The following is a 54,223-nucleotide window of genomic DNA, read 5'->3' as shown; positions in this document are numbered from 1 at the left end:
TGGAGGCCGGTGGCTGGCTGATGCTCGAACACGGCTATGATCAAGCCGAAGCCGTGCGCGATCTGCTGCTGACGCAAGGTTTCGACGAAGTCCACAGCCGCACCGATCTGGGCGGCCATCAACGGATCAGCCTGGGGCGCCTGCCGTGCTGAATGATCAGGAATTGTTGCGCTACAGTCGGCAGATCCTGCTGCAACACATCGACATCGATGGCCAGTTGAAGCTCAAGGACAGTCGGGTATTGATCGTCGGCCTCGGCGGTCTCGGTGCGCCGGTGGCGCTGTACCTGGCGGCGGCGGGTGTTGGTGAATTGCACCTGGCGGATTTCGACACGGTCGACCTGACCAACCTGCAACGCCAGATCATTCACGACACCGACAGCGTCGGCATGACCAAGGTCGACTCGGCGCTCAAGCGCCTGAGCGCGATCAACCCTGAAATCAAACTGATTCCTCATCGTCAGGCGCTGGACGAAGATTCTCTCGCCGCAGCCGTGGCGTCGGTGGATCTGGTGCTCGACTGCTCGGACAATTTCTCCACCCGCGAAGCGGTCAACGCCGCTTGCGTGGCCGCGCGCAAGCCATTGGTCAGCGGCGCGGCGATTCGCCTCGAAGGACAACTTTCGGTGTTCGACCCGCGCCGCGCCGAAAGCCCGTGCTACCACTGCCTGTACGGTCACGGCAGCGAAGCCGAACTGACTTGCAGCGAAGCGGGTGTGGTCGGGCCGCTGGTCGGTCTGGTCGGCAGCCTGCAAGCGCTGGAAGCCTTGAAGTTGCTGGCGGGATTCGGCGAGCCGCTGGTGGGGCGTCTGCTGTTGATCGATGCACTGGGCTCGCGATTCCGTGAGCTGCGGGTCAAGCGCGATCCGGGTTGCAGCGTCTGTGGTTCGCAGCATGCGTGAAGCGCCGATCGCCGTATTCGATTCCGGCGTCGGCGGATTGTCGGTGCTGGCGGAAATCCAGCAACTGCTACCGAATGAATCGCTGCTGTACCTCGGCGATTGCGGCCATATTCCTTATGGCGAGAAAACTCCGGAATTCATCCGCCAGCGTTGCAGTGTGATGGCCGGTTTTTTCCGCGAGCGGGGCGCCAAGGCGCTGGTGATCGCGTGCAATACCGCGACTGTGGCCGGCGTCGCTGATTTGCGCCGGGACTTTCCCGAATGGCCGATTGTCGGCATGGAGCCGGCGGTCAAACCGGCCGCCGCCGCCACCCGCAGCGGCGTGGTGGGCGTGCTAGCCACTACCGGCACTTTGCAGAGTGCGAAATTTGCGGCGCTGCTCGATCGTTTTGCCACGGATGTGCGGGTCATCACGCAGCCGTGCCCCGGACTTGTCGAGCGGATTGAAAGCGGCGATCTTCACAGCCCCGAGTTGCGTGCATTGCTCAAGCACTACGTCGATCCGCTACTGGCGAACGGTTGCGACACGATCATTCTGGGCTGCACCCACTATCCGTTTCTCAAGCCGATGCTCAAGTCGATGATCCCCGAGAGCATCAGCTTGATCGACACCGGCGCGGCAGTAGCCCGCCAATTGCAGCGGCTGCTGGCCGAGCGGGATCTGCTCGCCGAAGGGCCGAACCGACCGGTCAGATTCTGGACCAGCGCCGATCCCGAGTCTTTGCGCAACACGCTGGCCCTGTTGGGCCAAGTCGCCGGCGACGTCGAAAAATTCACCTTGTAAAAAAAATGTGAAATATCTAAAAAGTCAGCTGAACTTCTGACCAAGCGCAGTTTTCTATAGCGCAGAGTGACCTAGAAAAACCAAACGATCGTTCCGGAAAAGGAAGTTTCAACGTGAAGCGACTATTCTGCTTGGCCGCGATTGCGGCTGCACTGATGGGGCAAAGTTTTACCGCACAGGCTGCTGGCGTCGAGTTTGCAGTGGGTGCCACCAGCGATTCGACGATGACTTATCGCCTGGGCATGAATTTCGACTGGGACAAGAGCTGGCTGCAAAGTGACGTCGGTCGTCTGACCGGTTACTGGAGCGGCGCCTATACCTATTGGGAAGGTGACAAGACCTCCAGCAACAACAGCCTGTCGTTCTCGCCGGTGTTTGTTTACGAGTTTGCCGGTCAGTCGGTCAAACCGTATGTCGAGGCGGGGATCGGCGTGGCGCTGTTCTCCAACACCGAGTACGAAGACAACAAGCTCGGCGGCTCCTTCCAGTTCGAAGACCGTATCGGTTTCGGCCTGCGCTTCAATGGCGGGCATGAGGTGGGAATCCGTGCGACGCACTATTCCAACGCCGGTCTGAGCAGCGACAACGATGGGGTCGAAAGCTACGCATTGCATTACACGATGCCGCTATAAGCCCCCAGAAAGTAAGCCCCATAAAAAAGGAGCGCCTGGCGCTCCTTTTTTTATTCAGCGATACGCCGTGGCAATCCCCTGACGTTCGTCGATGCATTCCGGTGCGCCCATTTCGAACTCGCGGCAGATCAGCGGACGCTTCTCGTAAATCGTGCACATCATCGTGTCGCGATCCAGCGCCGCGCACCAGCCGTCGTCCAGACGCAGCATCACCTCACCACCCCAATCGTCGGTATCGATAAAACGCTCGGGTACGCCGGTGTCGGTGATCAGCATCACTTCGAGCTGGCAACAACAGGCTGCGCAGGTCGAGCAGGTGACCACGGGCTCGGCGATTTGCCGATGGGGAATGGTTTTCATGGCGCCAGTGTACGGCAGTGGCCGGTGAGCGTGTGAAAGGCCTGACAGGCGTTTAGCGCGCCAGCCGTCGGGACAATTGGTGCAGCAGCGGAAACAGCAACGCCCACAGCAGCGCGATGCCGATCAGAGTCGGTAACTCACCGAAAGGAAACTGCACGCCGGCGAGTCGTCCGCCGGCGCCATAGGACAGCGCGCCACCTGCCGCCCCCAGCAGGCTGGCCAGCCACCACGGACTCGCGCTCCATTGCAGGCAATGACGCAATGTCGTGGCAAATAACGCCCACAACAACATCAGCCACAGCGGAATCAGCGGTGACAGGTCCTTGAACTCGAAAACCCCGAAACCGCGCAACACGCTGTCCACCGCCGTGCCGATGATCACCACGCTGAGGATCAATCGGCCTTCCTGCGCCCAACTGCTGATCCAGCACAGATGAATCACCAGCACCGCCAGCGCCAGCAGCAACCACAGACTGTTACCACCGAGCACGCAGGCCAGCCAGCCGATCTGGAACAGCACCGCGTTGGCCAACCGTTCAAGCATCGAAACGGCCCAGCAAAGGCGCGGTCATTGCCGCCGGTTTCGCCAGCACCAGCTGTGCAGTGCCGATGGTGCGTTCGAGAAATCCGCCCTCGCAGTAACACAGGTAGAACTCCCACAGCCTGAGGAAGTAATCGTCATAGCCCAATTCGGTCAGACGGCCGTGAGCATGGCGAAAGTTCTCGTGCCACAGACGCAGGGTGCGGGCGTAATGCAGGCCGAAGTCTTCCATGTGCAGCAGGTTCATGTCGGTGTCGCGGCCGACGATTTCGAGCATTTTCTGTACGCAGGGCAGGGCACCGCCGGGGAAAATGTAGCGCTGGATGAAGTCCACGCCACGGCGGGCCTGTTCGTAACGCTGCTCGCGGATGGTGATCGCTTGTAGCAGCATCAGGCCGTTGCTCTTGAGCAGCTGCGCGCATTGCTTGAAATAGGTCGGCAGGAAGCGGTGGCCGACCGCCTCGATCATTTCGATCGACACCAGTTTGTCGTACTGGCCGGTGAGGTCACGATAATCCTTGAGCAACAGCGTCACCTGATCCTGCAAACCGAGGCGTTCGATGCGGGCCGCGGTGAAGGCGAACTGCTCCTTCGACAGCGTGGTGGTGGTGACTTTGCAGCCGTAGTGCTGCGCCGCGTAAAGCGCCATGCTGCCCCAGCCGGTGCCGATTTCCAGCAGATGGTCGCCGGGCTTGAGCGCGAGCTTCTGACAGATCCGCTCGAGTTTGTTCAGTTGCGCCTGCTCCAGGCTGTCGTCGGGGCTGAGAAACTGCGCGGCGGAATACATCATGGTCGGGTCGAGAAACTGTTCGAACAGGTCATTGCCGAGGTCGTAATGCGCGGCGATGTTTTTCTGCGAGCCCTTGCGCGTATTGCGGTTGAGCCAGTGCAGCCCGCGCACCAGCGGCCGACCGAGCCGGGCCAGGCCACCTTCCATCCCGTCGAGCACTTCAAGGTTGCTGACGAAGACCCGCACCACGGCCGTCAGGTCCGGCGAGCGCCAATAGCCATGGATGAAGGCTTCGCCCGCACCGATCGAACCATTGCCGGCGACCAGGCCCCAGACGGCCGGATCCAGAACTTGAATCTCGCCCACCAGGGCGCTGCCCGGCGTGCCGAAGACGTGGCGCTCGCCGTCCTCGATGACGATCAGTTGACCCTGCTTGAGCTGCTCCAGCTGGCGCAGTACTCCCCGGCGCAGCAGCGAACCGCTCAGGCCGTGAGGGCTGAACAGGCTGGCTTTGGCCGAGACGCTAGTGGATTTCATGTTGGCGTTCCTCGGTCGGTACAGTGGCGGTTCGAAAACGGTCGTCGGCGCGTTGGTGGTCATACACCGGGGTGCGCTTGAGCAACAGGCGCAGTGCCTGCCAATAGATCGCCAGCGCGGTCTTGGCGGTCATCCAGGGAAAGCGCCACAGGTGCCGGTGCAAGTGGTGTCGATCAAGGGGTTCACGTCGCAGGTCGAGGGTGGCGTCGAACAGTTTTTGCTCGCCTTGCCAGTCGGCCATGTGCACACCCAGGACCTGCGCGGCGGGGCTGAAGCTCATGCGGTATTCCAAATCCGGCGGCAGGAACGGCGACACATGAAAGGCCTTGGCCACGGCAAAGTGCTGGTGAAAGTCCTGCAGATTGCTGGGCGCTCTGGCCGGCAACACGTAGTGAAAACGCTCGCGCCACGGGGTATTGCTGACTTCGCAGAGAATCGCCGCCAGTTGGCCGTCGGCCTCGTGGCAATAGAAAAAACTCACCGGGTTGAACGACAGGCCCCAGCTGCGCGGCTGGGTCAGCAGGCAGATTGAACCTTGCGGCGCATGGCCCAGGGCTTCGCCGACAAGCTGGCGCACCGCATCGCTCAGGCGCACGCCCCGGCCGGTGAAGGTTTTCAGGTAATCGGTTTCGCGGAATGAAAACGGCGCAAAGCGGCTGGAACCCGCCAGTCGGGACAGGCCCAGCACGGTCTCCTGTTCAGCCAGATCGAGGTACAGCATGCCGATCCGGTAACGGAATTGATGACGGCGCGGTGCGAATCGCCGATGGGCAATCCAGCCACTGTAGAGCGCGCTGTTCACAGACTTTCTCCGAAGGACGCGGCCACGCGCAGGGCGCTGACCACGCCGTCCTCATGAAAACCGTTGGCCCAATAGGCGCCGCAGTAATGCGTGTGTTGCGCGCCGTCGATTTCAGCCCAGCGCTGCTGTGCCGTCACCGCCGCGAGGCTGAATTGCGGGTGGGCGTAGGTGAAGCGCGCCAGCACTTTGGACGGCGTGATGCCAGCGCTCTGGTTGAGGCTGACGCAGAACGTGGTGTCGCTCTGGATGCCTTGCAGAATGTTCATGTCGTAGGTCACGGCCGCCCGGGTATGACCGGCTCCGCCGAGGCGATAGTTCCAGCTGGCCCAGGCCCGTTTGCGTGTGGGCAGCAGGCGGGTATCGGTGTGCAGCACCACTTCGTTATCGGCATAGGGTAGGGCGCCGAGGATTTCCCGTTCTTTATCGTCAGGATTTCCCAGCAGTCGCAGGGCCTGGTCGCTGTGGCAGGCCAGCACCACTTTGTCGAAACGTTCGATGCCGGCCGGGCTGTGGATAACCACGCCGTGCGCATCGCGATCGATCCGGCCCACCGGGCAATTCAGGCGGATACGCTCCTTGAACGATGCGGTCAACGGCGCAATGTAAGCGCTGGAACCACCCTCGATGACCTGCCATTGCGGACGGTTGCTGACCGACAGCAACCCGTGGTTCTCAAAAAAACGCACGAAGAACTGCAACGGAAAATTGAGCATTTCGGCCATCGGCATCGACCAGATCGCTGCGCCCATCGGCACGATGTAATGCAGGATGAAGCGCTCGCCGTAAGCGCCGGCCTTGAGGTAATCGTCGAGTGTGGTGTCCGCGGTGATCCGCTGTTCGGCAAGGTCGCGCCGGGCTTCTTTATTGAATCTCAGAATGTCGCGCAACATGCCCCAGAATCCGGGGGACAGCAGATTGCTGCGTTGGGCGAACAGGCTGTTGAGGTTGTTGCCGTTGTATTCCAGGCCTGTGTCCGGATCGTTGACCGAAAAACTCATCTCGGTAGGCTTGAAGGCCACGCCCAACTGGCCGAGCAAACGAATGAAGTTCGGATACGTCCAGTCGTTGAACACAATGAAGCCGGTGTCCACCGCATACTCGCGCCCGTCCACGGTGACCGGCACCGTGTGCGTATGACCGCCGACCCGGGCGTCGGCTTCGAACACGGTGATGTCATGTCGGCGAGCAAGCAGGTATGCGCAGGTCAATCCTGCGATGCCACTGCCGATAATGGCGATTTTCATGTTGCATCCTTGAGCGGCGGGTTGCTGCGCACCATGCGCTTGCCGATCGCCAGTTGTACCCGCGCGGGCATTTTCGACAGTGGCCACAGGGCCGCGATGAACAGCGCCGGGAAAGCGATCTCAAGCGGCCGGTCCTTCAGCTTGGCGAAGATATGCCGCGCGGCTTTATCCACAGGCCAACTGAGCGGCATCGGGAAGTCATTTTTGGCGGTCAGGGGCGTGTCGACGAAGCCTGGACTGATTACTGTGACTTCAATGCCTTCGGCCGCCAGGTCAATGCGCAGGGATTCGAACAGATAGCGCAGCCCGGCCTTCGACGCGCCATAGGCTTCGGCGCGGGGCAACGGCACATAGGTCACCGAGCTGGCCATCCCCACCAGATGCGGTGCCGTCCCTTTGCGCAGCAAGGGCAGCGAGGCTTCGATGCAATAGCTGCTGGCGAGCAGGTTGGTGCGCACCACGTGCTCGATGATCGAGGCGTCGAACTGCCGGGCATCGACGTACTCACAGGTGCCCGCGTTGAGGATCACCGAGTCCAGCGAGCCCCAGTCCGCTGCGATCTGTTCGCCGATTTCGCGCACGGTCTGACTGTTGGTCAGATCGCCGGGTACCACCAGTACCTGTCCCGGATAACGTTGCGACAGCACTTTGAGCGGTGCGACCTGACGGGAACTGACCGCCAGATGTGCACCGGTCTTGAGGATTTCTTCTGCCAATGCTGCACCGATGCCACTGCTGGCACCGGTCAGCCAATATCGCCGTGGAGCTGTACGACTCATCCCAATCTCCTTTTCAGCCAGGCGATCACCCGGCCCAATACGGGTAAATGTTCATAAAGCAGCGCCCCGGCATCGAAGTAATCCCGGTGGCGGTAAACCTTGTCGCTCCAGAGCAGGTGCGAGCAGCCCGCGACGCGTATCAGTTGCCCACCGCTCAGACGCGGGTGGCGGTAGCTCATGACCCAACGCAGATAGCCTTCGCCGTGGCTGATCTGGTCGAAGCCGTGGAAATCGAAGCGCAGTTCGTTGACGTTGGCGTACAACTCACTGAAGTAAGCGCGCAGGTTCGTCAGCCCCTGCACTTCGTGTAGCGGGTCGGTGAAATGAATGTCCTCGCTGTACAGCTCGTCCAGGGTGCGCAAGTTGTCTTTGTTCAACTGTGCGAACCGCTGGGCGAAACTGCGCAGAAATTCACTCATCGCTCTCTCCTTGAGATGCGCGTGACGGCAGGTTCTTGAACGCTGTCAGCGCCCGTTCCCGTGATGCGCTCAGATTGACGATCGGCGCCGGATAGTCCGCCACGCCGAACAACCCGCCGGCACTGGCCGGGTTGTGGACTTCTTTCTTGTTCAACCCGGCCAGTTCCGGAAGCCAGTGCTTGATGAACAGACCTTCGCTGTCGAATTTTTCCGACTGGCTGACCGGGTTGAAAATCCGGAAGTACGGCGCCGAATCGGTGCCGGTCGAGGCGCTCCACTGCCAGCCGCCGTTGTTGGCGGCCAGGTCGCCGTCGATCAGGTGGCGCATGAAGAAACGCTCGCCTTCACGCCAGTCGATCAGCAGGTTCTTGGTCAGAAACATCGCCACCACCATTCGCAGGCGGTTGTGCATCCAGCCGGTTTCCAGCAATTGGCGCATGGCCGCGTCGATGATCGGCAAACCGGTGCGGGCTTCCTGCCAGGCGGCCAGATCCGCAGGCGCATCGCGCCAGGCCAGGGCCTCGGTTTCCGGGCGGAATGCGCGATGCCGTGAAACCCGTGGGTAACCGACGAGGATGTGTTTGTAGAACTCGCGCCACAGCAGTTCGTTGATCCAGGTGACAGCCCCGACCTTGCCGCTTTCGAATTCGCCCTGATTGCTTTGCAGGGCGGCGTGCAGGCATTGGCGCGGGGAGATCACGCCAGCGGCCAGATAAGCCGAGAGCTGGCTGGTGCCGGGTTTGGCCGGGAAGTCGCGTTCGCTCTTGTAGTAGTCGATCTGCGCATCGGCGAACGTATCGAGGCGGCGTCGGGCCTCGGTCTCACCGGCGGGCCACAGGGCGCGCAGGGATTCGCCAGGTGTCGGGAAACCTTCGACGGCTTCTGGAACGGGGTCGCTGGCGATGTTCAGCGCTTGCTGTTTGCCCGGCGCCTGTTTCAGCGACGGCATCGAGCGGTGCAGGCGCTCGTAGCAGACCTTGCGGAACTGGCTGAACACCTGAAAGTAAGTGCCGGTTTTGGTCAGTACGCTGCCGGGTTTGAACAGCAATTGGTCGAGGTAGCTGTGGAAGGTTATGCCTTCGGCTTGCAACGCCTCGGCAACGGCCTCGTCGCGACGGCATTCGTTGATGCCGTATTCCTCGTTGACGTGCACGGCCTCGATCTTCAGTTGTTGGCACAGTTCCAGCAGCACGGCGGGTGCCTGATCCCAGTGAGGCGCGGTGCGGATCAGGAGCGGGATGTTCAGGGCACCCAGGCTTTTGCTCAAATCGCGCAAATTGCGCAGCCAGAAATCGATCTTGCACGGCGCGTCGTCATGTTCCTGCCATTGCAGCGGGCTCAACAGGTACACAGCCACGGTCGGGCCACGCTCGGCGGCGGCCGCGAGTGCGGTGTTGTCGTGTTGGCGCAGGTCGCTGCGCAGCCAGATCAATTGCATGTCGGTCTCTGTCTGAATCATTAAATCAATCCACGCTGAATGAGCACCCGATGCGCCGAAAGAGGGTCTTCGGCCAGGAGCAGATCAGCGAAATCGGAAGTCTTTGCGGACAACTCGGCGTGGTGAATGCACACCGTGGGTCCGGCAATCAGTTTCGGGCAGCTGACGCCATTCAACAGTTTCGGTAGCTGCGCAAGGTTCAGGGCTTTGCTGGAATACAGCAGTACGCCACGGGCTTGCAGGGTATCGGTTGCCAGTGCCAGCTCTCCGGCCGGCAGCGGCCAGTCGAACACCTGCACCGGGCAATCGGCGCTGCTGATCAGCCAGGCGCAGAGCCAAAGGTGCGGCTCCAGCGGTAAATCCGAGTGATTGATCAGCAGCAGCGGCGCGGTGCGCAACTGACGGTTGTTATGGTAGATGCGTGCGCCGAATTTGCTGCGTAACCAGGCAAAAAAGAACACGCGCTCCATCTGCGCGCCGAACTGGCCCTGCCAGCGCTGTTCGAGATCGCTCAGCAGCGGCAGCAGCAATTGCTCGCAGAGTGTGCGTGGCGGATACAACGCCATCGCCTGGTTGATGCTGTCGTCGAGGCTGCGCTCGTTCAGGTGAGTGACCGCCAGCAAAGCAGCCTGGCGCAGCGGACGCCATTCGTCTTCCACCGGTTCGTTTAACGCCTGTGCCGTGTCGAGCAGCGGTTTGACCTGGCTGACCGCCACGCCGCGGTTGAGCCAGGTGAGGATGTTCTGGATGCGCTGCACATGCTCGGCGCTGTACAGACGATGACCCTTGGGTGTGCGCTGCGGAACGATCAGCCCGTAGCGTCTTTCCCAGGCGCGCAGGGTCACGGCATTCACGCCGGTCTGGCGCGCGACTTCGCGGATCGGCAGCCAGCCTTCGTCGAGGGCTTTCTTGAAGTCGGCGCCGAGGTCTTCACGGGCGCTGGTGTCGGGTGAGTCGTTCATCAAATGGCGTTTCGCAGGCTGAGGTTTTCCGGATGCGGTTGCAGGTACACCTGCTGCGCGATGTAGGGATCCGGGTGGAGGCGAAAGTGATGCTTGAGCAGCGTCAGCGGCACCACCAGCGGCACGATGCCGTGCCGGTACTGGCCGATGATGTGTTGCACTTCCTGTTTGTCTTCGGGGGTGATGACCTGTTTCAGGTAGCCACTGATGTGCTGCAGGACATTACTGTGGGTGCGGCGGGTGGCGCATTTTTTCAGCGCCGCCATCAGTTCACTGAAATAGCGCGGGCCGAGCTCGTCCGGCGCTGTCTGGCCCATGTTGCCCAGCAGATTGCCCAGCGTCTTGTATTGCACCGGGTTGTGGGCCATCAGCAGGTATTTGTAGCGCGAGTGAAATTCGGTCAGTGCACGGCGGCTCAAGCCCTGCTCGAGCACCTGCTGCCATTCGCGGTAGGCGAGCACGCGGGTGATGAAGTTTTCCCGCAGCACCGGATCGTTCAGGCGCCCGGCTTCCTCCACCGGCAGATCCGGATGCTGCGCACAGAACGCCTCGGCGTAAATGCCACGCCCGCCACCATTCACCGGTGCACCGTTGGCGTGGTAGACCTTCACGCGCTCCAGACCGCAGGAGGGCGATTGCTGCATGAAGATGTAGCCGCAGATGTCACTGAGTTCCCCCGCCATTTTCTCGCCGTAAGCGGCCAGTGGCTGGGTGACGTTAATCGACGGATTGACGGTGCCGACCGCTTCAGGCTTGGCCGGGTCGCCCACAAGTCGAATCGGCTCGCGGGGAATTCCCAGACCGATCGCTACTTCAGGACAGACGGGAACGAATTCAAAATGCTCGGCCAGGGTGCGGCTGCACAGCCGCGATTCCTTGTGTCCGCCGTTGTAGCGGACCTCGGCGCCCATCAGGCAGGCGCTGATGGCGATTTTCGGTAGGGACGTCGATGAGTCGGACATGCAGCAACCTCGAATCTAAACCTGTACAGACAAACTGATCTGTACAACATGCCTTCAGCATAGATTCATGGGTGTACAAGTCAAATTGTTTGTATAAGTTTTTTTGAGGTTTTTAGCGCCAGCCCATTTTCCAGCGTGAGTCATCCTGCAGGACCTGCCAGTCGCATTGCTCGGTACGCCGGGTCAGCACCGCCTGCAATTCGATCGCCAGCACCGTACCTTCTTCGTCGCGGAACAGTTCGGTCACCAGAAAATGCTTTTCACGGTTTTGCGGGTGGGCTGCTGTCCATTTCGACAGCAGCAATTTGCGCGGATTGATACGGTTCACTGCAGGTGTTCGTGCAAGCGTCTTGCAGCCTCCTGACCACTGAGCCACGCCCCTTCGACCCGACCCGACAGGCACCAGTCGCCACAGGCGTACAGGCCCAGATCGGCATCGGCCAGGGTGCCCCATTCATGACTGCTGGCCGGCCGGGCATAGAGCCAGCGGTGGGCGAGGCTGAAGGTCGGGGCCGGCATGGCGCTGTGCAGCAATTCGGCGAAGGCGCCGTGCAATTGTTCGATCACCGCTTCCTTGGGCAAGTCGATGTGCTGCCGGCTCCAGGCACTGGTGGCGTGCAGGACCCAGGTGTCGCACGTGGTGTCGCGTCCCGGTTTGCTGCGGTTGCGGGCCAGCCAGTCGAGGGCGCTGTCCTGGACGAAGCAGCCTTCGATCGGCGTATCCAGCGGCGTGTCGAAGGCGAGGGCGACCGCCCAGGTCGGATCCATTTTTACCCCGGCGGCGGCACCGGCGAGTTTCGGCGCGGCGGCCAGCAGGGCGGTGGCCTGAGGCGCCGGCGTGGCGATCACGACGTGGCTGAACGGCCCGTGGGTGAAGCCTTCGGCGTCCTGCAGGTGCCAGTGTTCTTCACCGCGATAGACCTCGGTGATCCGGCAGGCGAACTGCACTTCCAGTCCGTCGAGCAGGCCTCGGGTGATGGCGCTCATGCGCGGCGTGCCGACCCAGCGGGTCTGTTCGTCCGGCGACAGGTTCAATTGCCCGCCATGAAAGGTGTAGAGCTGCGGTGCCCATTCGGCGACCCAGCCTTTGCTTTGCCAGCGCTGGACTTCGGTCACGAAGCGCCTGTCACGGGCGGTGAAGTATTGCGCGCCCATGTCCAGCGAGCCGGCGTCGCTGCGCTTGCTCGACATGCGCCCGCCGCTGCCGCGGCTTTTATCGAACAACTGAACGGTATGCCCGGCATCCGTCAGGGCCTGGGCGGCGGAGAGTCCGGCGATGCCGGTGCCAATGATTGCGATAGGTACAGTCATAGGGGCCTCGTTTACCTTTCTGTACAGACTACGCCGTGGATGAAACCTGTACAATTCTGTTTTTTGGTATAACTTCCAGCGTTCTGGTTCTGACAGCTTGGCCTATGGTTAAACAATAGAGCCTGCCCGATAGAAAAGATCCCTGTTTATAAAAATAGACTAGTGATCGGGGTAAAACGCCACGCGAGGTAGAAGTCATGCACATATTGCTGACCGGCGGTACTGGATTGATCGGACGTCAGCTTTGCCGGCACTGGTCCGGGCAGGGTCATCGCCTGACGGTCTGGAGTCGTCGTCCGGAAAAAGTCGCGAAAATCTGTGGCGACCAGGTGCGTGGTATTGCGCGTCTGGAAGAACTTGGCGACGAGCCGGTCGACGTGATCGTCAACCTCGCCGGCGCGCCGATTGCCGACCGGCCGTGGACCCATCGGCGAAAGGCATTGTTGTGGAGCAGCCGGATCACGCTGACCGAGTCATTGCTGGCGTGGCTGGAAAAACGCGGGCAGAAACCGTCGCTGCTGATCTCGGGTTCGGCCGTGGGTTGGTACGGTGACGGCGGCGAGCGCGAGTTGACCGAAGACTCGCCGCCGGTGATCGACGATTTCGCCAGCCAGTTGTGCATCGCCTGGGAGGAAACCGCGCAACGCGCCGAAGCGATGGATATTCGTGTGGTGCTGGTGCGCACCGGGCTGGTGCTGTCGGCCGAGGGCGGCTTTTTGTCGCGCCTGCTGCTGCCGTTCAAGCTCGGGCTGGGCGGGCCTTTGGGCAACGGTCGGCAGTGGATGCCGTGGATTCATATCGATGACCAAATCGCCCTGATTGATTTTCTTCTGCACCGCAATCAGGCGAGCGGTCCTTATAATGCGTGCGCGCCGAAACCTGTGCGCAATCGCGAATTCGCCAAGACGCTGGGCAGCGTGCTGCACCGCCCGGCGTTCATGCCGATGCCGGCCCTCGCGTTGAAGGTCGGGCTCGGCGAGATGTCATTGCTATTGCTGGGTGGCCAACGGGCCACGCCGAAACGCTTGCTGGAAGCGGGATTCACTTTCCGGTTCACGGATTTACGCGCGGCCCTGGACGATCTTTCCGGCCGCCTCTGAAATAGGACGTTGCATGACCGATCACGCCTTGCTTCTGGTCAACCTGGGGTCGCCGGCCTCCACTTCGGTGGCCGACGTGCGCAGCTACCTCAATCAATTCCTGATGGACCCGTACGTGATCGACCTGCCGTGGCCGGTGCGGCGTCTGCTGGTGTCGCTGATCCTGATCAAGCGCCCGGAGCAGTCGGCCCATGCCTACGCCTCGATCTGGTGGGACGAAGGTTCGCCGCTGGTGGTGCTCAGTCGCCGTCTGCAGCAGCAGATGAAGGCGCAGTGGACTCACGGCCCGGTTGAGCTGGCCATGCGTTACGGCGAGCCGTCGATTGAGACAAGTTTGATGAAGCTGGTCGCGGCGGGGCACAAACGCATCACCCTCGCGCCGCTTTATCCGCAGTTCGCCGACAGCACCACGACCACCGTGATTGAAGAAGCCAAGCGGGTGGTGCGTGAGAAGAAGCTCAATGTGCAGCTGTCGGTGTTGCAGCCATTCTACGATCAGCCGGAATACCTCGACGCGTTGGTGGCGAGCGCCAAGCCGCACTTGCAGCAGGATTACGATCACCTGTTGCTGAGCTTCCACGGTTTGCCGGAACGGCATCTGACCAAGCTCGACCCGACCGGCAATCATTGCTTCAAAAATGAAGATTGCTGCAAGAACGCCTCGGCGGCCGTAATGGCCACCTGTTATCGCGCCCAATGCCTGCGCACAGCGGCGCTGTTCGCTGAGCGCATGGGGCTACCGGACGGCAAGTGGTCGGTGTCGTTTCAGTCGCGGCTGGGCCGGGCGAAGTGGATCGAACCCTACACCGAAGCGCGGCTGGATGAGCTGGCCAAAAACGGCGTGAAGAAGATTCTGGTGATGTGCCCGGCGTTTGTTGCCGATTGCATCGAGACCCTGGAAGAGATCGGCGATCGCGGCAAGGAACAGTTCTGCGAAGCGGGGGGAGAGGAGTTGGTGCTGGTGCCGTGCCTGAATGACGACCCGCAATGGGCGAAGGCGTTGGCAACGCTGTGTGAACGGGCGCCACTGGCCCTTTGATGATCGTCGATGATTGATCGTTCCCACGCTCCGCGTCACTGGACGCGGAGCGTCCCCAGAGGCATTCCCACGCAGAGCGTGGGAACGATCAGTGTGGGGTGATCCGCGTGGGAACGATCTTGAAGCCAAGGCTTAGATCAGCGGCTCATCCGCCTTCTTGTGCTTCCAGCTGTCATTGCCCGGCAGGATCAGGTTCAGCGCAATCGCCACCACCGCGCACAGCGCGATGCCTTTGAGGCCGAAGTCGTCCGGGCCGGTGCCGGTGCCGACCAGCACACCGCCAATCCCGAACACCAGGGTCACCGACACGATCACCAGGTTGCGCGCCTCGCCCAGGTCGATCTTGTGACGGATCAGGGTGTTCATCCCCACCGCCGCGATCGAACCGAACAACAGGCACAGAATCCCGCCCATCACCGGCACCGGAATACTTTGCAGCAGGGCGCCGAACTTGCCGATGAACGCCAGGGTGATCGCGAAGATCGCCGCCCAGGTCATGATTTTCGGGTTGTAGTTCTTGGTCAACATCACCGCGCCAGTCACTTCCGCGTAGGTGGTGTTGGGCGGGCCGCCGAACAGGCCGGCTGCGGTGGTGGCGATGCCATCACCGAGCAGGGTGCGATGCAGGCCAGGCTTTTTCAGGTAGTCACGACCGGTCACGCTACCGACTGCAATCACGCCGCCGATGTGCTCGATGGCCGGGGCCAGCGCCACCGGGACGATGAACAGAATCGCCTGCCAGTTGAACTCCGGCGCGGTGAAATGAGGAAGTGCAAACCATGGGGCCGCCGCAATCTTCGCGGTGTCGACGACACCGAAATAGAAGGACATGGCAAAACCCACGAGCACGCCGGAAATGATCGGCACCAGACGGAAGATGCCTTTGCCGAACACCGCCACGATCAACGTGGTCAGCAGTGCCGGCATCGAAATCATCATCGCGGTCTGGTAATGGATCAGCTCGGAACCGTCACCGGCCTTGCCCATCGCCATGTTTGCGGCAATCGGCGCCATGGCCAGGCCAATAGAGATGATCACCGGGCCAATTACGACTGGCGGCAGCAGACGGTCAATGAACCCGGTGCCTTTGATCTTCACGGCCAGGCCGAGGAAGGTGTAGACGAAACCGGCCGCCATCACGCCGCCCATGGTCGCGGCGAGGCCGAACTGGCCCTTGGCGAGAATGATCGGGGTGATGAAGGCGAAGCTCGACGCCAGGAACACCGGCACCTGACGCCCGGTGACGATCTGGAACAGAATTGTCCCAAGACCTGCGGTAAACAGTGCCACGTTCGGGTCCAGGCCCGTGATCAGTGGCATCAGCACCAGGGCGCCGAAAGCCACGAACAGCATCTGTGCGCCGGACAGTACCGTGCGCCAGAGCGGATCGTTGAACTCTTGCTGCATGCTTACGCGTCCTTCTGCTTGGTGCCGAAGATCTTGTCACCGGCATCGCCAAGCCCAGGAATGATGTAACCGTGCTCGTTGAGTTTCTGATCGATGGACGCGGTGTAGATGATCACGTCCGGGTGAGCTTTCTCGACAGCGGCAATGCCTTCCGGCGCGGCAACCAGCACCATCGCGCGGATGTCCTTGCAACCGGCCTTCTTCAGCAGGTCGATGGTCGCAACCATGGAGCTGCCGGTGGCGAGCATCGGGTCGATGATCATGGCCAGGCGTTCATCGATTTCCGGAACCAGTTTTTCCAGATAGGTGTGGGCCTGCAGGGTTTCTTCGTTACGGGCAACGCCGACAGCGCTGACCTTGGCACCCGGGATCAGGCTCAGCACGCCTTCGAGCATGCCGATGCCGGCACGCAGGATCGGCACGACGGTAATCTTCTTGCCGGCGATTTTCTCGACCGACACGGTGCCGCACCAACCTTCGATGTCGTAGGTTTCCAGTGGCAGGTCTTTTGTAGCTTCATAGGTCAACAGGGCACCGACTTCCTGCGCGAGTTCGCGGAAATTCTTGGTGCTGATGTCTGCACGGCGCATAAGGCCAAGTTTGTGACGGATCAGCGGATGGCGGATCTCTTGGATGGACATGGGGAAAGGCTCCGGCGGCGGGCAAAAAAACCGGCCTAGATTAATCTATCCGAGGGTGATGTCCTATAGGACATACAGTACGTTAGTCCACAAATGCTTGATTCGGCCCCGGTTGATGCGTACCTTTGCCCGCTTTTCCGAAATCCGTCCCCCCTGGAGAGCGCCATGTCCGCTGATCTCGAGCATATCCGTCAAATCATGCGAGAGGCTGACTGCCTGTACACCGAAGCTGAAGTCGAGGCTGCCATTGCCCGCGTCGGTGCACAAATCAACGAACAACTGGCCGACAGCAACCCGGTGGTGTTCTGCGTGATGAACGGCGGCCTGATCTTCTCCGGCAAACTGCTGACCCATCTGCAGTTCCCGCTGGAAGCGTCCTACCTGCACGCCACCCGCTATCGCAACGAAACCAGCGGCGGCGACCTGTTCTGGAAAGCCAAGCCGGAAGTCTCGTTCATCGACCGCGACGTGCTGATCATCGACGACATCCTCGACGAAGGTCACACCCTGGGCGCGATCATCGACTTCTGCCGTCACGCCGGCGCACGTAAAGTGCACACCGCTGTGCTGATCGACAAGGACCACGACCGCAAGGCTCGTCCTGACCTCAAAGCCGACTTCGTCGGTCTGCCGTGCATCGACCGTTACATCTTCGGCTACGGCATGGACTACAAAGGTTACTGGCGCAACGCCAACGGAATTTTTGCCGTCAAGGGAATGTAATCAATGAACACGCCGGGCTTTCTTGATCAAACGCTGTTTGCCGAGTTGGCCGAGAAAGCCGCGGCCAGTCCTCGCGGGCGTCAGCACCACAACTTCCATCAGATGGAGGAGGCCTGCCACCGCATGGCGGTAGGGCTGCAACCTTGCACCTACATTCCGCCACACCGTCATTTGGGTGACAACAAGGCGGAAACCTTGCTGGTACTCAAAGGAAAGCTCGGTTTGCTGATCTTTGACGAAACCGGTGCGGTGGTGAAAAAGCAGGTATTGCAGGCCGGTGGCGAGTGCCTTGGGGTGGATCTGCCAGTCGGGGTATTCCACGGTCTGGTCGTTCTGGAAGCCGACAGTCTGATGTTCGAGTGCAAGGCTGGGCCCTATCGTCCGGTTGGAGAGGGCGAGCTTGCGCACTGGGCCCCACGCGAAGGCGAGGCCGGGGTTGCGGAGTATCAGGCCTGGATGCGCGCGCAATTCGACTGAGCGAATCCGCAATGAAAAGGCGCAAGCGTCCGTAGGTGAAGCTTGCGCCTTTTGCTTTACAGAACCCTGTAAAACCCGTGCTAGAGTGCTCGGCCCCGCCCCCCGGAGCCTGTCATGAGCCTCTTGATCCGCAGCTGCGCCGCCCTGTTGCTGACCCTCAGCCTGCCCCTGGCCGCCGCCCCGATGCACAGTCAATTCCTGCCGCCGGACGACCTGACCCTGCGCGATGCCGAACCCGAGCAGCAGCAACTGTTGCAGGTCACCGATTATTCCGTGGTCGTGGGGGCCCAGCGCCAGTCCAACCAACAGCCGATTCCCGTGACCTCGCCATTGATGATCCGCCTCAAGGGCAAATCCCTGAACAAGGGCGCGACGATCAATCAGGTGCTGGTCAACTTCGATGGCGAAAGCAAAAGCCTGAAAAAACCGATTTATGACGACAAGAGCAAGACCCTGACGCTCTTCTACCCGCTGGCCCAGTACCGGGTGGTGATCGATCTGTTGCGCAACGACACCGTGTATTGCCAGTTCCTGACCTATGCCAATGGCCACATCTGGGCCGATTTGCACACCGGCAGCACGCGCTCGCGTTGAGCCTTGTGCCTGCGCAGAGGTAAACTGCCCGCCCCGTGAAATGTCTGCGAGCTGGAGTCGGCAATGCGTAAAGATAAGAAGCAAGTGATTGGTGACGAGATCGGCGATGAGCAGATCAAGCTGTTCCTCGATTTTGAGCCGGTCGACGCCACCTCGCCGTCGCTGCACAAACTGGTCAAGGCTTACCGTGGCCTGCGCATCGACGATTTCGAGCGTTTTCTGACGTTCTTCGTTGCAGCCGGTTATGACGTGGACGGCAAGGACGAGCACGGCAAGACCTTCGTCGACCAGATCCGCGATCAGCGCAACGCCCCGGAATACATCGAGCTGATCGAGAAAGCACGCGGCTGATCGCCCGAAGTTTTCCACAGGCATAAAAATACGCCCCGCACTCACCGAGTGCGGGGCGTTTTTCATGGAGACGAATCAGGCGTAGCTTTCGGTCTCGTTGCTGGCTTCAACCAGTTCCAGCGCGACGTTGTTCTGCGTGTTGATCTTGCGATACAGCGCAGCGTCGGTTTCCAGGACCTTTTCACGGGCCGGGAAGATTTCCGCCAGTTTGGCAGCCCACTCACCCTTGGCCTTGGCCGGGAAGCACTTCTCGATCAGTTCCAGCATGATCGAAACGGTCACCGAAGCACCCGGCGAAGCGCCGAGCAGGGCGGCGAGGGAGCCGTCCTTCGCAGCCACCAGTTCGGTACCGAACTGCAGGATGCCGCCTTTTTTCGGGTCTTTCTTGATGATCTGCACCCGTTGGCCGGCCACTTCGAGGCGCCAGTCTTCGGCTTTCGCCTCGGGGTAGAAACGGCGCAGGGATTCCAGGCGCTGTTCCATCGACTGCATCACTTCGCTGACCAGGTACTTGGTCAGGTCCATGTTGTTTTTCGCCACGGCCAGCATCGGCCCGATGTTGCCGGCGCGAACCGACAGCGGCAGGTCCATGAAGGAGCCATGCTTGAGGAACTTGGTGGTGAAGCCGGCGTATGGCCCGAACAGCAGGGATTTCTTGCCGTCGACCACGCGGGTGTCCAGGTGCGGCACGGACATCGGTGGAGAACCGACGGCGGCCTGGCTGTAAACCTTGGCCTGGTGATGCTTGACCACTTCCGGGTTGTCGCAACGCAGCCACTGGCCGCTGATCGGGAAGCCGCCGAAGCCTTTGCTTTCTTCGATGCCCGAAGCTTGCAGCAGCGGCAGGGCCGCGCCACCGGCGCCGAGGAATACGAATTTGGCGTCGACTTCACGGCTGCTGCCGCTGTTGACGTCCTTGATGCTGACGGTCCAGCCGTTAGCGTTGCGCTTGAGACCGGTCACGCGCTTGCAGTACTTGACCTGGGCATCGGGTGCGCTGGTCAGGTGCTTGAGCAGCTGATTGGTCAGGGCGCCGAAGTTGACGTCGGTGCCGTTGATCACGCGGGTGGCGGCGAGCACCTGGTCTTTTGGACGACCCGGCATCATCAGCGGCATCCACTCGGCCATCTTCGCCTTGTCTTCGGTGTATTCCATGTCGGCGAAGGCGTGGTGCTTGCGCAGCGTATTGAAACGTTCCTTGAGGAACGACACGCCTTTCTCACCCTCGACGTAACTCAGGTGCGGAACCGGGCTGATGAAGGATTTGCACGAGCCGAACGTGCCTTTCTTGGTCAGGTACGACCAGAACTGCTTCGACACCTCGAACTGGGTGTTGATGTGCACGGCTTTCTTGATGTCGACGGTGCCGTCGGCAGCCTGTGGCGTGTAGTTCAGCTCGCACAGGCCGGCGTGGCCGGTACCGGCGTTGTTCCAGGGGTTGGAACTCTCCGCGGCACCGGAATCCATCAGCTCGACGACTTCCAGCTTGATCGCCGGGTCGAGCTCTTTGAGCAGTACTGCGAGGGTGGCACTCATGATGCCGGCCCCAACCAGAACTACGTCGACTGCTTCGTTATGCGCCATTTAACGCGTCTCCAAAATCTGCAGCACCAAATTGTCGGCATGGCTGCCAGGCGTCCAGGGCAGGTCAGTTGAGCCCCGGGTATCCTTGGTCAGGTGTGCCATGTCCGAATCTTCGCAATTTTTCGCAACTTCGACGGATGCGTGCGGCCTGGCTTCAAGAGTCCTATGAACTCATTTCGGCACGGGGCTGGCAATTCGACTTATGGTCGAGACATCCGTTTGTGCAACCAAATCCGTAGCGGACAGGCTTCAGGCTCCGGTATTCGAGGCGTTCCCGTTCCTGTGTCGTTGGGCTGTTTCAGACGCTAATGGTGCATGTTCAGACGCAAAACTATTCATTTGCTCGCCACACTCTTGTGAAGTTGTGAAAACCCGTTTTTTTCACGCTCTTTTGAAGACGTGAACCTCAAAAAGGGCTGTCCGGGGCTGGCACCGTGCCCGAAGGGGCAAACAACTCAGTGGCCGAGCGTCATGACAGCTCTGCAGATTCGCGAAAAGCGGGATTTGCCAGGGAAACAGCAAGCACGCCAGCTTCACTCGATCTGTGTGGGCGGCTCTCTGTGGGCGATTTGGATGCCAATGCAAGCGCATTGACGCTGTTGCGGGGCCCGATCAGGAGACGTCCTTATAATCGGGGGGAGATTGTATCGAAGAAATGCGGGGAGTTGGTCGAGTTTAATGACTTTTATTAGGCATCCGGTCAGATGCTCAACATCGCCTGAGCACGTGCGCGTGGGCGCTGCTGTTCGACCCGGGCGCTGGCGGGCAGTGGCTGGTGCAGCCAGTTGAGGCGGATTTCCTCGATTTCCACCCAGCCGTCACCCATCGGTTGCAGGCTGCATTGCTTGAAGGCCTGGCAATGGCCGTTGCGGTCGAGCAGGGCGAAGCTGCGGTGCAGCGGGCGTGGGGCGAACAACGAGATCAGATAGCGCATGGCAGTGCTCCTTTTGGGGATCTGTGAGCAAGATTGTCAAAAGGCCGTGACGCGAACGTGTATGGGGAGTGAAGAATGTGTGACAGGAACCGCTGGCGGCGGGTTTTGTCTGACATTTCAGTGCTGGTGACCCACAGTGGCCCACCGCTATACTGCCGGCCTGTCTGTGCCTGATTCTGGAGAGAAGAGCATGTTGCAACGCCTGTTGTTCGGTTTGATCACTGTGACCAGTTTGACCCTGGTTGGCTGCGCCCACAGCCCGCAACAACTGAGCCCGGAACCGAAGCTGACCACTCAGCTGGCACCGGTCGGCCATGGTCAGCCTGTCGTGGTCCGCGTGGTCGACGGTCGTCCGTCGCCAACTCTCGGCACCCGTGGCGGCCTGTACCCGGAAACCAGCGCCATCACCGTGCAGCGCGAGCAGATCCTGCCGAAGCTGCAGGCCCAGGCTGAAGCCGCCGTGCGTCTGCTCGGGTTCACCCCGACCAACAACGCGCCCAATGCACCGCAACTGACCGTGACCCTGGCCGAACTGAAATACCAGTCGCCGAAGGAAGGCATGTACGTGACTGAAGCTACCATCGGTGCGACCTTCCGCTCCGACGTGCAGAACGCCAACCGTCGCTACAGCGGCCGTTACGGTGCCTCGCTGGACCAGCGTTTCGGCATGGCGCCGAACCAGGAAACCAACACCAAGCTGGTCAGCGATGTGCTGAGCGATGCGCTGACCCGTCTGTTCAAGGATCCGACCGTGGGTCAGGTCCTCGCCGAGTAAGTATTCGGTTGCTGTGAAAAAGCCCGGGGCCAGTGATGGCTCCGGGCTTTTTTCGTTCAGGCAGCTTGCGAATAGAAGTCGAGGACGCTGACGCCGGTCAGCAAATCAGTCTCGGGCAAATCCGCATGCTGGTGCCCGCCGAGGGCGCAGTACACCAGCCAGTGACGGTCCTGAACATTGAAGGCCAGGCTGCCGACGAGGGTCTGCTGTTCGTCGGACGGGGAGATGAGGTACAGGCGATCCTGGTTTTCAGCGTGAAGCATGTCGCGTTCCGTGTCGGTTTCGAGGCGCGCAGGGTGACTGAAACAAATGACGATGCCGTGACACAGGACAGCCATCGGTCGATTGACGGGTTATTTGTCGCAAAGGCTAGGGCAGTGGGGGAGGGTTTCGGTAGAATCCGCGCCGCGGTCGTCGGTCTGGCGTTCGCCATACCGGTCTAGATTGAGGTCTGTGATGTCGCTGCACTTGATGACGCTGTTTACCGCCCATCCCGCCAAACTGATCAACCTGCTGGCCCTGCTGTTGGCCTTCCCCGGCAGTTGGTTGCTGCACGCGACCCGTCGCCGTGAACAACGGGCGATGGCCAGTATCGCGGCCCAGCGTCAGCACCAGCCGGACCAGGAGCCGGTGCTCGATTGGGCGACCCTGCGCATGAACCGCTTCTTCTACCGCTTCGGTTTTGCCTGCCTGGGCCTGGCGTTGCTGGTGTCCTGGATCAGTACCCGCTTCTGAACGAAAAACGGCGCCCGAAGGCGCCGTTCTTGTATCCAGCCGACACCGCTTACAGCGGCAGTCCAGCCTTGACCCGGTACTGATTGCGCACCGGCGTCGCATATTGCAGCACCAGATACGGACGATGCTCTTGCGGGCAAGCGTCCAGACGGCTTTGCCATTCTTCCTGGGCCTTGGCCAGTTCCTCGGCACCGAACACTTCGGCAGCCTTCGGTACGTTCAACTGCGGATCGGCATCAGCCCACTGCGCGTATGCCAGGTAATGCACCGGGAACAACCGGTAGCCGCCGAGAATCTGCTTGTCCATTTCGACCGCCAATTGCTTGGTGTCCTCGAACAGCTCGGTGATCGGCGCGGCGAAGTTCACGTGCACCCGGCCCTTGTAGCCGGTGATGCCCTTGGCAATGCTCACGTCATCCTCGCCCGGCGCCTTGCTGTAGGTGCCGGTGGTGGCGCGGATGTACAGCTCGCGGGCCTTGGCCTGGTCGCATGGGTCGTATTCGTAGCTGATCGACACCGGGCTCAGGTTCAGCGACTGAATGACTTCGCCGAACGGCTCGTCCTTGCGGCTCATGTGGAACATCTTGAGGATCGCCGACTCGGTACGGTCGTCGCCGTCCTTCGCGCGGCCTTCGGCCTGGGCGATCCAGATCGAGGCGCAGTCATTGCGGATCGAGTGGTTGATGTAGGCCGACAGCAGTTGGTAAGCGGCCATTTTCTCGCGGCGCCCGGTGATCGAGCGATGCACGATGAAGCTCTTGTTCAAGCGCATCAGGTCGCTGACGAACGGCTTTTGCAGCAGGTTGTCGCCAATCGCGATGCGCGGGGTCGGCAGGCCGGCGTGGTACACGGCGTAGTTGACGAAGGCCGGGTCCATCACGATGTCGCGGTGGTTGGCGATGAACAGATAAGCGCTGCCGGACTTGAACTGCTCGACACCGGTGTAGGTCACGCCGTCGGTGGCGCGCTCGATGGTGTGGTCGACGTAGAACTCGACCTTGTCCTGCAAAGTGGCCACGGAGGTCACGTCGGCAAACTCACGACGCAGCCGATGGGCTATAAGTGGTTTGAGCATCCAGCCGAAGGCACCGGCAAAACGCGGGAAGCGGAAGTGGGTGAGGATATCTAGAAACGCCTTGTCGCCGAGCAGTCGCGCCAGTACCGCAGGTACTTCGCTGTCGTCGTAAGGTCGGATGGCATCGAATTCGCCCATCATGCTCTCTTGTTGGAAACGGCTAGGGTAAGTAAAGGTTTTGATCGAAAACCAACGGGGCACGGTCTGAAAAAGTAGCCAGACAAAAATAGCCCTGCAAATAGACCGGCGATTATACGCACAAGTCACCCGGGAGACCGCGATGCTGGAAAGCGCAGTATATGAATGTCCGTATTGTGGTGAAGAGGTCGAGACGACCGTGGATCTCTCCGCTGGCGACCAGACCTATATTGAAGACTGTCAGGTGTGCTGTCGGCCGATCACCTTTGTATTGCAGGTCCATGGAGAGGACTGGTTTCTGGAAGTCTTCAGCGAAAACGAGTGAGGCGCGGCCATGCAGCGAATCTACGAGCCGGAAAACCTGATGGAAGGCGAGATGCTCAAGGGCATGCTCGCCAGCGAGGGCATCGAGGCGCATCTGGTCGGGCGCGATCTGCTGGGCGGCACGGGGGAGTTGCCGATCTTCGGACTGTTGGGCCTGTCGGTCGATAACGACCAGGCCGAATACGCCCGCGAGCTGATCAGTGCGTACAATGCCGCGCTGCCGCTGCCCGGCGATGAACCGGACAGCTATCCCGGGACGCTGGTCTGTTAGGCTGGCGTTCGTTTTATTTGTGAGTCGTGCTGCCCCATGTGTGGACGTTATGCCCTGTTTCGCTGGAACCGCGATTTCGCGAGCCTGCCAGGTTTTCCCGCCGATCAGCAGGCGCAGTGGAACATTTCCCCCAACGATTCGGTGTTGATGCTACGCGCCGAACCCGACGGCCAGCGCACGCTGGCCCGTGCCCGTTGGGGGCTGACACCGCCATGGCTGACCGACATGTCGCGCACCCCGGCCCATGCCAGGGCCGAAACCGTTGCCGAACAGCCGATGTTCCGCGAAGCCCTGCGCCTGCGCCGCTGCCTGCTGCCGGCCAACGGTTTTTACGAATGGCGCGGCAACGTACGCAAGCGGCCGTACTGGCTGACGCCGGGGGAAGGGGCGTCGTTGTTTTTTGCGGCGATCTGGGAAGCGTATCCGGTGCAGGAACAGGTGTGGCTGAGCACGGCGGTGATCACTCAGTCGGCGGCCAGTCAGCGCCGGCCGTTGATTCTTGATGAGGCGGGGCAGGCGGCGTGGCTTGATCCTGAAACGCCGTTGCATGTTCTGCAAGGCCTGCTCGCCAGTGAACCCGCCGCCTTGCGCGAGCGGGTGCTGGCGAATCTGGTCAATGATCCGAAGCTCAACGGGCCGGAGTGTCTGACCCCAGCCTGATCGGTCAGACCTTGAACTGATTGATCAACCGCCGCTGCTGCTCCGCCAGTTTGGTCAGATCGGCACTCGCCGAACTCGACTCATCCGCACCACCCGCCACCTCATTCGCCACCTGACCGATATTGATCACGTTACGATTGATGTCGTCGGCCACCGCGCTCTGTTCTTCGGCCGCGCTGGCGATCTGGGTGTTCATGTCGTTGATCACCGATACCGCCTGAGTAATGGTCTCCAGCGCCTCCGCTGCCTTGGCCGCGTGCTGCACGCTTTCGTCGGTGCGGTTCTGGCTGTCCTCCATGACCCGCACCACATCGCGGGTGCCCTGTTGCAGTTGCTGGATCATGCTCTGGATTTCTTCGGTGGCCTTCTGGGTCTTCTGCGCCAGATTGCGCACCTCATCGGCCACCACCGCGAAACCGCGTCCTTGTTCACCGGCGCGGGCCGCTTCGATCGCCGCGTTGAGGGCCAGCAGGTTGGTCTGCTCGGCGATTCCGCGAATGGCGATCAGGATCGCGTTGATGTTTTCGCTGTCCTTGGCCAGGGTCTGCACCACGTCCACGGCCTTGCCGATTTCTACGGCCAGCACGCCGATCGAATTCGACGTGTCGCGCACGATCTGCATGCCCTGACTGGCGGCCTGATCGGCGTGGCTGGCGGCTTGTGCCGCTTGGGTCGCGTTGCGCGCCACGTCCTGCGCGGTGGCGGTCATTTCCTGCACGGCGGTGGCGACCTGATCGATCTCGGCCATCTGTTTCTGTATGCCGATATTGGTCCGGATCGCGATGTCGGCTGTGTGCTCCGAGGAATCGCTGACGCTCTGTACCGACGACACTACCTGCGTGATCATCCCCTGCAATTTGGCGAGGAAGGTATTGAAGCCTTTGGCGATTGAACCGAGTTCGTCATTGCGATCACTGGTCAAACGACGGGTCAGATCACCTTCGCCCTGGGCGATGTCATCGAGCATGGTCACCATTTGCTTCAGCGGACGGGCGATGCCGTGGCCCACCAACCAGATCACCAGCAAGCCGAGACCGGCAATGATCAGACCGACCATGGCCATGCCGAAGGTGTCGGATTTGCGCTGGGCGTCGAGGTCGCCTTGGAGCTTTTGCAGGTCGGCCATTACCGCATCGAGCGGCAGTTGCAGCATCAGCGTCCAGCGCGCGTCGGTCTGGCCGATGCCGAACGGCAGGTACAACTCGATCCGGCCTTGCTCTTTATTGACGGTGTACGTCACTTCGCCGCGCTTGAGATTGGCCATGTTGGCAATCTGCTGGGCGTCGAGGATGTCGCTGACCTTCTCGCCGAATTTGCTCGGGTCCTTGGTGTAGGCGACGATCCGGCCGTTGCCGCCGATCAGGGCCATCTGTCCGGCGCCGCTGTACAGTTTCTGGTTGGCGCCCAGAAGCATTTCCTGGATGAAGTTCACCGACAGGTCGGCGCCGACGATGCCCTGGAAGGCGCCGTTGAGCATGATCGGTTCAATAAAAGAGGCGAGCATGACGATCTTGTCGCCGACCTTGTACGGGGCAGGATCGATCACGCAGGATTTTTTGGTTTCCTTCGAGCACAGGTAGTACTCGCTGGCGCGCACGCCGGTGGACAGGACTTTCTGGTCGTCGACGTCCACCAGTTTGTCCAGACCGAGGGTGCCATCGTCGTTGCGGAACCACCACGGCAGGAAACGCCCGTTGGCGGCGTCGATACCGACCACGCTGGTGCCGACGTAGGCCGAATCGTTGTGGTCGAGTGCGTTCTTTTCCCAACCGATGTAGGTGCCGAGAATCTTCGGGTTCTTCTCGACGTTTTCCTTGATCAGGCTGATCAGTTGCTCACGGCTGACGGTCAGTCGCGGCTGGCCATCGGCGCCCGGCGTGCCGAGCAGGGCGTTGACGCGCACCAGCCCACCGGCAATCAGAAGCGGCGCTTCCAGTTCGCGCTGGATCTGGCTGACCTGGGTTTGTGCCAGCGAGGTCAGGCGCTGTTCGATGACTTGCTCGAACTGGGCCTGGGTCCGTTGCTGGACCATTTCCTGGGTGCGGGCACCGGAGAACAGCGCGTACAGCACCAGCGCGGCGACTACGCTGAGTACGATGGCGCCGGCCAGGGCGGCTACGGAAAACTGGATCGACTTGAACTTCATGGGAGCTCCGCACGCGAGAGGACGTCTGCGCTGCTGTATCGGCAGCCACTATTGCGCCATGAGGTAAAGGGGGAGTAATTGCAGCGCAATGTCGCAAATGGATCAGTGCGCGACGCAGTTGCAGCGGGCCTGGTGGCGGATGTGAATTTTTTCCTACAGGTCTGGCGGGAGTTTTCTGAAAGTAGATGCAACACGTCCGTTGTATCTGGCGTCGATACAATTACCCGCCTAGGATACGCGACAGGTTTTCAGGGAGCTTTTGAATGAACAAGACATTGGTTGTAAGTGCACTGAGCGCAGCGCTGTTGCTGGCCGGTTGTCAGTCGGTCAACACCACCAGCGGCGGTGCCGTGGGCGTGGAACGCAAGCAGTACATGTTCAGCATGCTGTCCTCGCAAGAGGTCGACCAGATGTATGCCCAGTCCTATCAGAAGACCGTGGGCGAGGCGTCCAGCAAGGGCGTGCTGGACAAGACCAGCAACGATGCCAAGCGTGTTCAGGCGATTGCCAACCGCTTGATCGCTCAGGCACCGAACTTCCGTCCGGATGCGGCGCAGTGGAAATGGGAAGTGAATCTGATCAAGAGCGACGAGCTCAACGCCAACTGCGGTCCTGGCGGCAAGATCATTTTCTACACCGGGCTGATCGATAGCCTGAAACTCACCGACGATGAAATCGCCGCAGTTATGGGCCATGAAATCGCCCACGCCTTGCGCGAGCACGGTCGGGAAGCGATGTCCAAGGCCTATGGCATCGAAATGGCCAAGCAGGGCGCCGGTGCGTTGCTCGGCCTGGGTCAGGACAGCCTGGCGCTGGCCGACACCGTGGCCAACTACGGCATGACCCTGCCCAACAGCCGCGCCAACGAAAACGAGGCCGACCTGATCGGTCTGGAACTGGCCGCGCGTGCCGGGTACAACCCGAACGCCGCCATCACTTTGTGGGACAAGATGAGCAAGGCCTCTGAAGGCGCGCCGCCGGAGTTCATGAGCACTCACCCGTCCTCCAGCAGCCGCACGGCTGCGTTGCAGGCGGCGATTCCGAAGGTCATGCCGCTTTACGAGAAAGCGCCCAAGTCCTGAGGCCAGGATCGCTCCCGCACTCAGTGCGGGAGCAGTCTGCGGAATCAAATCCAGCCGCTGCTCTGCATCGCCTTGTACACCGCGACAATCGCCAGGATCAGGAACGCCGAGGCGGCCAGTCGACGGATCAGGGTCAGTGGCAGTTTCTCCGCCGCAAAATTACCCGCCAGTACCACCGGCACGTTGGCGATCAACATGCCCGCCGTGGTGCCGATGATTACCAGCCACAGCTCCGGGTATTGGGCTGCCAGCATCACGGTGGCGATCTGGGTCTTGTCGCCGATTTCCGCGAGAAAGAACGCAATCAGGGTGGTCAGGAATGGCCCGAACTTGCGGGCGGTGCTGGCTTCATCGTCGTCCATCTTGTCCGGTACCAACGTCCACAGGGCGGTGGCGGCGAAGCTCGCGGCAAGAATCCAGTGCAGGACCGAATCGGAGAAGAAACTGCCGAACCAGGCGCCGACCGCACCCGCTGCCGCGTGGTTGGCCAGGGTCGCAGCGACGATACCGGCAATGATCGGCCAGGGTTTGCGGAAGCGAGCGGCGAGAATCAGCGCGAGCAGTTGCGTCTTGTCGCCGATTTCGGCCAAGGCAACGATTGCGGTGGGAACGAGTAACGAGTCCAGCATCAGGATTTCCTAAGGGGCGGGTCGACACGGCTATGACACGTACAGCCTTCCCGCCCCGGGTAAGGTGTGCGTGTCATAGGTCTTGTCAAACCCTGCGATCCGTCTGCTGCGGACGCTTGGGTCGCATACGCCATGATCTGAGGATCAAGTATGTTGACGTATGCCGGACGAGCTTGGTGCTCGTGGGAGACTACTCCCCTAGGACGGAGCGGATTCTGCCTAGGCGGAATCCATTCGGCAAGTGCTAATTTTCAGCCGCGCTTGGCCCGGTAAATCCGGAAACCATTGCCTTCGGCCTTGATCGCGCAGACTCCGAGATGCTCTTCGATCAACGGTTGATACTTCAGGAAGCTGTTGGCAACCAGGCGAAGTTCGCCGCCGTTTTTCAGATGTTTGGCAGCTTTTCGCAGCAAGTTCTCGGTGGCGAAATAATCGGTGTGCACGCCGACGTGGAACGGCGGGTTGCTCAGAATCGCGTTCAAACCCATAGGCGCGGCGTCGATGCCGTCACCGGTCAGTACCTCGGCTTCCAGACCGTTGGCCGCCAGGGTCAGCCGGCTGCTGGCGGCGGCGAAGGCATCAACGTCGAGCAACGTGACCTGATTGTGCGGGTAACGACGCTTGACCGCCGCACCGAGTACGCCGGCGCCGCAACCGAAGTCCAGCAGATGACCGCTTGGCAGTTTGTCCAGGTGCTCCAGCAGCAGGGCGCTGCCGCGATCCAGTCGGCCGTGGCTGAACACGCCCGGCAGGCTGATGACTTTCAACGGGCCTTCGGCCAGCGGCAGTTCGTAGGTCTGCGCCAGGCTTTCCAGCGGTTTGGCTTGCGGGGCGTTGGCCACGGTCACTTGCCACAACTGGCAATGGCGTGCGCTGTCGAGCTTGCGCGGCTTGCCGAACGGGTTGAGCAGTTTGGAAGCGCCTTCGATACCGCTGCGTTTTTCCCCGACCAGATACACCTCACGCCCGGCCAGGCGCGAAGCCACGGCGTTGAGGATGTAATCGGTCAGGTCCTTGGCCTTGGGCAGGAACACCACGGCGTTGGTGAATTCGCGGTCCGGGACGTTCACGCCAAAATGGCTGCGGCCTGCGAAGCGGGCTTCGAGTGCGGCCTGATCGCCGGCGTGCCAGCACCAGCCAAACGCATCGGGCAGGCGCCCCAGCAGATCATCGGCAGGCAAACCGGCCAGCAACACCGAACCCTGGAATAACTCGGCCTGACGAAGCAGTACTTCACTGCGCGGATCCATAACTGCTCCTGTGAAAAAAAGTGCCGCAGTTTATCAACTGACGACCCGCAGCGCCTTACCGCTGTAGAACGCCCGGGTGTTTTCCACCAGTTGGCCGACGATCCGCTGCCGCGCTTCGCGGCTGCCCCAGGCGTTGTGCGGGGTGACGATCAGGCGCGGGATGTCGGCAGCCAGCAGCGGATTGCCGTTGGTCGGTGGTTCGACGCTCAGCACATCGGTGGCCGCGCCGCCCAGATGACCGCTGCGCAAGGCGTCGGCCAGGGCCTGTTCGTCAATCAGCCCGCCCCGGGCGGTGTTGACCACGAAAGCGCCAGGTTTCATCGAGGCGAGTTCGCGGGCGCCGATGAAGTGCCGGGTGTGTTCGTTGAGCGGGCAGTGCAGGGTGAGGGCGTCGATCTGTGGCAACAGTTCTTCCAGCGGCAGACGATCCGGACGGGCCGGGCGCCCCGGAATCTGCCCCAGCAACACGCGCATGCCGAAGGCTTCGGCCAGACGCGCGACCGCGCCGCCGAGTTCGCCGTGTCCAAGCAGGCCGAGGGTTTTGCCTTCCAGCTCGACGATCGGGTAATCCAGCAGGCAGAACTGTTTCGCCTGCTGCCAGCGGCCTTCGCCGACGGCTTTTTGATAATCGGCCAGGCGTGTGGCGAGGTTGAGCAACAGCATGATCGTGTGTTGCGCCACCGACGGCGTGCCGTAACCCTGGCAGTTGCACACCGTGATGCCGTGGGCGCGGGCGGCGGCCAGATCGACGTTGTTGGTGCCGGTGGCGGTGATCAGGATCAGCTTCAACTGTGGGTTGGCGGCCATGGCGGCGGCGTCGATGAGGATCTTGTTGCTGATTGCCACGGTCGCACCTTGCAGGCGTTCGCTCACTTGCGCAGGCAGCGTCTGGGCGAACAGTTGCAGGTCGCTGAAGCAGTCACGCAAAGGGCTCAGATCGAGATCGCCAAGATCCAGCGACGGGTGATCGAGGAATACGGCGCGGTGGGCGTTCGTCATCAACTGTACCTGTTGTGCTTTGAAGGGAAGGCGTAATCTGCCGAGCCTACCAGATGAAACAACTCGTTACGCTTGGCCGAAAGGAGCCCCCATGTACTGGACCGAATTCTTGACCGTTGCCCTGATCCACCTGTTGGCCGTCGCCAGCCCCGGTCCTGATTTCGCCGTGGTGGTGCGCGAAAGCGTGACCCACGGGCGACGCGCGGGGACCTGGACCGCGTTGGGCGTGGGCACGGCGATTTTCCTGCACGTGGGTTATTCGCTGCTGGGAATCGGGCTGATCGTTTCCCAATCGATCGTATTGTTTAACGCCTTGAAATGGGCGGCTGCCGCGTACCTGCTTTACATCGGCTTCAAGGCTTTGCGTGCGCAACCGGCGAAAACCGTGACCGACGACCTGCACAAAGAAGCTGGCGAGCGCACCGCCCGGGGCGCCTTCACCTCAGGCTTCGTGACCAACGGTCTGAACCCGAAAGCCACGCTGTTCTTCCTGTCGCTGTTCACCGTGGTGATCAACCCGCACACCCCGCTGACAGTCCAGGCCGGTTACGGCATTTATCTCGCCGTCGCGACCGCCACCTGGTTCTGCCTGGTGGCCATGCTGTTCAGCCAGCAGCGCGTGCGCGCCGGTTTCGCCCGCATGGGCCACTGGTTCGACCGCACCATGGGCGCGGTGCTGATCGCCATCGGCGTGAAACTCGCGTTCACCGAGATGCATTGATCCTTCTGGGCTGTCATCTGTTTCGGCAAATGCTGGCGCAAAGCTAGCATTTGTACGGCTCTGCAAATCATTCCTTTGGCTGATTTGGCTGACGTATAACGGTTCTAGAGTACGAAACTCCAAAGCCAACACCGTGCAGTCAGAAAAGGGATTCTTATGTTGCAGACTCGCGTTATTCCGCCCGCCGAAGGGGCGTACCAGTATCCACTGCTGATCAAACGGCTGCTGATGTCGGGCGCCCGTTACGAGAAAACCCGCGAGATCATCTACCGTGACCAGCTGCGCTACAGCTACCCGACCCTGATCGAGCGGGTCGCGCGGCTGGCCAACGTACTGACGGCGGCCGGCGTGAAGGCCGGTGACACCGTGGCGGTGATGGACTGGGACAGCCATCGCTACCTCGAGTGCATGTTTGCGATTCCGATGATCGGCGCGGTGATCCACACCATCAACGTGCGCCTGTCGCCGGAACAGATCCTCTACACCATGAACCACGCCGAGGACCGCTTCGTGCTGGTCAACAGCGAGTTTGTCGGGCTGTACCAGGCCATCGCGCCACACCTGACCACGGTGGAGAAAACCCTGCTGCTGACTGATCTGCCGGAAAAAACCGCGGATTTGCCGAATCTGGTGGGGGAGTACGAGCAACTGCTGGCGGCCGCGAGTCCGCAGTACGACTTCCAGGATTTCGACGAAAACTCGGTCGCCACTACGTTCTACACCACGGGCACCACCGGCAATCCGAAGGGCGTGTACTTCACCCATCGGCAACTGGTGCTGCACACCATGGGCGTGTCGACCATCATGGGCGCCATCGACAGCGTGCGGCTGCTGGGCACCAACGACGTGTACATGCCGATCACCCCGATGTTCCACGTGCATGCGTGGGGTCTGCCGTATGTGGCGACAATGCTCGGGCTCAAGCAGGTTTATCCGGGGCGTTACGACCCGGAGTTTCTGGTCGAGTTGTGGCGCAAGGAAAAGGTCACATTCTCCCATTGTGTGCCGACCATCCTGCAGATGGTGCTCAACGCCAAGGGCGCGCAAGGCACCGATTTTGGCGGCTGGAAAATCGTCATCGGCGGCAGTGCGCTCAATCGTACGCTGTACGAAACGGCCAAGAGCAAGGGCATTCAACTGACGGCCGCCTATGGCATGTCGGAAACCGGGCCGCTGGTCTCGTGCGCGCACCTCAACGATGAATTGATGGCAGGCACCGAAGACGAGCGCACCACCTACCGCATCAAGGCCGGCGTGCCGGGGCCATTGGTCGAAGCGGCGATTGTCGACACCGAGGGCAATTTCCTCCCGGCGGACGGCGAGACCCAGGGCGAACTGGTGTTGCGTGCACCGTGGCTGACCGAGGGTTATTTCAACGAACCGCAGAAGGGCGCCGAGCTGTGGGCCGGCGGCTGGCTGCACACCGGGGACGTCGCCACGCTCGACAGCATGGGCGTGATCGACATTCGCGACCGGATCAAGGACGTGATCAAGACCGGCGGCGAGTGGATCTCCTCGCTGGACCTCGAAGACCTGATCAGCCGTCACGTCGCGGTACGTGAAGTAGCAGTGGTGGGCATCGCCGATCCGCAGTGGGGCGAGCGTCCGTTTGCCTTGCTGGTGGTGCGTGAAGGGCACGCTATCGGGGCGCGCGAGCTCAAGGAACACCTCAAGCCATTCGTTGAACTGGGGCACTTGAGCAAGTGGGCGATTCCGAGCCAGATCGCGCTTGTTACTGAAATTCCCAAGACCAGTGTCGGCAAGCTCGACAAGAAGCGCATCCGCCTCGACATCACCGAATGGCAGGCCAACAACAGCACCTTCCTCTCGACGCTCTGAGCCTCCTCTGGCGCGCCGAAAACGGCGCGCCAGACCCACCAAGCAAGCGCTTGGCTTGTGAAATTCGAATTTTCAGCCATCCTTGCCGTGCCGACATGTGTCGGACTGGCGAAAGGACTGTTCCAGAGTGGCCGGCAGCTGCAAATCACACTTTAGAGGGATCAAGCAGTACCACCTGCTGGCTATAGTCCGCTCAAGGATTTTTAAGAACGGGGCACACGCACAAACGGGGCGATGCAACATTGAAGCGATCTCGGGAAGCCTCTGGCGCCCGGTCCTTCAGGCGTTTTTAAAAGTACTCACTGCCATAACAATAATGCACATGGAGTAGCGTCGATGACCTCAGTAAACCAGTTCTGGCGCCGGGCAAAGCTGCCTCTGGCCGTCAGTCTTGCTTCTTCGCTCGCCGGGCCCGCATTCGGCGTCAGTTTCAACGTCGGTGAAATCGAAGGCCAGTTCGACTCCTCCCTGTCGATCGGTGCCAGCTGGTCCACCCAGAGCCCGAACAAGAACCTCATCGGCGTCAACAACGGCGGTCACGGTCTGTCCCAGACTTCCGACGACGGCCATGCCAACTTCAAGAGCGGCGAAACGTTCTCGAAGATCTTCAAGGGCATCCATGACCTCGAACTGAAATACGGCGATACCGGCGTGTTCGTCCGTGGCAAGTACTGGTACGACTTCGAACTCAAGGACGAGAGTCGCGAGTTCAAGGACATCAGCGACAGCAACCGCAAGGAAGGCGCCAAGTCCGCCGGCGGTCAGATCCTCGATGCCTTCGTCTACCACAACTATTCGATCGCCGATCAGCCGGGCTCCGTGCGCCTGGGCAAACAGGTGGTGAGCTGGGGTGAAAGTACCTTCATCGGCGGTGGCATCAACTCGATCAACCCGATCGACGTGTCCGCATTCCGTCGTCCGGGCGCCGAGATCAAGGAAGGCCTGATCCCGGTCAACATGTTCTACGTGTCCCAGAGCCTGACCGAAAACCTGTCCGCCGAAGCCTTCTATCAGCTCGAGTGGGACCAGACTGTCGTCGACAACTGCGGCACCTTCTTCTCCCAGCCGGACATCATTGCCGACGGCTGCACCGACAACCTGCGCGTGCTGAACAAGCGTTCGCAGATCCCGGCCATTGCCCTGGGGCCATTGGCTGCCAACGGCGTCGACGTCAACGAGGAAGGCGTGCTGGTACGTCGCGGTCCTGATCGGGATGCCCGAGACAGCGGTCAGTGGGGCGCGTCCCTCAAATACATGTTCGAGCCACTGGACACCGAGTTCGGTGCCTACTTCATGAACTATCACAGCCGTGCGCCGATCTTCAGCGCCACGGGTGCACCGCAATCGGTCTACAACGGCGTGGCGGCATTGCCGGCAGCATTCCGGGCCCTGGGGCCGCTGGTGGTTGCAGGCAACTCGAACTACTTCGTCGAGTATCCAGAAGACATCCGCCTGTACGGTCTGAGCTTCTCCACCACCCTGCCTACCGGCACCGCCTGGAGCGGTGAAATCAGCTACCGTCCGAATGCGCCGGTACAACTGAACTCTACCGACATCCTGTTCGCCGGTGTGCGTCCCCTGGGCGGCACGTTTGCGAACGCATCGCTGCTCGACGGCGTGCCGGGTCAGGATCTGCACGGTTACGAGCGCAAGGAAATCACTCAACTGCAGACCACCTTCACGCACTTCTTCGATCAGGTCATGGGCGCGAGCCGTCTGACGCTGGTGGGTGAAGTGGGCGCGACTTACGTGGGCGGTCTGGAGAGCCGATCCGACAAGCGCTATGGCCGCGACCCGGTCTTCGGCCCGGGCGAATTGCCAGCCACCGGCGGCACCAACACCTGCGTCAACATCCTCAACAACGGCACCATCAATGGCGCCGGGCCAGGTTCCCCACAGAACAACCGTAGCCGCAATTGCAACAATGACGGTTTCACCACGTCGGTTTCCTGGGGTTATCGCGGTCGCGCCATCTGGGAATACAACGACGTGTTCGCCGGCGTGAACCTCAAGCCGAACGTGGCCTGGTCCCATGACGTCAGCGGCTACTCGCCAGGCCCTGGCGGCAACTTTGAAGAAGGTCGCAAGGCGGTGAGCCTGGGCGTCGATGCCGAGTACCAGAACACCTATACCGCGAGCCTGGCTTACACCAACTTCTTCGACGGCAAGTACACCACCGTGGATGACCGCGACTTCGTGGCGCTCAGCCTCGGCGTGAACTTCTAAGCACTGCATTCAGGACGAACGAATTTATGAAAATAACAAAGAGTCTGTTCCACGCCGGTGTTCTGGGCCTGTCGCTGCTGGCGACCGGCGTCATGGCGGCAGTGCCTGCCGCCGAAGCGGACAAACTGGGCAAGAGCCTGACCCCGATGGGCGCCGAAATGGCCGGTAACGCCGACGGCTCGATCCCGGCCTGGAAACCGATGCCGAAGAACGCCGGTACTGTCGACAGCAAAGGCTTCCTGTCCGACCCGTACGCCAGTGAAAAACCGCTGTTCACCATTACCAAACAGAACGTCGATCAGTACAAGGCCAAGCTCGCGCCGGGTCAGTACGCGATGTTCCAGCGTTACCCTGATACCTTCAAGATGCCGGTCTACCCATCCCATCGCGGTGCCACCGTGCCGGATGCGGTATTCGCCGCCATCAAGAAGAACGCCACCACCACGACGCTGGTGTCGGGCGGCAACGGCCTGGAAAACTTCGATACCGCCGTGCCGTTCCCGATTCCGAAAACCGGTGTGGAAGTCATCTGGAACCACATCACCCGCTATCGCGGCGGCAGCGTGACCCGTCTGGTGACCCAGGCCACGCCGCAACCGAACGGCTCGTTCAGCCTGGTGTATTTCCAGGACCAGTTCGTGTTCCGCGACAAGATGAAAGATTACGATCCGGCGAACCCGGGCAACATCCTGTTCTACTTCAAGCAGAAAGTGACCGCGCCGGCACGTCTGGCCGGTGGTGTACTGCTGGTGCACGAAACCCTCGATCAGGTGAAGGAACCGCGTTCGGCGTGGGTCTACAACGCCGGTCAGCGTCGTGTGCGCCGCGCACCGCAAGTGTCCTATGACGGCCCGGGTACCGCGGCGGATGGTCTGCGTACTTCCGACAACCTGGACATGTTCAACGGCGCACCGGATCGCTACGACTGGAAACTGGTCGGCAAGCAAGAGATGTACATCGCCTCCGACAGCTACAAGCTCGACGATCCAAAGCTCAAGTATGCCGACATCATCAAGGCCGGGCACATCAACCAGGATCTGGCGCGCTATGAACTGCGTCGCGTCTGGCACGTGACCGCGACCCTGAAGGAAGGTCAGCGTCACATCTACGCCAAGCGTGACTTCTTCATCGACGAAGACACCTGGCAAGCGGCCGTGATCGATCACTATGACGGTCGCAACCAACTGTGGCGCGTGGCGGAAGCTCACTCCCAGGACTACTACAACGTGCAGGTGCCTTGGTACACCCTGGAAACCCTCTACGACCTGCAGTCCGGCCGCTACCTGGCTCTGGGCATGAAGAACGAAGAGAAATCGGCGTATGACTTCGGTTTCACTGCAACCACCGCAGACTTCACGCCCCAAGCCCTGCGCCAGGACGGTATTCGCTAAGCTCCTGTAAACCGAGGCCGCATCCTCGTTAAAACGCCCCGACCGGTTCGGGGCGTTTTTTTGCCTGTCGCTTTTTCCGTAGCCTTTTTGTAGCCATTTGTAGCAACGACCTTCATAACCGCTCCGTTTAAGGCTAGTCTGCGGGCATCTGCTACGCCGCCAACAGCCCTACAAACAAGAGCCGGCCATGACTGATCTGTCCCCACTTCCGGGCCCTGCAAGCGTTGCCGTCGCGGCACTGGACGGACGTTTTTTCCGTCCGCCGCTACCCGACGGCTACGTGCTGCGACCCCGTTTGTGCGAGCGCCTGAGCGCCGGGCTCGGAGGGCGTTTGTTGCTGGTCAGCGCCCCGGCCGGGTTCGGCAAGAGCTCGCTGGCGGTGGAGTTCTGTCAGAGTCTGCCGGCGCACTGGCAAAGCCTGTGGCTGGGTCTGAGTCCGCGGGACAACGATCCGGGGCGGTTTCTCGAGCGACTGCTCGAAGGTCTGCAGGACTATTTTCCGCAATTGGGCAGCCGGGCACTGGGACTGCTGAAAATGCGTCAACGTCATCAGCCGTTTGCGTTCGAAGAATGGCTCGACGGCCTGCTGGATGAACTGGCGCTGCATCTGCAACCGACGGCTCCGCTGCTGTTGGTACTGGATGACTACCACCTCGCTCAAGGGCCGGTGCTCGACCGTTGCCTGCAATTTTTCCTCAATCATTTACCGGACGGCCTGGTGGTCATGGTCACCAGTCGGCAGCGCCCGGACTGGCACCTGGCACGTCTGCGCCTGTCGCGCCAGTTGCTGGAACTGCACGAACAGGACCTGCGCCTGACCCACGACGAAGCCTTGGCACTGCTTGATCGTCACAGCAGTTCCCTGCGCGGTGAAGCGCTGGAAAACCTGATCCAGCGCAGCGAAGGCTGGGTGGCCGGGCTGCGTTTCTGGCTGCTGGCGATCGCTGAAGTCGGCACCGAATCAGCCTTGCCACAAGCGTTGAACGGCGGGGAAGGGCTGATCCGCGAATATCTGCTGGAAGAAGTCATCGATTGCCTGCCCGCCGAGGTCCAGGCGTTTCTTTATGACACCGCGCCGCAGGAACGCTTTTGCAGCGAGCTGTGCGACGCGGTGCGCGAAGCCCACGACAGTGCGGAAATCCTGCGTTTCCTGCTGGCGCACCAGGTGTTCCTCGTGCCGCTGGACGAGCATGGGCACTGGTATCGTTATCACCACCTGTTTTCCGACCTGTTGCGCAGCCGGCCTATCGCCCGGGCACTGGTGCCGGCCGCGACGCTGCATCTGCGCGCCTGCCGCTGGTTCAATGCCCAGGGCCTTCTGGATGAAGCTGTCGAGCAGGCACTGCGCGCAGGGCATCTGGACGTCGCTGCCAATCTGGTACAGAACCTTTCCGAGGAGCAACTGCTGGCTGAGCAGAACGTCGGCATGCTGCTGCGCTGGAAAATGGACTTGCCCGACAGCCTGCTGATCAGCACCCCGCGCCTGATCGTGTTGTACAGCTGGGCGCTGGGGCTGGCCTGTCAGCTTGATGCGGCCGAAGAGCTCGCCAGTCATCTGAGTCGTTTTCTGCCGGCACCTTCGGCCACCGCCCAGAAATCCATGCTGGCCCAATGGCTGGCCCTCAAGGGCATCATCGCCCGCGGGCGGGGCCATCGCGAGCAGACCATCGAGTATTGCAGCGAAGCACTGGAAAGCCTGCCGGCCAAGCGTTACGGCCAGCGTCTGATGTGCCTGTCGACCCTCTCCAATCTCGCGATTGCCGACGGCGATCTGTGGCGTGCACGGGGCCTGAACCGCGAGTCGCTTGAGCTGGCGCAGCGGGTCGGCAATCCCTTGTTCGAGGCGCTGGCGCATTATGATCGTGCCCGCGTCCTGCAGGCCCGCGGCGAAATCCTGCGCGCGCTCGATGAAGTGCGCCAAGGGTTGGAGCGCTTGCGCGGATTGTCCGCGCAGCGTTTGTACGCCGTGCGTGCGCGACTGACGCTGTATGAGGGTTTTCTGCTGGCCATGCGATTGCAGCCTCAGGCGGCAAGGGCGCGATTGCAGGCGGGCCTGACTGAAGCAAGGGCCTGTCGTGACATCAGCGTGCTGATCGGCCACTGCGTGATCGCCCGGCTCGACGGCAGCAGCGGCGATTTCGCCAAGGCCTTCGCCGAACTGGCCGAAGCCGAAAGGCTGATGCACATATGGGATGTCCCGCCGATCTACTACCTGGCGATGATCACCCTGGTCAAATGTGAGCTGTGGCTGGCTCAGGGGCGTATCGATCTGGCCGAAGCCTGGCTGGCGCGACTGGGCCAGACCTACACCGGTGAATACGCGGCGGCACCGCCGGAATTTCATCCGCAACTGCCCTTGCACGTCGAGCTGCAACAGGCGTTGCTGGACGTCATACAGGGGCAACCGATGCTCGCCGAAGGGCGATTGAACGTGCTGCTGGAGAACGGCCAGCAAACCGGACGGCAACTGCTCAGCGTGATGGCGCTGACGCAAAAAGTGGTGTTGCTGTTGGCAAACAATCGTGAGCCTGAAGCGCGCAAGGCATTGAGTCAGGCACTGGAAGCGGCGTCCGGCGGCGTCCTGCAACCTTTCGATGTGCTGGTCAAAGAGCATGCTGACTGGTTGCGCGGGCAACTGTCACTGACTGCACCGACAGCTGCCGGTCAGCAATTGCTGGAACATTTCCCCCAGGCGCCGGCTCGTCCTGCAGCGGAATCCACGACGACCGAATCGCTCAGCAGTCGTGAGCTCGCCGTCCTGAGGTTGATCGCTCAGGGCTGCTCGAATCAGGAAATCAGTGATCAGCTGTTCATCTCGCTGCACACCGTGAAAACGCACGCCAGTCACATCAACAGCAAGCTGGGTGTGGAACGGCGCACGCAAGCGGTGGCGCGGGCGAAAGAGTTGGGGGTGTTGAACTGAATCTGCTGTTTTGCGCTGTGTCGGCATCCTGCGATGCCAACAACGTAAAATGGCGGAAATCAGCCTCTGCGCACTGTCTTCAATGTCTGTTCAGGATCTCCCATGACCGCTGCAAATCCCGCGCTCATTCGCGAAACTTTCCCCGTCGGCCCGCTCCAGTGCAACTGCACGATCATCGGCGATCCGATCACCAAAAAAGCCATTGTCGTCGATCCGGGCGGCAACCCTGACCTGATCATGGCCCGGCTCGATGCCCTCGGTCTGAAAGTGGTCAGCATCATTCACACTCACGCGCACCTCGACCACTTCCTGGCTTCCGGACAGATGAAAGAGAAGACCGGCGCCACCTTGCATCTGCACAAAGAGGATCAGTTCCTGTGGGACAACCTCGAGATGCAGTGCCAGATGTTCGGCGTGCCTTACACCCCGGTGCCGTCTCCCGATCGCTGGTTGAGCGATGATGAAGAGCTGGCCTGCGGTTGTGGCGTGGCGCTGCACACGCCGGGGCATACGCCAGGTTCCATGAGCTTCTGGTTTTCCGAGGCTAAGCTGTTGATTGCCGGCGACACGCTGTTTCGTCGCGGAGTAGGGCGCACGGATTTGTGGGGCGGCGATCAGGCGACCATCGTGCGATCGATCAAGCAACGGCTATACACCCTGGATGAAGACGCGACCGTTGTAGCCGGGCATGGTCCGGATACGCGTCTGGGGGATGAGATGCGCGAGAACCCGTTTGTGCGTGCCTAAACATTTTGTCACGGGTGCCCGGCGGAATTTTTGTGCATTGTCATGATCCAACGCCCGCACGGGCCAGTTGCCAATGGCCGCTGCACCACAGAATGCAAAATGTAGGAGCACTCCATGTTCACCACGCGTCGTTTGATTATTGTCGCTACTGCCGTGGCCGTCTTGTCCGGCTGCGCCTCGCCCAACCCGTATGACAATCAGGGTCAGGCCGACGGTGGCTCCCAGGGCATGAGCAAAACCGCCAAGTACGGTGGCCTCGGTGCGCTGGCCGGCGCGCTGGCCGGTGCCGCCATCGACCACAACAACCGCGGCAAGGGTGCGCTGATCGGCGCAGCCGTCGTCGGTGCCTCGGCCGCCGGTTACGGCTACTACGCCGACCAGCAGGAGAAAAAACTGCGCGCCAGCATGGCCAACACAGGGGTTGAAGTGCAGCGTCAGGGCGATCAGATCAAGCTGATCATGCCGGGCAACATCACCTTCGCCACCGATTCGGCGAACATAGCTTCCAGTTTCTATCAGCCGCTGAACAACCTGGCCAACTCGCTCAAAGAGTTCAACCAGAACCAGATCGAAATCGTCGGTTACACTGACAGCACTGGCAGTCGTCAGCACAACATGGACCTGTCCCAGCGTCGTGCGCAGAGCGTGGCGACCTACCTGACTTCGCAAGGCGTCAGCGGTGCCAACCTGAGTGCCCGCGGTGCCGGTCCGGATAATCCGATCGCCAGCAACGGTGACGTCAATGGCCGGGCGCAGAACCGTCGCGTCGAGGTTAACCTCAAGGCGATTCCGGGCCAGCAGTACGGTGGTCAGCAGCAGCCGGGCACGGTTCAGCAGTACCCGTAACCGTCAGGTACAAAAAAGCCCCCGGACAAGTGATTGTCCGGGGGCTTTTTGTTGGCGCGAAAGCTGATTACTTCTTCAGGCCGTAATGCTCGTCGAGCATGCCCGGCGAGTTCGGGGTCTTCGGCGCGTAGTCACGCGGCGGTTCCTGATCCCGTGGTGGCGTCAGGCGTTCCCGTGGGGCCTGTGCCGCGTCGGCGTGCAGCGAGGCCAGCAAGCGTTGACGGGTCTGCTCGTCCAGGGCCAGGCGGTTGGCACCCTCGGCGAGGTGATCCTGCACTTCCTGATAGCTCTGGGTCAGCTTCTTGACCAGATTGGCGGTGCTGTTGAAGTGGGTCACCACTTCGTTCTGATAACTGTCGAAACGTTCCTGAATATCATCCAGTTGACGCTGCGTGCGGCTGGGCGCGGCGTTCGGCGCAACGCGAGCGATCAGGAAACCAATGGCGACACCCACAACCAGGGCAAGAGTCGGTAACAACCAAACTAAGAGCGAGTGTTCCACGAGTCCTTCCTCTATAAACGGCTTTGCTTTACGTTAACGGCTCGAACCTGCGCTGTATACCGCGATTCACTCGCAATAGACTGGCACAGACAATTTGCTAGACGAGTCGACCCGATCCGAGGTCACGGAGTTCCTTCCTTGCTGATGCGTGAAACCCCTGTAGTGATTGATGGCCCGGTGGGGCAACTTGAGTCTTTGTATCTGGACAATGAGCAGCCACGCGGCATCGCGCTGATCTGCCACCCGAACCCGGTGCAGGGCGGCACCATGCTCAACAAGGTCGTCTCGACCCTGCAGCGCACCGCGCGCGACGCCGGCCTGATCACCTTGCGCTTCAACTATCGCGGCGTCGGTGCCAGCGAAGGTTCCCATGACATGGGCACCGGTGAAGTCGATGACGCCCAAGCCGCTGCCGCATGGCTGCTGGAAAAACATCCGGATCTGCCGCTGACCCTGTTCGGTTTCTCCTTCGGTGGATTTGTTGCAGCAAGTCTCGGCGGTCGTCTCGAATCCCGGGGCATCACGCTCAAGCATCTGTTCATGGTCGCGCCGGCGGTGATGCGTCTGGGCGATCAGGATCAATTGCCGCAGCAGGGTGAGCTGACCGTGATCCAGCCGGAAACCGATGAAGTGATCGATCCGCAGCTGGTCTACGACTGGTCTGAAAAACTCCCGCGCCCCCATGAGCTGCTGAAAGTGGCAGAATGCGGACACTTTTTTCATGGCAAGCTGACCGATCTCAAGGATCTGATCCTGCCGCGTCTCTCGAATTGATTGCAGTCTGACAAGCGATTACCCATGACGAACCGTACCCGCATCCTCACCGGCATCACCACCACCGGCACCCCGCACCTGGGCAACTACGCCGGCGCCATCCGCCCGGCGATTCTCGCCAGCCGCGACAGCAACGCCGACTCGTTCTACTTCCTGGCCGACTATCACGCCCTGATCAAGTGCGATGACCCGCTGCGCATCCAGCGCTCGCGTCTGGAAATCGCCGCGACCTGGCTGGCCGGTGGCCTGGATGTGGATCGAGTGACCTTCTACCGTCAGTCCGACATCCCTGAAATCCCCGAGCTGACCTGGCTGCTGACCTGCGTTGCCGCCAAAGGCCTGCTCAACCGCGCCCACGCCTACAAGGCTTCGGTGGACAAGAACGTCGAGAGCGGCGAAGACCCGGATGCCGGTATCACCATGGGTTTGTACAGCTATCCGGTACTGATGGCGGCGGACATTCTGATGTTCAACGCGCACAAGGTGCCGGTCGGTCGCGATCAGATCCAGCACGTGGAAATGGCCCGTGACATCGGCCAGCGCTTCAACCACCTGTTCGGCCAGGGCAAGGAGTTCTTCACCATGCCCGAAGCGCTGATCGAGGAAAGCGTGGCCACGTTGCCGGGCCTGGACGGTCGCAAGATGTCCAAGAGCTACGACAACACCATTCCGCTGTTCTCCAGCGCCAAGGAAATGAAGGACGCGATCTCGCGAATCGTTACCGACTCCAAAGCGCCGGGCGAAGCGAAAGATCCGGACAACTCGCACCTGTTCACCCTGTTCCAGGCGTTCGCCACACCGGCGCAGGCCGACGAGTTCCGCAGCGAGCTGCTGGGCGGTCTGGGTTGGGGCGAGGCGAAGAACCGTCTGTTCCAGCTGCTGGACAACGAGTTGGGCGAGTCCCGCGAGCGTTATCACCAGTTGATCGAGCGTCCGGCAGATCTGGAGGACATCCTGCAACACGGCGCCAAGAAGGCTCGTGCGGTGGCGACGCCGTTCCTCAACGAGTTGCGCGAAGCGGTCGGCCTGCGCTCCTTCGTCAATCAGGTTCAGGTGGCCGCGACCTCCAAGAAGAAAGCCGCGAAAGCCGCACGTTTCGTCAGCTTCCGTGAAGACGACGGCAGCTTCCGTTTCCGTCTGCTGGCGGCCGACGGCGAGCAATTGCTGCTGTCGCGCAACTTCGCCGACGGTAAAACCGCCGGTCAGGTGACCAAGCAGCTGCAATCGGGTCAGGCGCTGGATGTGCGCAGCGAAGAGCTGAGCTTCAGCGTCTGGCTGGAAGGCGAGTGCGTTGGCGACAGCCCGGCGTTCGCCGACGTGGCTGCGCGGGATGCGGCCGTCGAGGCCTTGCGGGTCGCTCTGACACCGGTTCAGGAATAATCAACGGGCCGGCCCGACCAAGGGCCGATTGCCATTCCCACGGGCCATCGCTACAGTGACGGCCCGTTTTTGTTGCCTTGCTAACGAATTATGACGCCCCTAGAACGATATCAAGCTGATCTGAAACGCCCGGACTTCTTCCACGATGCGGCGCAGGAAACTGCCGTGCGTCATCTGCAACGCCTGTACGACGATCTGATCGCGGCCGAGCAGAACAAGCCGGGTTTGCTGGGCAAGCTGTTTGGCAAAAAGGATCAGACGCCGGTCAAGGGCCTGTACTTCTGGGGCGGCGTGGGTCGCGGCAAGACTTACCTGGTGGACACCTTCTTCGAAGCACTGCCATTCAAGGAAAAGACCCGCACTCACTTCCACCGCTTCATGAAGCGCGTGCACGAAGAAATGAAAACCCTCGGCGGCGAGAAAAACCCGCTGACCATCATCGCCAAGCGCTTCGCGACGGAATCGCGGGTCATCTGCTTCGATGAGTTCTTCGTCTCCGACATCACCGACGCCATGATTCTCGGCACGCTGATGGAAGAGCTGTTCAAGAACGGCGTGACCCTGGTCGCCACCTCGAACATCGTGCCGGACGGTCTGTACAAGGATGGCCTGCAACGCGCGCGCTTCCTGCCGGCCATCGCGCTGATCAAGCAGAACACCGAGATCGTCAACGTCGACAGTGGCGTCGACTACCGTCTGCGCCACCTCGAACAAGCGGAACTGTTCCACTTCCCGCTCGACGAAGCTGCTCACGAAAGCCTGCGCAAGAGCTTCAAGGCACTGACCCCGGAATGTACGGCGGCAGTGGAAAACGATGTGCTGATCATCGAGAATCGCGAAATCCGTGCCCTGCGCACTTGCGACGACGTGGCCTGGTTCGACTTCCGCGAACTGTGCGACGGCCCGCGCAGCCAGAACGACTACATCGAACTGGGCAAGATCTTCCACGCCGTGCTGCTCAGTGGCGTGGAGCAGATGAGCGTCACCACCGACGACATTGCCCGGCGCTTCATCAACATGGTTGACGAGTTCTACGACCGTAACGTCAAGCTGATCATTTCTGCCGAAGTGGAGTTGAAAGACCTGTACACCGGCGGACGTCTGACGTTCGAGTTCCAGCGTACCCTCAGCCGTCTGCTGGAAATGCAATCCCACGAATTCCTGTCCCGGGCACACAAGCCTTAAGCGGATTCGGCAAACAAAAAGGGCCTGCACATGCAGGCCCTTTTTTGTGTCTGGTCGAATCGTCAGGCAGCTTGCTGGAACTGCTGCCGGTACTGGTTCGGCGACAGTTCGGTGTGCTGGCGGAACAGCCGTGCGAAGAAGCTCGCATCGTCGTAGCCGACTTCGTAGCTGATGGTCTTGATGCTCTTGCGACTGCCGGAGAGCAAGCCCTTGGCGGTCTCGATGCGCAGCCGTTGCAGATAGTGCAGCGGCTTGTCGCCGGTGGCGGTCTGGAAGCGGCGCATGAAGTTGCGGATGCTCATGCCGTGCTCGCGCGCCACGTCTTCGAAGCGGAACTTGTCGGCGAAATGCTCTTCGAGCCAGTGCTGGATCTGTAGGATGATCACGTCCTGGTGCAACTTCTGACCGCCGAAACCAATGCGTCCCGGGGCGTAGCTGCGCTGCACTTCATAGAGAATGTCGCGGGCCACAGCCTGAGCCACGTTGGCGCCGCAGAAGCGCTCGATCAGATAAATGTAGAGATCGCAGGCCGAGGTCGTACCGCCGGCGCAATACAGGTTGTCGGCGTCGGTCAGGTGCTTGTCCTGATTGAGGTAGACCTGCGGGAAGCGCTCGGCGAAGGCGTTGAAGAAGCGCCAGTAGGTGGTCGCTTCCTTGCCGTTGAGCAGCCCGGCCTCGGCCAGCCAGAACACCCCGGTGGCCTCGCCGCAGAGCACGGCGCCCCGGGCATGCTGTTCGCGAAGCCACGGCAGGATCTGTGGATAACGTTGGCACAGCGTATCGAAATCGTCCCAGAACGCCGGGAGGATGATGACGTCGGCGTTTTCCAGGCTACCGTCCACCGGCATGACCACGTCACTGAAGCTGTTCACCGGTTTGCCGTCGGGACTGACCAGGCGGGTTTCGAACGCCGGAGTCAGGCCGTGGCCCAGTTGTTTGCCGTAACGCAGGCTGGCCAGATGGAAGAAATCCTTGGCTTGCATGAGGGTGGAAGCGAAAACCCGGTCGATCGCCAGGATGCTGACGCGCCGCAAGGGCGTGGAGACTTGCTTGGACATAATTCAACTTTTGTTTTTATAAGGGAAAGTGGTCACCAGACGGCTGGATCGTCTTATTTTTTGTCGGATGTGTCCAGTGTCCTGTATCGGAAGCGAGGCTTAGTCTCTAAAGGTCTGATCCCTCCAACAATAAAGAAAAGGTGCCGCATGATTCCCAGAACCTTGTTCAGCTCCGAGCACGAATTGTTCCGCGACAGCGTACGAACATTCCTCGAAAAAGAGGCCGTGCCGTTCCATGGGCAATGGGAAAAACAAGGCTACATCGACCGCAAACTGTGGAACAAGGCGGGGGAGGCGGGGATGCTGTGCTCGCACCTGCCGGAGGAATACGGCGGGTTGGGGGCGGACTTTCTTTACAGTGCGGTCGTGATCGAAGAAGTAGGGCGGCTGGGCCTGACCGGCATCGGTTTCTCGCTGCATTCGGACATTGTTGCGCCGTACATCCTGCATTACGGCAGCGAGGCGCTGAAGCAGAAGTACCTGCCGAAACTGGTGTCCGGCGAGATGGTCACCGCGATCGCCATGACTGAACCGGGTGCCGGTTCCGACCTGCAAGGGGTCAAGACCACGGCGGTGCTGGATGGCGACGAATATGTGATCAACGGCTCGAAAACCTTTATCACCAATGGCTTCCTGGCGGATCTGGTGATCGTTGTCGCCAAGACCGATCCCAAGGCCGGCGCCAAGGGCACCAGCCTGTTTCTGGTGGAGTCGAACACGCCGGGCTTCGACAAGGGCAAGCGCCTGGAGAAGGTCGGAATGAAGGCGCAGGACACGTCGGAATTGTTCTTCCAGGACGTGCGAGTGCCGAAAGAAAACCTGCTGGGTCAGGCCGGGGCAGGGTTTGCCTATCTGATGCAGGAACTGCCGCAGGAGCGTCTGACCGTGGCGATTGGCGGTCTGGCTTCAGCCGAGGCGGCGCTTCAGTGGACGCTGGATTACACCCGCGAGCGCAAGGCGTTCGGCAAGTCGATTGCCGACTTCCAGAATACCCGCTTCAAACTGGCGGAAATGGCCACCGAGATTCAGATCGGTCGGGTGTTCGTCGACCGCTGCCTGGAGCTGCATCTGCAAGGCAAGCTCGACGTGCCGACGGCGGCGATGGCCAAGTACTGGGGCACCGACCTGCAATGCAAGGTGCTCGACGAGTGCGTGCAGCTGCATGGCGGCTACGGTTTCATGTGGGAATACCCGGTGGCCCGGGCCTGGGCGGATGCGCGGGTGCAGCGGATCTATGCCGGCACCAATGAAATCATGAAGGAGATCATTGCGCGGTCGCTTTGATCCGAGCGTGTGATCGTTCCCATGCTCTGCGTGGGAATGCCGCCATTGACGCTCTGCGTCCGCTTTGGGAGTGACGCGGAGCATCGCGGTATGCGTTCCCACGCTGAGCGTGGGAACGATCATCGTCCTGGATCACGGCGCCGGGTTCGGATGATCCTTGTGAATCGCTTCGATCCCTTCCAGCACTTCCTTCGACAGTTTCAGCTCGTAGCTGGCGATGTTGCTGTCCAGTTGCTCCAGCGTTGTCGCTCCGATGATGTTGCTGGTGACGAACGGTTGCTGATTCACAAAGGCCAGGGCCATTTGTGCCGGATCCAGGCCGTGTTCACGGGCCAGCGCCACGTAACGGCTGCAGGCCGCCTCCGATTGCGGGTTGAAATAGCGGCTGAAGCGGCTGTAGAGGCTCAGGCGGCCTTTCGGCGGACGCGCCCCACCTTCGTACTTGCCCGACAGGAAACCGAACGCCAGCGGCGAATAGGCGAGCAGGCCGCACTGTTCACGGATGGCGATTTCCGCCAGGCCGATCTCGAAACTGCGGTTGAGCAGGTTGTACGGGTTCTGAATCGACACGGCGCGCGGCCAGCCGCGGGCTTCGGCGAGGGCGAGAAAGCGCATGGTGCCCCACGGGGTCTCGTTGGACAGGCCGATGTGGCGGATCTTGCCCGCCTTCACTTGCTCATCGAGTGCTTCAAGGGTGTCTTCGAGCGGCGTCAGGTTGGCTTCGGTCTGGTGCTTGTAGCCCAGCTGTCCGAAAAAGTTGGTGCTGCGCTCCGGCCAGTGCAATTGATACAGATCGATGTAGTCGGTCTGCAGGCGCTTGAGGCTGGCGTCCACGGCTTCGGTGATGTGGTGGCGGTTGTGGCGCAGGTTCTTGTCGCGGATGTAGTCGATGGTGTTGCCGGGGCCGGCGATCTTGCTGGCGAGGATCCAGTCGGCGCGGTCGCCACGGCTCTTGAAGTAATTGCCGATGTAGCGCTCGGTGGTGGCGTAGGTTTCGGCTTTCGGCGGCACCGGGTACATCTCGGCGGTGTCGAGGAAATTGATCCCGGCCTCTTTTGCCCGTTCGATCTGGGCGAAGGCTTCAGCTTCAGTGTTTTGCTCGCCCCAGGTCATGGTGCCGAGGCAGATTGCACTCACGTTCAGGTCGGTACGGCCTAGCTGGCGATAGTCCATCGGGTGCTCCTTGGGCAAAACAAGCATAAAAGCAGGTTGAAATTTTTTTCGCAATCTGCATAATTGCCGACCTCTTTCTGCAGTGGAAGTGATGCGCCGCCGCCGAAGAATCTTGCCGTTGAACGGACGCGCCGACCCGAGCCCCCGAAAGCGTCTGTATCCGGCTGCCTTTGACTTGTCAAAGTACGCACTATTCAGTAAGATCCGCCGTCTTATTTACAGGCGGCCCCTGAGGCTATAAAGAATGAAAACTTTTACTGCTAAACCGGAAACAGTAAAGCGCGACTGGTTTGTCGTCGACGCTGCTGGTCAGACCCTGGGTCGTCTGGCCACCGAAATCGCGAGCCGTCTGCGTGGCAAGCACAAGCCTGAGTACACTCCTCACGTTGACACCGGCGACTACATCGTCGTAATCAACGCCGAGCAGATCCGTGTTACCGGTGCTAAAACCACTGACAAAATGTACTACTCCCACTCCGGTTTCCCGGGCGGCATCAAGTCGATCAACTTTGAAAAGCTGATCGCCAAGGCCCCTGAGCGCGTGATCGAGACCGCGGTTAAAGGCATGCTGCCTAAAAACCCACTGGGTCGCGACATGTACCGTAAGCTGAAAGTCTATGCGGGCGCTGCACACCCTCATACTGCTCAGCAGCCCCAAGAACTGAAGATTTAACGGAATAGTTCATTATGTCGGCGACTCAAAATTACGGCACTGGCCGTCGCAAGACCGCAACCGCACGCGTTTTCCTGCGTCCGGGTACTGGTAACATCTCCATCAACAACCGCTCCCTGGACACGTTCTTCGGTCGCGAAACTGCCCGCATGGTAGTTCGTCAGCCGCTGGAACTGACTGAGACTGTCGAGAAGTTCGACATCTACGTCACCGTCATCGGTGGTGGTGTAAGTGGTCAAGCTGGCGCAATCCGCCACGGCATCACTCGCGCTCTGATGGACTACGACGAAACCCTGCGTAGCGCTCTGCGCAAAGCTGGCTTCGTTACCCGCGACGCCCGTGAAGTTGAACGTAAGAAAGTTGGTCTGCGTAAAGCGCGTAAGCGTCCGCAGTACTCGAAGCGTTAATTTCGCTTCCACGTTCAAAAAGAACGCCCGATTCCTCACGGAACCGGGCGTTTTTTTATGCGTGCGATTTCTTGAATAATTGCGCTGTGACAACTTGCCACATTCGTAGACCCCCTATACTACAAGGCTTGAGGGCCAGCCCTCCGGGTAATTACCTTGTCAGAATTGGGGGTTTTCATTACCATTCGGCAAAATTTTTATAAGTACATAGTTTCAATTTAGTAGACGCCTGATTTAACAGGCCACAAAGCTGATGGGAGAGGACTGAATGAGCAATGACGGCGTGAATGCAGGCCGGCGTCGCTTCTTGGTAGCAGCCACATCCGTGGTGGGTGCTGCAGGAGCGGTGGGGGCTGCGGTCCCGTTCGTGGGGTCATGGTTTCCCAGTGCCAAGGCGAAGGCTGCCGGAGCACCGGTGAAAGTGAATGTCAGCAAAATCGAGCCAGGACAGCAGATGATTGCTGAATGGCGCGGCCAGCCGGTGTTCATTGTCCGCCGTACCGAGGAAATCCTGGGGAATCTCAAGAAGATCGAGGGCCAGCTCTCCGATCCGACCTCCAAAAACTCCACGCAACCCACTTATGTCGACCCTGAAGTGCGTTCGATCAAGCCGGAAATCCTCCTGCTGATCGGGATCTGCACTCACCTGGGTTGCTCACCGACCTTCCGTCCCGAAGTGGCACCCGCAGATCTGGGCAAAGACTGGGTAGGCGGCTATTTCTGCCCTTGCCACGGTTCCCACTACGATCTGGCTGGCCGCGTCTACAAGTCGCAACCTGCGCCTTTGAACCTGCCAGTACCCCCGCATTCCTATGAGACCGATGACCTGATTGTCATTGGCGTCGATACGGAGAAAGCGTGATGAGCAAGTTCATGGATTGGGTTGATGCGCGCTTCCCCGCCACCAAGATGTGGGAAGACCATCTCAGCAAGTATTACGCTCCAAAAAACTTCAACTTCTTCTACTTCTTCGGCTCGCTGGCGCTGCTCGTTCTGGTCAACCAGATCGTCACCGGTGTCTGGCTGACGATGAGCTACACCCCGTCGGCGGAAGAAGCGTTCGCCTCCGTCGAATACATCATGCGCGACGTCGAGTACGGTTCGATCCTGCGCCTGCTGCACTCCACCGGCGCTTCGGCGTTCTTCATCGTGGTCTATCTGCACATGTTCCGTGGCCTGCTCTACGGTTCGTACCAGAAACCGCGCGAGCTGGTGTGGGTCTTCGGGATGCTGATCTACCTGGCGCTGATGGCCGAAGCCTTCATGGGTTACCTGCTGCCGTGGGGCCAGATGTCCTACTGGGGTGCCCAGGTGATCATTTCGCTGTTCGGCGCGATCCCGGTCATCGGCAACGACCTGACCCAGTGGATCCGCGGTGACTACCTGATTTCCGGGATCACCCTGAACCGCTTCTTCGCCCTGCACGTGGTTGCCCTGCCGATCGTGATTCTCGGTCTGGTGGTGCTGCACATCCTGGCGCTGCACGAAGTCGGTTCGAACAACCCGGACGGCGTGGACATCAAGAAACACAAAGACGAAAACGGTATCCCGCTGGACGGTATCGCCTTCCACCCGTACTACACCGTAAAAGATATCGTCGGCGTCGTGGTGTTCCTGTTCATCTTCTGCTTCATTGTGTTCTTCTTCCCGGAAATGGGCGGTTACTTCCTCGAAAAGCCTAACTTCGAGCAAGCCAACCCGTTCAAGACCCCTGAGCACATTGCTCCGGTCTGGTACTTCACACCGTTCTACGCAATCTTGCGTGCGGTCCCTGACAAGCTCATGGGTGTTATCGCCATGGGGGCGGCGATTGCGGTGCTGTTCGTCCTGCCGTGGCTCGACCGCAGCCCGGTCAAGTCGATGCGCTACAAAGGCTGGATGAGCAAGATCTGGCTGGTGGTGTTCTGCATTTCGTTCGTGATCCTCGGCATTCTGGGCGTTCTGGCCCCGACGCCAGGCCGTACGCTGCTGTCGCAGGTCTGCACCTTCCTGTACTTCGCCTACTTCATTCTGATGCCGTTCTACACCAGGCTCGAGAAGACCAAACCGGTTCCGGAAAGGGTGACTGGCTGATGAAAAAGTTATTTTTTGCTCTGATTTTTGCTGCTCTGCCAGTGCTGTCTTTCGCGGCCGAACACGGTGGTCCGGAACTGGAAAAGGTCGACATCGACGTGTCCGACAAGGCTGCCCTGCAGGATGGTGCGCGTACCTTCGCCAACTATTGCATGGGTTGCCACAGTGCCAAGTTCCAGCGTTACGAGCGTGTGGCCGATGACCTCGGCGTTCCGCACGAACTGATGCTGGAGAAACTGGTGTTCACCGGCGCCAAGATCGGCGATCACATGAACATCGGCATGCAGCCGGCCGACGCCAAGACCTGGTTCGGCGCAGCGCCGCCGGACCTGACGCTGGTGGCTCGTGTTCGCGGCACTGACTGGCTCTACGGTTACCTCAAGTCGTTCTACGAAGATCCTGCACGTCCATGGGGCGTGAACAACAAGGTCTTCCCGAACGTCGGCATGCCTAACGTGCTGGTCGGCCTGCAAGGTCGTCAGGTCGTAGGTTGCAAACAGGTGCAGATCGTCGAAGACGGCAAGAAGCAATATGACCCGCTGACCGGTACGCCTCTGACTCATGAAGCGTGCGATCAGCTGACCATCGTGCCGAAAACCGGAACCCTCAACGAAGAGCAGTTCGATGAGAAGGTCAAGAATCTGGTAACCTTCCTGGCTTACTCGGCTAACCCGGTTAAGCTGCAACATCAGCGCATCGGTACTTACGTCTTGTTGTACCTGGCGTTCTTCTTTGTGTTCGCCTACCTGCTCAAGCGTGAATACTGGAAAGACGTGCACTGATAACGCTTCAAGCAATTGCTGTTAATCGCGCGCGCCCAAGGGCGCCTCTGAAACGCAACGCCTGGTTCGCCAGCCGTTGCGGGAGGCGCCCTCTGGGCGCGCGCGTTTTTCCGGCTCCGACTATTTCAACAAGCGAGGAGGATCGCCATGGGCGTGACCAATCGGTTGGCCTGTTACTCCGACCCCGCCGACCACTATTCCCACCGAGTGCGCATCGTGCTTGCAGAGAAGGGTGTCAGCGCCGAAATCATTTTTGTGGAGGCTGGTCGTCAGCCGCCTAAACTGATTGAAGTGAACCCTTACGGCAGTCTGCCCACGCTGGTCGATCGTGACCTGGCGTTGTGGGAGTCGACCGTGGTGATGGAATACCTGGATGAGCGTTACCCGCATCCGCCATTGATGCCCGTGTACCCGGTGGCGCGTGCCAACAGCCGTCTGCTGATTCACCGCATTCAGCGTGACTGGTGTGGTCTGGTGGATCTGATTCTGGATTCGCGCACCAAGGAAGCGGCCCGTGCCGCGGCGCGCAAGGAATTGCGCGAAAGCCTGACGGGCGTGTCGCCGCTGTTTGCCGACAAGCCGTTTTTCCTCAGTGAGGAACAAAGTCTGGTGGATTGCTGCCTATTGCCAATACTCTGGCGTTTGCCGATTCTGGGTATAGAACTGCCGCGGCCGGCCAAGCCGCTGCTTGATTATATGGAGCGTCAGTTTGCGCGTGAGGCTTTCCAGGCGAGTCTGTCTGGTGTCGAACGCGACATGCGCTAAGGCTTAAGGAGCCGCTATGAACTCCAGTCGACCTTATCTGGTCCGCGCGCTCTACGAGTGGATTGTGGATAACGATTGCACCCCGCACATGCTGGTCAATTCCGAGTACCCGGCGGTGCAGGTGCCACAGGGCTTTGC

The 54,223-nt window shown here is 60.6% G+C and carries 59 protein-coding genes, 1 pseudogene and 1 riboswitch (2 of these 61 cut by a window edge); of the genes and pseudogenes, 34 read left to right on the top strand and 26 right to left on the bottom strand.

Annotation, left to right across the window (positions count from 1 at the left end):
• The 4 genes from prmC to CAF74_RS04220 all read left to right on the top strand — a co-directional run.
• A protein-coding gene (gene prmC, locus CAF74_RS04235; protein ID WP_085745391.1) for a peptide chain release factor N(5)-glutamine methyltransferase crosses the window boundary here: on the top strand, positions 1 to 152 show its 3' end. It extends 679 nt beyond the left edge of the window; only the last 152 of its 831 coding nucleotides appear in the window; the start codon falls outside the window, past its left edge; it ends in the stop codon at positions 150 to 152.
• Positions 146 to 901 (top strand): molybdopterin-synthase adenylyltransferase MoeB, encoded by a 756-nt coding sequence (locus CAF74_RS04230; RefSeq protein ID WP_085745390.1) that lies wholly within the window; start codon positions 146 to 148, stop codon positions 899 to 901. Before prmC ends, CAF74_RS04230 begins: the two co-directional genes overlap by 7 nt.
• Positions 894 to 1,685: a glutamate racemase gene (gene murI, locus CAF74_RS04225; RefSeq protein ID WP_085745389.1), complete on the top strand. Its 792-nt coding sequence runs from the start codon at positions 894 to 896 to the stop codon at positions 1,683 to 1,685. The genes CAF74_RS04230 and murI overlap by 8 nt, the downstream gene beginning before the upstream one ends.
• Before the next feature lie 113 nt (positions 1,686 to 1,798).
• A complete protein-coding gene (locus tag CAF74_RS04220) occupies positions 1,799 to 2,317 on the top strand; it encodes an acyloxyacyl hydrolase (protein WP_039766327.1) in 519 nt (172 codons plus the stop codon).
• 54 nt (positions 2,318 to 2,371) lie between these two features.
• Here the strand turns inward: CAF74_RS04220 and CAF74_RS04215 are convergent, their stop codons facing one another.
• From CAF74_RS04215 to CAF74_RS04160, 12 genes are all read right to left on the bottom strand, one after another.
• Complete coding sequence (locus CAF74_RS04215) at positions 2,372 to 2,677, bottom strand: YkgJ family cysteine cluster protein (RefSeq protein WP_011335918.1); 306 nt, start codon at positions 2,675 to 2,677, stop codon at positions 2,372 to 2,374.
• A 52-nt stretch (positions 2,678 to 2,729) separates the two neighbouring features.
• Positions 2,730 to 3,221 carry a DUF2878 domain-containing protein gene (locus CAF74_RS04210; RefSeq protein ID WP_085745388.1) on the bottom strand — a complete coding sequence of 164 codons (492 nt, stop codon included), beginning with the start codon at positions 3,219 to 3,221 and terminating at the stop codon, positions 2,730 to 2,732.
• Positions 3,214 to 4,485 (bottom strand): cyclopropane-fatty-acyl-phospholipid synthase family protein, encoded by a 1,272-nt coding sequence (locus CAF74_RS04205; protein ID WP_085745387.1) that lies wholly within the window; start codon positions 4,483 to 4,485, stop codon positions 3,214 to 3,216. Before CAF74_RS04205 ends, CAF74_RS04210 begins: the two co-directional genes overlap by 8 nt.
• Complete coding sequence (locus tag CAF74_RS04200) at positions 4,472 to 5,287, bottom strand: DUF1365 domain-containing protein (protein ID WP_085745386.1); 816 nt, start codon at positions 5,285 to 5,287, stop codon at positions 4,472 to 4,474. The genes CAF74_RS04205 and CAF74_RS04200 overlap by 14 nt, the downstream gene beginning before the upstream one ends.
• Positions 5,284 to 6,531: an NAD(P)/FAD-dependent oxidoreductase gene (locus CAF74_RS04195; protein ID WP_085745385.1), complete on the bottom strand. Its 1,248-nt coding sequence runs from the start codon at positions 6,529 to 6,531 to the stop codon at positions 5,284 to 5,286. The genes CAF74_RS04200 and CAF74_RS04195 overlap by 4 nt, the downstream gene beginning before the upstream one ends.
• Positions 6,528 to 7,310, bottom strand: coding sequence for an SDR family oxidoreductase (locus CAF74_RS04190; protein ID WP_085745384.1), 783 nt, complete (start codon positions 7,308 to 7,310; stop codon positions 6,528 to 6,530). The genes CAF74_RS04195 and CAF74_RS04190 overlap by 4 nt, the downstream gene beginning before the upstream one ends.
• The gene (locus CAF74_RS04185) at positions 7,307 to 7,729 is read right to left on the bottom strand and encodes a nuclear transport factor 2 family protein (protein ID WP_085745383.1); all 423 of its coding nucleotides are present in this window, start codon (positions 7,727 to 7,729) and stop codon (positions 7,307 to 7,309) included. Before CAF74_RS04185 ends, CAF74_RS04190 begins: the two co-directional genes overlap by 4 nt.
• On the bottom strand, positions 7,722 to 9,167 hold the full coding sequence (gene phrB, locus CAF74_RS04180) for a deoxyribodipyrimidine photo-lyase (protein WP_139832882.1): 1,446 nt from the start codon (positions 9,165 to 9,167) through the stop codon (positions 7,722 to 7,724). Before phrB ends, CAF74_RS04185 begins: the two co-directional genes overlap by 8 nt.
• Positions 9,168 to 9,187: 20 nt before the next feature.
• Positions 9,188 to 10,129: a MerR family transcriptional regulator gene (locus CAF74_RS04175; RefSeq protein WP_085745381.1), complete on the bottom strand. Its 942-nt coding sequence runs from the start codon at positions 10,127 to 10,129 to the stop codon at positions 9,188 to 9,190.
• A complete protein-coding gene (locus CAF74_RS04170; protein ID WP_085745380.1) occupies positions 10,129 to 11,091 on the bottom strand; it encodes a DUF523 and DUF1722 domain-containing protein in 963 nt (320 codons plus the stop codon). Before CAF74_RS04170 ends, CAF74_RS04175 begins: the two co-directional genes overlap by 1 nt.
• 112 nt (positions 11,092 to 11,203) lie before the next feature.
• Positions 11,204 to 11,419 (bottom strand): TIGR02450 family Trp-rich protein, encoded by a 216-nt coding sequence (locus tag CAF74_RS04165; RefSeq protein WP_085745379.1) that lies wholly within the window; start codon positions 11,417 to 11,419, stop codon positions 11,204 to 11,206.
• The gene (locus tag CAF74_RS04160) at positions 11,416 to 12,402 is read right to left on the bottom strand and encodes an NAD(P)/FAD-dependent oxidoreductase (RefSeq protein WP_085745378.1); all 987 of its coding nucleotides are present in this window, start codon (positions 12,400 to 12,402) and stop codon (positions 11,416 to 11,418) included. Before CAF74_RS04160 ends, CAF74_RS04165 begins: the two co-directional genes overlap by 4 nt.
• Before the next feature lie 197 nt (positions 12,403 to 12,599).
• Between CAF74_RS04160 and CAF74_RS04155 the strand changes: the two genes are divergently transcribed.
• Both CAF74_RS04155 and hemH read left to right on the top strand, forming a co-directional pair.
• A complete protein-coding gene (locus CAF74_RS04155; protein WP_085745377.1) occupies positions 12,600 to 13,502 on the top strand; it encodes a TIGR01777 family oxidoreductase in 903 nt (300 codons plus the stop codon).
• A gap of 13 nt (positions 13,503 to 13,515) precedes the next feature.
• On the top strand, positions 13,516 to 14,541 hold the full coding sequence (hemH, locus tag CAF74_RS04150) for a ferrochelatase (protein WP_085745376.1): 1,026 nt from the start codon (positions 13,516 to 13,518) through the stop codon (positions 14,539 to 14,541).
• Positions 14,542 to 14,673: 132 nt separating this feature from the next.
• On the opposite strand, the gene CAF74_RS04145 is transcribed toward hemH, so the two are convergent.
• On the bottom strand, positions 14,674 to 15,948 hold the full coding sequence (locus CAF74_RS04145; protein WP_007951684.1) for a uracil-xanthine permease family protein: 1,275 nt from the start codon (positions 15,946 to 15,948) through the stop codon (positions 14,674 to 14,676).
• 2 nt (positions 15,949 to 15,950) lie between these two features.
• Positions 15,951 to 16,589 carry a uracil phosphoribosyltransferase gene (upp, locus tag CAF74_RS04140; RefSeq protein WP_007951682.1) on the bottom strand — a complete coding sequence of 213 codons (639 nt, stop codon included), beginning with the start codon at positions 16,587 to 16,589 and terminating at the stop codon, positions 15,951 to 15,953.
• 165 nt (positions 16,590 to 16,754) lie between these two features.
• Here upp and CAF74_RS04135 point away from each other — a divergent pair, with 165 nt between their 5' ends.
• The 4 genes from CAF74_RS04135 to CAF74_RS04120 all read left to right on the top strand — a co-directional run bounded on the left by CAF74_RS04135 (position 16,755) and on the right by CAF74_RS04120 (position 18,734).
• Positions 16,755 to 17,312, top strand: coding sequence for a hypoxanthine-guanine phosphoribosyltransferase (locus tag CAF74_RS04135; protein WP_007951681.1), 558 nt, complete (start codon positions 16,755 to 16,757; stop codon positions 17,310 to 17,312).
• Between the two features lie 3 nt (positions 17,313 to 17,315).
• Entirely contained in the window at positions 17,316 to 17,789 is a 474-nt protein-coding gene (locus CAF74_RS04130; RefSeq protein WP_085745375.1) for a WbuC family cupin fold metalloprotein, read from the top strand.
• 114 nt (positions 17,790 to 17,903) lie between these two features.
• Complete coding sequence (locus tag CAF74_RS04125) at positions 17,904 to 18,383, top strand: hypothetical protein (protein ID WP_085745374.1); 480 nt, start codon at positions 17,904 to 17,906, stop codon at positions 18,381 to 18,383.
• 63 nt (positions 18,384 to 18,446) lie between these two features.
• Positions 18,447 to 18,734: a PA4642 family protein gene (locus CAF74_RS04120; RefSeq protein ID WP_007951679.1), complete on the top strand. Its 288-nt coding sequence runs from the start codon at positions 18,447 to 18,449 to the stop codon at positions 18,732 to 18,734.
• A gap of 75 nt (positions 18,735 to 18,809) precedes the next feature.
• On the opposite strand, the gene mqo is transcribed toward CAF74_RS04120, so the two are convergent.
• Together mqo and CAF74_RS04110 are read right to left on the bottom strand one after the other, a co-directional pair.
• Entirely contained in the window at positions 18,810 to 20,318 is a 1,509-nt protein-coding gene (gene mqo / locus CAF74_RS04115; RefSeq protein ID WP_085745373.1) for a malate dehydrogenase (quinone), read from the bottom strand.
• 700 nt (positions 20,319 to 21,018) lie between these two features.
• The gene (locus CAF74_RS04110; RefSeq protein ID WP_039766297.1) at positions 21,019 to 21,252 is read right to left on the bottom strand and encodes a hypothetical protein; all 234 of its coding nucleotides are present in this window, start codon (positions 21,250 to 21,252) and stop codon (positions 21,019 to 21,021) included.
• Positions 21,253 to 21,442: 190 nt separating this feature from the next.
• Between CAF74_RS04110 and CAF74_RS04105 the strand changes: the two genes are divergently transcribed.
• The gene (locus tag CAF74_RS04105; protein ID WP_007951676.1) at positions 21,443 to 22,027 is read left to right on the top strand and encodes a YajG family lipoprotein; all 585 of its coding nucleotides are present in this window, start codon (positions 21,443 to 21,445) and stop codon (positions 22,025 to 22,027) included.
• 56 nt (positions 22,028 to 22,083) lie between these two features.
• On the opposite strand, the gene CAF74_RS04100 is transcribed toward CAF74_RS04105, so the two are convergent.
• Positions 22,084 to 22,290, bottom strand: a complete 207-nt coding sequence (locus CAF74_RS04100) for a hypothetical protein (protein WP_039766399.1) — start codon at positions 22,288 to 22,290, stop codon at positions 22,084 to 22,086.
• Positions 22,291 to 22,483: 193 nt separating this feature from the next.
• On the opposite strand from CAF74_RS04100, the gene CAF74_RS04095 reads away from it, so the two are divergent.
• Entirely contained in the window at positions 22,484 to 22,762 is a 279-nt protein-coding gene (locus tag CAF74_RS04095) for a hypothetical protein (RefSeq protein WP_085745372.1), read from the top strand.
• A gap of 49 nt (positions 22,763 to 22,811) precedes the next feature.
• Here CAF74_RS04095 and CAF74_RS04090 read toward each other — a convergent pair whose 3' ends face one another.
• Positions 22,812 to 23,975: a 1-acyl-sn-glycerol-3-phosphate acyltransferase gene (locus CAF74_RS04090; protein WP_173892773.1), complete on the bottom strand. Its 1,164-nt coding sequence runs from the start codon at positions 23,973 to 23,975 to the stop codon at positions 22,812 to 22,814.
• 142 nt (positions 23,976 to 24,117) lie between these two features.
• On the opposite strand from CAF74_RS04090, the gene CAF74_RS04085 reads away from it, so the two are divergent.
• The 3 genes from CAF74_RS04085 to CAF74_RS04075 are packed head-to-tail and all read left to right on the top strand — an operon-like array spanning position 24,118 to position 25,230.
• On the top strand, positions 24,118 to 24,300 hold the full coding sequence (locus CAF74_RS04085; protein WP_011335896.1) for a CPXCG motif-containing cysteine-rich protein: 183 nt from the start codon (positions 24,118 to 24,120) through the stop codon (positions 24,298 to 24,300).
• 9 nt (positions 24,301 to 24,309) lie between these two features.
• A complete protein-coding gene (locus tag CAF74_RS04080; protein WP_011335895.1) occupies positions 24,310 to 24,570 on the top strand; it encodes a putative signal transducing protein in 261 nt (86 codons plus the stop codon).
• A gap of 36 nt (positions 24,571 to 24,606) precedes the next feature.
• Positions 24,607 to 25,230, top strand: coding sequence for an SOS response-associated peptidase (locus CAF74_RS04075; RefSeq protein WP_085745370.1), 624 nt, complete (start codon positions 24,607 to 24,609; stop codon positions 25,228 to 25,230).
• Between the two features lie 4 nt (positions 25,231 to 25,234).
• Here CAF74_RS04075 and CAF74_RS29570 read toward each other — a convergent pair whose 3' ends face one another.
• Together CAF74_RS29570 and CAF74_RS29565 are read right to left on the bottom strand one after the other, a co-directional pair.
• A complete protein-coding gene (locus CAF74_RS29570) occupies positions 25,235 to 25,978 on the bottom strand; it encodes a methyl-accepting chemotaxis protein (protein WP_371857322.1) in 744 nt (247 codons plus the stop codon).
• 114 nt (positions 25,979 to 26,092) lie between these two features.
• Positions 26,093 to 26,287: pseudogene (locus tag CAF74_RS29565) on the bottom strand (HAMP domain-containing protein); the annotation flags it as partial.
• A gap of 1,352 nt (positions 26,288 to 27,639) precedes the next feature.
• On the opposite strand from CAF74_RS29565, the gene CAF74_RS04065 reads away from it, so the two are divergent.
• Positions 27,640 to 28,458, top strand: coding sequence for a M48 family metallopeptidase (locus CAF74_RS04065; RefSeq protein WP_039766290.1), 819 nt, complete (start codon positions 27,640 to 27,642; stop codon positions 28,456 to 28,458).
• 44 nt (positions 28,459 to 28,502) lie between these two features.
• Here CAF74_RS04065 and CAF74_RS04060 read toward each other — a convergent pair whose 3' ends face one another.
• From CAF74_RS04060 to CAF74_RS04050, 3 genes are all read right to left on the bottom strand, one after another.
• Positions 28,503 to 29,087 (bottom strand): TMEM165/GDT1 family protein, encoded by a 585-nt coding sequence (locus tag CAF74_RS04060; RefSeq protein ID WP_085745368.1) that lies wholly within the window; start codon positions 29,085 to 29,087, stop codon positions 28,503 to 28,505.
• 88 nt (positions 29,088 to 29,175) lie between these two features.
• Positions 29,176 to 29,298, bottom strand: a riboswitch (yybP-ykoY riboswitch).
• A gap of 40 nt (positions 29,299 to 29,338) precedes the next feature.
• Positions 29,339 to 30,337 carry a class I SAM-dependent methyltransferase gene (locus CAF74_RS04055; RefSeq protein WP_085745367.1) on the bottom strand — a complete coding sequence of 333 codons (999 nt, stop codon included), beginning with the start codon at positions 30,335 to 30,337 and terminating at the stop codon, positions 29,339 to 29,341.
• A gap of 33 nt (positions 30,338 to 30,370) precedes the next feature.
• Positions 30,371 to 31,336: a 2-hydroxyacid dehydrogenase gene (locus CAF74_RS04050; RefSeq protein WP_085745366.1), complete on the bottom strand. Its 966-nt coding sequence runs from the start codon at positions 31,334 to 31,336 to the stop codon at positions 30,371 to 30,373.
• Between the two features lie 91 nt (positions 31,337 to 31,427).
• Between CAF74_RS04050 and CAF74_RS04045 the strand changes: the two genes are divergently transcribed.
• From CAF74_RS04045 to CAF74_RS04015, 7 genes are all read left to right on the top strand, one after another.
• The gene (locus tag CAF74_RS04045; protein ID WP_007956831.1) at positions 31,428 to 32,057 is read left to right on the top strand and encodes a LysE family translocator; all 630 of its coding nucleotides are present in this window, start codon (positions 31,428 to 31,430) and stop codon (positions 32,055 to 32,057) included.
• Positions 32,058 to 32,213: 156 nt separating this feature from the next.
• A complete protein-coding gene (locus CAF74_RS04040) occupies positions 32,214 to 33,896 on the top strand; it encodes a fatty acid--CoA ligase (RefSeq protein ID WP_085606947.1) in 1,683 nt (560 codons plus the stop codon).
• Between the two features lie 336 nt (positions 33,897 to 34,232).
• Positions 34,233 to 36,122, top strand: coding sequence for a DUF1302 domain-containing protein (locus CAF74_RS04035; RefSeq protein WP_085745365.1), 1,890 nt, complete (start codon positions 34,233 to 34,235; stop codon positions 36,120 to 36,122).
• 26 nt (positions 36,123 to 36,148) lie between these two features.
• Entirely contained in the window at positions 36,149 to 37,513 is a 1,365-nt protein-coding gene (locus CAF74_RS04030) for a DUF1329 domain-containing protein (RefSeq protein WP_085745364.1), read from the top strand.
• 187 nt (positions 37,514 to 37,700) lie between these two features.
• Positions 37,701 to 40,436, top strand: a complete 2,736-nt coding sequence (locus CAF74_RS04025) for a LuxR C-terminal-related transcriptional regulator (RefSeq protein ID WP_085745363.1) — start codon at positions 37,701 to 37,703, stop codon at positions 40,434 to 40,436.
• A 102-nt stretch (positions 40,437 to 40,538) separates the two neighbouring features.
• Positions 40,539 to 41,183, top strand: coding sequence for an MBL fold metallo-hydrolase (locus CAF74_RS04020; protein ID WP_085745362.1), 645 nt, complete (start codon positions 40,539 to 40,541; stop codon positions 41,181 to 41,183).
• 114 nt (positions 41,184 to 41,297) lie between these two features.
• A complete protein-coding gene (locus tag CAF74_RS04015) occupies positions 41,298 to 42,029 on the top strand; it encodes an OmpA family lipoprotein (protein WP_007956806.1) in 732 nt (243 codons plus the stop codon).
• A 67-nt stretch (positions 42,030 to 42,096) separates the two neighbouring features.
• Here CAF74_RS04015 and CAF74_RS04010 read toward each other — a convergent pair whose 3' ends face one another.
• Complete coding sequence (locus CAF74_RS04010) at positions 42,097 to 42,531, bottom strand: YhcB family protein (protein WP_007956803.1); 435 nt, start codon at positions 42,529 to 42,531, stop codon at positions 42,097 to 42,099.
• Between the two features lie 144 nt (positions 42,532 to 42,675).
• On the opposite strand from CAF74_RS04010, the gene CAF74_RS04005 reads away from it, so the two are divergent.
• The 3 genes from CAF74_RS04005 (at position 42,676) to zapE (ending at position 45,870) form a co-directional block, all read left to right on the top strand.
• Positions 42,676 to 43,305, top strand: a complete 630-nt coding sequence (locus CAF74_RS04005; RefSeq protein ID WP_085745432.1) for an alpha/beta hydrolase — start codon at positions 42,676 to 42,678, stop codon at positions 43,303 to 43,305.
• Positions 43,306 to 43,329: 24 nt separating this feature from the next.
• On the top strand, positions 43,330 to 44,685 hold the full coding sequence (locus tag CAF74_RS04000) for a tryptophan--tRNA ligase (RefSeq protein ID WP_085745361.1): 1,356 nt from the start codon (positions 43,330 to 43,332) through the stop codon (positions 44,683 to 44,685).
• A 90-nt stretch (positions 44,686 to 44,775) separates the two neighbouring features.
• The gene (gene zapE / locus CAF74_RS03995; protein WP_039766273.1) at positions 44,776 to 45,870 is read left to right on the top strand and encodes a cell division protein ZapE; all 1,095 of its coding nucleotides are present in this window, start codon (positions 44,776 to 44,778) and stop codon (positions 45,868 to 45,870) included.
• Positions 45,871 to 45,932: 62 nt separating this feature from the next.
• On the opposite strand, the gene CAF74_RS03990 is transcribed toward zapE, so the two are convergent.
• The gene (locus CAF74_RS03990; RefSeq protein ID WP_176240469.1) at positions 45,933 to 46,829 is read right to left on the bottom strand and encodes a GlxA family transcriptional regulator; all 897 of its coding nucleotides are present in this window, start codon (positions 46,827 to 46,829) and stop codon (positions 45,933 to 45,935) included.
• Between the two features lie 246 nt (positions 46,830 to 47,075).
• On the opposite strand from CAF74_RS03990, the gene CAF74_RS03985 reads away from it, so the two are divergent.
• Positions 47,076 to 48,212 (top strand): acyl-CoA dehydrogenase family protein, encoded by a 1,137-nt coding sequence (locus CAF74_RS03985; protein ID WP_085745359.1) that lies wholly within the window; start codon positions 47,076 to 47,078, stop codon positions 48,210 to 48,212.
• A gap of 132 nt (positions 48,213 to 48,344) precedes the next feature.
• On the opposite strand, the gene CAF74_RS03980 is transcribed toward CAF74_RS03985, so the two are convergent.
• Entirely contained in the window at positions 48,345 to 49,385 is a 1,041-nt protein-coding gene (locus CAF74_RS03980) for an NADP(H)-dependent aldo-keto reductase (protein ID WP_085745358.1), read from the bottom strand.
• A 244-nt stretch (positions 49,386 to 49,629) separates the two neighbouring features.
• Here CAF74_RS03980 and rplM point away from each other — a divergent pair, with 244 nt between their 5' ends.
• The 7 genes from rplM to CAF74_RS03945 form a co-directional block, all read left to right on the top strand.
• Positions 49,630 to 50,058, top strand: a complete 429-nt coding sequence (gene rplM, locus CAF74_RS03975) for a 50S ribosomal protein L13 (protein ID WP_003228062.1) — start codon at positions 49,630 to 49,632, stop codon at positions 50,056 to 50,058.
• Between the two features lie 14 nt (positions 50,059 to 50,072).
• The gene (gene rpsI, locus CAF74_RS03970; protein WP_007956794.1) at positions 50,073 to 50,465 is read left to right on the top strand and encodes a 30S ribosomal protein S9; all 393 of its coding nucleotides are present in this window, start codon (positions 50,073 to 50,075) and stop codon (positions 50,463 to 50,465) included.
• Positions 50,466 to 50,733: 268 nt separating this feature from the next.
• Complete coding sequence (petA, locus tag CAF74_RS03965; RefSeq protein WP_007917031.1) at positions 50,734 to 51,327, top strand: ubiquinol-cytochrome c reductase iron-sulfur subunit; 594 nt, start codon at positions 50,734 to 50,736, stop codon at positions 51,325 to 51,327.
• Complete coding sequence (locus CAF74_RS03960; protein ID WP_007956792.1) at positions 51,327 to 52,538, top strand: cytochrome bc complex cytochrome b subunit; 1,212 nt, start codon at positions 51,327 to 51,329, stop codon at positions 52,536 to 52,538. The genes petA and CAF74_RS03960 overlap by 1 nt, the downstream gene beginning before the upstream one ends.
• Positions 52,538 to 53,320, top strand: coding sequence for a cytochrome c1 (locus CAF74_RS03955; protein ID WP_007956790.1), 783 nt, complete (start codon positions 52,538 to 52,540; stop codon positions 53,318 to 53,320). Before CAF74_RS03960 ends, CAF74_RS03955 begins: the two co-directional genes overlap by 1 nt.
• Before the next feature lie 147 nt (positions 53,321 to 53,467).
• Positions 53,468 to 54,085, top strand: coding sequence for a glutathione S-transferase N-terminal domain-containing protein (locus CAF74_RS03950; RefSeq protein WP_085745357.1), 618 nt, complete (start codon positions 53,468 to 53,470; stop codon positions 54,083 to 54,085).
• Positions 54,086 to 54,101: 16 nt separating this feature from the next.
• Positions 54,102 to 54,223, top strand: the start of a protein-coding gene (locus CAF74_RS03945) for a ClpXP protease specificity-enhancing factor (protein ID WP_085745356.1). The gene runs 292 nt beyond the window's last position; 122 of the gene's 414 nt are visible here — the first part of the coding sequence; it begins with the start codon at positions 54,102 to 54,104; its stop codon lies off the right edge, out of view.

The organism is Pseudomonas sp. R45(2017) (genome assembly GCF_002112305.1).
Taxonomy (GTDB): domain Bacteria; phylum Pseudomonadota; class Gammaproteobacteria; order Pseudomonadales; family Pseudomonadaceae; genus Aquipseudomonas; species Aquipseudomonas paraglycinae.
Note: the sequence above shows the minus strand (reverse complement) of the source record. Positions and strands in the feature narration are given on the sequence as shown.

What these genes read in the sequence shown, in the direction of transcription:
- CAF74_RS03980 (WP_085745358.1), bottom strand. Translation starts at nt 49,385, where the DNA reads ATGGACTATCGCCAGCTAGGCCGTACCGACCTGAACGTGAGTGCAATC.
- CAF74_RS04110 (WP_039766297.1), bottom strand. Translation starts at nt 21,252, where the DNA reads ATGCGCTATCTGATCTCGTTGTTCGCCCCACGCCCGCTGCACCGCAGC.
- CAF74_RS04080 (WP_011335895.1), top strand. Translation starts at nt 24,310, where the DNA reads ATGCAGCGAATCTACGAGCCGGAAAACCTGATGGAAGGCGAGATGCTC.
- CAF74_RS04055 (WP_085745367.1), bottom strand. Translation starts at nt 30,337, where the DNA reads ATGGATCCGCGCAGTGAAGTACTGCTTCGTCAGGCCGAGTTATTCCAG.
- CAF74_RS04000 (WP_085745361.1), top strand. Translation starts at nt 43,330, where the DNA reads ATGACGAACCGTACCCGCATCCTCACCGGCATCACCACCACCGGCACC.
- CAF74_RS04125 (WP_085745374.1), top strand. Translation starts at nt 17,904, where the DNA reads ATGAGCCTCTTGATCCGCAGCTGCGCCGCCCTGTTGCTGACCCTCAGC.
- petA (WP_007917031.1), top strand. Translation starts at nt 50,734, where the DNA reads ATGAGCAATGACGGCGTGAATGCAGGCCGGCGTCGCTTCTTGGTAGCA.
- CAF74_RS04175 (WP_085745381.1), bottom strand. Translation starts at nt 10,129, where the DNA reads ATGAACGACTCACCCGACACCAGCGCCCGTGAAGACCTCGGCGCCGAC.
- CAF74_RS04085 (WP_011335896.1), top strand. Translation starts at nt 24,118, where the DNA reads ATGCTGGAAAGCGCAGTATATGAATGTCCGTATTGTGGTGAAGAGGTC.
- zapE (WP_039766273.1), top strand. Translation starts at nt 44,776, where the DNA reads ATGACGCCCCTAGAACGATATCAAGCTGATCTGAAACGCCCGGACTTC.
- CAF74_RS04065 (WP_039766290.1), top strand. Translation starts at nt 27,640, where the DNA reads ATGAACAAGACATTGGTTGTAAGTGCACTGAGCGCAGCGCTGTTGCTG.
- CAF74_RS04195 (WP_085745385.1), bottom strand. Translation starts at nt 6,531, where the DNA reads ATGAAAATCGCCATTATCGGCAGTGGCATCGCAGGATTGACCTGCGCA.
- rplM (WP_003228062.1), top strand. Translation starts at nt 49,630, where the DNA reads ATGAAAACTTTTACTGCTAAACCGGAAACAGTAAAGCGCGACTGGTTT.
- CAF74_RS29570 (WP_371857322.1), bottom strand. Translation starts at nt 25,978, where the DNA reads ATGGCCGAGATCGATCAGGTCGCCACCGCCGTGCAGGAAATGACCGCC.
- mqo (WP_085745373.1), bottom strand. Translation starts at nt 20,318, where the DNA reads ATGGCGCATAACGAAGCAGTCGACGTAGTTCTGGTTGGGGCCGGCATC.
- CAF74_RS04025 (WP_085745363.1), top strand. Translation starts at nt 37,701, where the DNA reads ATGACTGATCTGTCCCCACTTCCGGGCCCTGCAAGCGTTGCCGTCGCG.
- CAF74_RS04095 (WP_085745372.1), top strand. Translation starts at nt 22,484, where the DNA reads ATGTCGCTGCACTTGATGACGCTGTTTACCGCCCATCCCGCCAAACTG.
- CAF74_RS03985 (WP_085745359.1), top strand. Translation starts at nt 47,076, where the DNA reads ATGATTCCCAGAACCTTGTTCAGCTCCGAGCACGAATTGTTCCGCGAC.
- CAF74_RS04170 (WP_085745380.1), bottom strand. Translation starts at nt 11,091, where the DNA reads ATGTCCGACTCATCGACGTCCCTACCGAAAATCGCCATCAGCGCCTGC.
- CAF74_RS03950 (WP_085745357.1), top strand. Translation starts at nt 53,468, where the DNA reads ATGGGCGTGACCAATCGGTTGGCCTGTTACTCCGACCCCGCCGACCAC.
- CAF74_RS04160 (WP_085745378.1), bottom strand. Translation starts at nt 12,402, where the DNA reads ATGACTGTACCTATCGCAATCATTGGCACCGGCATCGCCGGACTCTCC.
- upp (WP_007951682.1), bottom strand. Translation starts at nt 16,589, where the DNA reads ATGTCCATCCAAGAGATCCGCCATCCGCTGATCCGTCACAAACTTGGC.
- CAF74_RS04210 (WP_085745388.1), bottom strand. Translation starts at nt 3,221, where the DNA reads ATGCTTGAACGGTTGGCCAACGCGGTGCTGTTCCAGATCGGCTGGCTG.
- CAF74_RS04185 (WP_085745383.1), bottom strand. Translation starts at nt 7,729, where the DNA reads ATGAGTGAATTTCTGCGCAGTTTCGCCCAGCGGTTCGCACAGTTGAAC.
- CAF74_RS04045 (WP_007956831.1), top strand. Translation starts at nt 31,428, where the DNA reads ATGTACTGGACCGAATTCTTGACCGTTGCCCTGATCCACCTGTTGGCC.
- phrB (WP_139832882.1), bottom strand. Translation starts at nt 9,167, where the DNA reads ATGCAATTGATCTGGCTGCGCAGCGACCTGCGCCAACACGACAACACC.
- CAF74_RS04050 (WP_085745366.1), bottom strand. Translation starts at nt 31,336, where the DNA reads ATGACGAACGCCCACCGCGCCGTATTCCTCGATCACCCGTCGCTGGAT.
- CAF74_RS04100 (WP_039766399.1), bottom strand. Translation starts at nt 22,290, where the DNA reads ATGCTTCACGCTGAAAACCAGGATCGCCTGTACCTCATCTCCCCGTCC.
- hemH (WP_085745376.1), top strand. Translation starts at nt 13,516, where the DNA reads ATGACCGATCACGCCTTGCTTCTGGTCAACCTGGGGTCGCCGGCCTCC.
- CAF74_RS04190 (WP_085745384.1), bottom strand. Translation starts at nt 7,310, where the DNA reads ATGAGTCGTACAGCTCCACGGCGATATTGGCTGACCGGTGCCAGCAGT.
- CAF74_RS04155 (WP_085745377.1), top strand. Translation starts at nt 12,600, where the DNA reads ATGCACATATTGCTGACCGGCGGTACTGGATTGATCGGACGTCAGCTT.
- CAF74_RS04005 (WP_085745432.1), top strand. Translation starts at nt 42,676, where the DNA reads ATGCGTGAAACCCCTGTAGTGATTGATGGCCCGGTGGGGCAACTTGAG.
- murI (WP_085745389.1), top strand. Translation starts at nt 894, where the DNA reads ATGCGTGAAGCGCCGATCGCCGTATTCGATTCCGGCGTCGGCGGATTG.
- CAF74_RS04130 (WP_085745375.1), top strand. Translation starts at nt 17,316, where the DNA reads ATGAACACGCCGGGCTTTCTTGATCAAACGCTGTTTGCCGAGTTGGCC.
- CAF74_RS04040 (WP_085606947.1), top strand. Translation starts at nt 32,214, where the DNA reads ATGTTGCAGACTCGCGTTATTCCGCCCGCCGAAGGGGCGTACCAGTAT.
- CAF74_RS04030 (WP_085745364.1), top strand. Translation starts at nt 36,149, where the DNA reads ATGAAAATAACAAAGAGTCTGTTCCACGCCGGTGTTCTGGGCCTGTCG.
- CAF74_RS03960 (WP_007956792.1), top strand. Translation starts at nt 51,327, where the DNA reads ATGAGCAAGTTCATGGATTGGGTTGATGCGCGCTTCCCCGCCACCAAG.
- CAF74_RS04090 (WP_173892773.1), bottom strand. Translation starts at nt 23,975, where the DNA reads ATGGGCGAATTCGATGCCATCCGACCTTACGACGACAGCGAAGTACCT.
- CAF74_RS04145 (WP_007951684.1), bottom strand. Translation starts at nt 15,948, where the DNA reads ATGCAGCAAGAGTTCAACGATCCGCTCTGGCGCACGGTACTGTCCGGC.
- CAF74_RS04035 (WP_085745365.1), top strand. Translation starts at nt 34,233, where the DNA reads ATGACCTCAGTAAACCAGTTCTGGCGCCGGGCAAAGCTGCCTCTGGCC.
- CAF74_RS04135 (WP_007951681.1), top strand. Translation starts at nt 16,755, where the DNA reads ATGTCCGCTGATCTCGAGCATATCCGTCAAATCATGCGAGAGGCTGAC.
- CAF74_RS04020 (WP_085745362.1), top strand. Translation starts at nt 40,539, where the DNA reads ATGACCGCTGCAAATCCCGCGCTCATTCGCGAAACTTTCCCCGTCGGC.
- CAF74_RS04205 (WP_085745387.1), bottom strand. Translation starts at nt 4,485, where the DNA reads ATGAAATCCACTAGCGTCTCGGCCAAAGCCAGCCTGTTCAGCCCTCAC.
- rpsI (WP_007956794.1), top strand. Translation starts at nt 50,073, where the DNA reads ATGTCGGCGACTCAAAATTACGGCACTGGCCGTCGCAAGACCGCAACC.
- CAF74_RS04120 (WP_007951679.1), top strand. Translation starts at nt 18,447, where the DNA reads ATGCGTAAAGATAAGAAGCAAGTGATTGGTGACGAGATCGGCGATGAG.
- CAF74_RS04075 (WP_085745370.1), top strand. Translation starts at nt 24,607, where the DNA reads ATGTGTGGACGTTATGCCCTGTTTCGCTGGAACCGCGATTTCGCGAGC.
- CAF74_RS04060 (WP_085745368.1), bottom strand. Translation starts at nt 29,087, where the DNA reads ATGCTGGACTCGTTACTCGTTCCCACCGCAATCGTTGCCTTGGCCGAA.
- CAF74_RS04015 (WP_007956806.1), top strand. Translation starts at nt 41,298, where the DNA reads ATGTTCACCACGCGTCGTTTGATTATTGTCGCTACTGCCGTGGCCGTC.
- CAF74_RS03955 (WP_007956790.1), top strand. Translation starts at nt 52,538, where the DNA reads ATGAAAAAGTTATTTTTTGCTCTGATTTTTGCTGCTCTGCCAGTGCTG.
- CAF74_RS04105 (WP_007951676.1), top strand. Translation starts at nt 21,443, where the DNA reads ATGTTGCAACGCCTGTTGTTCGGTTTGATCACTGTGACCAGTTTGACC.
- CAF74_RS04215 (WP_011335918.1), bottom strand. Translation starts at nt 2,677, where the DNA reads ATGAAAACCATTCCCCATCGGCAAATCGCCGAGCCCGTGGTCACCTGC.